The organism is Streptomyces sp. NPDC087859 (assembly GCF_044742595.1).
In the GTDB taxonomy this organism is placed as follows: Bacteria; Actinomycetota; Actinomycetes; order Streptomycetales; family Streptomycetaceae; genus Streptomyces; species Streptomyces canus_F.
In genome coordinates this window covers 444,392-501,088 of sequence record NZ_JBIUUU010000008.1, presented here as the reverse complement: position 1 = coordinate 501,088, position 56,697 = coordinate 444,392, and the positions used below count along the sequence as shown (strand labels likewise).

The window sequence follows — 56,697 nt, the reverse complement described above, 5'->3', positions numbered from 1 at the left end:
CGGCACGGCGGCCCCGTACATGGGCATCCGCATGAAGTGCATGGAGACGGCGGTACGCGACCGCGGCATCCGCACCCTGGACATCTTCCTCACCGGCCTCATGGAAGCCGGCGGTCTGCCCGAGGGGCTCGTCCTCACGCTGCCGAAGGTGACGTACGCCGAGCAGGTCACCGCCATGGTGCGCCTCCTCGAGGAGTTCGAGAAGGCGCGCGGCCTCGAGCCCGGCCGGATCGGCTTCGAGATCCAGATCGAGACCAGCCAGTCCATCCTCGCCACCGACGGCACCGCCACGGTCGCCCGTATGATCCAGGCCGCCGAGGGCCGCGCCACCGGTCTGCACTACGGGACCTTCGACTACAGCGCCTGCCTCGGCGTCTCCGCCGCCTACCAGGCCAGCGACCACCCGGCCGCCGACCACGCCAAGGCGATCATGCAGGTCGCGGCCGCGGGAACCGGCGTACGCGTCTGCGACGGCTCCACGAACGTCCTGCCGGTCGGCCCGACCGCGAAGGTCCACGACGCATGGCGCCTGCACTACGGCCTCACCCGCCGCGCCCTGTCGCGCGCCTACTACCAGGGCTGGGACATGCACCCCGGCCACATCCCGACCCGGTACGCCGCCGTCTTCGCCTTCTACCGCGAGGGCTTCGAGCAGGCCGCCGCCCGTCTCGCCCGCTACGCCAACCACACCGGCGGCGACGTCATGGACGAGCCCGCCACCGCCAAGGCCCTCGGCGGCTATCTGCTGCGCGGCCTGGACTGCGGCGCCCTCGACATCGCCGAGGTCGCCCGCCTGACCGGCCTGACCAGGACCGACCTGGAGCGCTTCGCGGCACCCCGGCGCGGCGACCTGACGATCTCCGGCCAGTAGCGGTCCCTCAGGGTGTGGCCATGGCGCTCGGACCGGCCTTTACCGGCCCGGGCTCCGCGTGCGGCGGCCGGCCACAAGTGACGGGTGGCGCCCGAGGAGCCGTTCGTGACGGATTAGTCTGGGCGACACGCACGGACGGGTCACAGGAACGGGGCAACGGTGTCATCGGGGGAGAACGGGCGGACGGACGAGACCGGCCGAGTGCTGGCCGGGCGCTATCGCGTCGTGGCGCAGCTCGGCCGGGGAGGCATGGGCGTGGTCTGGCGGGCCGTCGACGAGGTCCTCGGCCGCGAGGTCGCCGTCAAGGAACTGCGCACCTACACCGACTCCGAGGGCCCCGAGCTCGCCGGCCTGCGGCTGCGCATGCAGCGCGAGGCCCGCGCCGCCGCCCGGGTGCGCCATCCCGGCGTCGTCGCCGTCCATGACGTGACCGAGGTCGACGGCCGCCCCCTGATCGTCATGGAACTGGTGGACGGACCCTCCCTGGACGACGTCCTGCGCGAGCGCGGCACCCTCGACCCGGCCGAGGCGGCCGGGATCGGTGCCGAGGTCATGGACGCGCTGGCGGCCGCCCACCGCGCCGGCGTCCTGCACCGGGACGTGAAGCCCGGCAACATCCTGCTCGACCGGTCGGGGCGCGTCGTCCTCACCGACTTCGGCATCGCGACGATGGAGGACCCGGGCGACGGCTCCGCCACCCACCTCACCCACAGCGGCGAACTCGTCGGCTCCCTCGACTACCTGGCACCCGAACGTGCCCAGGGTGCCGACCCCGGCCCGGCCTCCGACATCTGGGCTCTCGGCGCCACGCTGTACGCCACGGTGGAGGGTTCCTCGCCCTTCCGCCGTACGTCCACCTTCTCCACCCTCACCGCGATCGTCACCGAGCCGCTCCCGGAACCCGCTCGCGCGGGAGCGCTCGGACCCGTGCTCCGGCGGCTGATGGACAAGCGGCCCGAGGGCCGCCCGGAGGCGGAGGAGGCGCGGGAACTGCTGCGGGCGGTCGCGGACGCGGGCGGCACGGACGCACCGACGACGACGCTGCGGGGTACGGCGGGGGCGCCGTCGGCGGACACGGAGCGCGGTGTGCCGTCGGTGCCGCCGGGGTTCGGGCCGGTGACGCCGGTCGCTCCGGCAGGACAGGGCTTCGCGACGGGTGGACCGGGCCCGGAGGGTTTCGGCCCGCCCGGCCAAGGTGCCCCCGCCCCGCAGGGCTACGGTGCCCCCGGCCACCCGGGACCGCCGCCGCACGGCTTCGGGACAGTCGCCCCGGGACCGCCGGACCCGGCTGTCACCGGTCCCGTGGACACCACTCGGTCCTCCCGCCGCAGGGGCCGCGTGCTCCTCGCCGCCGCGGCCGTCACCGTCGTCCTGGCGTCGGCCGGCGTCACCGTCGCCCTGCTGAACAGCGGCGGCGACAAGGAGACCGGCGCGCGACCCACGGCGTCCGCCACCGGCGTCGGAGCCACCTCCTCGGCGAGCGGCCGTGGCGATGCCGTCCGCACGGACGATCCCAAGCCCACCGGGCAGGAGGCCGAGAGGACCCCGACGGCGACCGGGACACCGGGCCGCACGACCGAGAGCACTCCCACGGGCCGGGCCGCCACGCCCTCCCCGACGAAGACCGCGGGCGGTGACGGCGGGGCCCCGGGCGACGGCGGCGCGACGGGCGGCGGTGACGCGACGCCCCCCGCCCCGGCCTGCTTCTCCATCGGCGGCGGCAAGTACAACTGCACGGTCTGGAAGACCGCCGACTCCTACACCGCCTCCGGCACCAAAGTCGGCATCCTCAAAGCGGGCACCAATTACTTCTACTGCCAGCAGAACCTGGGCCGTCGGGTGACGGACGGCGAGTGGACCAACGTCTGGTGGGCCAGGACCGACGACGACAGCGGCAACACGAACGTCTACGTCAGCGACGTCTACGTCAAGGGCGGCGACAACGACGAACCGGTGCCGGGGCTCCCGGTCTGCTGAACCCGCATGTGGCGCTCCAGGCCGGATGAGGTCACCAGCTTCTCCTCCTTGAAGAGCCGCGTGCCCTGCCGGCACAGTCCACGGTCGGCCCGTGCCCGGGCACAGAACTCCTCGGGCGTGACCCCGAACAGCTCCCTCAACCGGGCGGAGCCGACGAGGAGTTCGGTGAGCAGCGCCGGCTGGCCGGGGTGGGTGCGGGGGGCGCCGGTGCCGTCGTGGAGGACGCCGTGGCGGTTGACGTACACGTACACGCCCGGGAGTTGCGTGCCGTCCGCCAGCTCGGTCCGAACCTCGGGGGAGGGCAGCCAGACGCGCCGGTAGTTGCCGTTCGACAGCGGCACTCCCTCGCTCGCGTCGACCACCGCCAACTGCTCCGCGTCGAGCCAGGTCACGAACAACTCCCGTACGGCGGCGGGCGCCTCGACCGGCGAGGCGGACACATACCCCAGCAGGCTCACATGCGCGGAGACGCCGACGTCGATACCCGTGACACGGGTCCGCACCATCGGGATGGGGGAGGTGATCCCGTACTCGGCCATCTTGTGGCGCAGTTGGGCCGGACTGGCATTGGAGCCGACGGCGAGCACGGGAACGCGGTCCTCGTGCACAAGCCGGTCCAGGGGCAGCAGACGGCCCCCGTCCAGGAGCCCGGAGTCGGCCGGCCAGGCACCCGGATAGAGCAGCGGATGATCACGCGGCGCCTCGGCCAGCCCCAGAGCCTCCAGGGTGTGGGCATCCGGGGCGGGGCCGGAGTCGCGTACGCCGCTCCGGCGGTCGGCCGCGAGCACAGACGGCTGCGCGGGGGTCTCCGACGCCGACCCCGGCTGTGACGGACCGCCCGCGTATCCGTCCGGAGCCGGCTCGGGCTGCCGTGGATCGCCTTCCGACGTCCTGGGCGCCGGAGTCGGCTGAGACGGACCGCTCGCGTGACCGTCCGGGACCTGTTCGGGGTGAGCTGCCTCGTGTGTGCGTTCCTCCACCGGCCGCTCAGTCCGCCGGCGGCAGTTCGCCCGAGCCGCGGGTGATCAGGCGGGTGGGCAGCTCGATGCGTTCCGGGACGAGCAGGGTGCCGTCGAGCTGGCGGAAGAGGCGCTCGGCGGCGGTGCGGCCGAGGGCCGCCGCGTCCTGGGCCACGACGGTGACGCCCGGCTGGAGCAGGTCGGCGAGCTCGATGTCGTCGAAGCCGACCAGGGCGACGCGGCGCGGATGCTCGGCGAGGACGCGGATCACGGTGACCGTCACCCGGTTGTTGCCCGCGAAGACCGCGGTGACCGGCGTCGGTCCGGAGAGCATCTGCTCGGCCGCCCGGCGCACCCGCTCGGGGTCCGTGACGCCGAGGGACATCCAGGCGTCCTCGACCGGTATGCCCGCGTCCTCCATGGCGGCCCGGTAGCCGCGCAGCCGCTCGGCGGCGGTGTGGATGCGGGGCATGTCGCCGATGAAGCCGATCCGGCGGTGCCCGTGGGCGATGAGGTGGGCGACGCCGTCGCGGGCGCCGCCGAAGTTGTCGGAGAGGACGACGTCGGCGTCGATCTGGCCGGCCGGACGGTCCACGAACACCGTGGCGACGCCCGCCTTCAGCTCGGGCTCCAGATACCGGTGGTCGTCACCGGCCGGGATGACCACCAGACCGTCCACGCGCCGCGCGCACAGCGCCAGGACCAACTCCTGCTCACGGTCCGGGTCCTCCGCGCTGGAGCCGTTGATCAGCAGGGCGCCGTGGGCACGGGCCACCTCCTCGACGGAACGGCTCAGCGGACCGTAGAAGGGGTCCGCGAGGTCCTCCAGGACCAGCCCGATGCTGGCGGTGCTGCCCTTGCGCAGCACCCGCGCGCTGTCGTTGCGGCGGAAGCCGAGCGCGTCGATGGCCTCCTGGACCCGGCGCTCGGTCTCCGGCGTGACGCCCGGCTCGCCGTTGACCACACGGGAGACCGTCTTGAGCCCGACCCCGGCGCGCGCGGCCACGTCCTTCATCGTCGGACGGTTGCCGTAACGCGAGGCGGAGAGGCGGTCTGCGCGGCGGGTGGAGTCGGGCACGATGCGGCGTCCTGTTCCTGTCGTCCGAGAAAGGTGCGGCGGCCATGATTTTGTATGAGGATGTGGCGTCGAGCATAGAGCCTGGACAACGTTGTCAGATGCAGGGGACACTGTCCACCGCAATCTCCGGTTCCGTGCCCCCACCCCGGGATCGGCCCACACTTGCTCATGGTTGACCGGGAGATCACACACTGATGCACACCGACCTCGTGGCCGCGCTCGACATCGGCGGCACCAAGATCGCCGGAGCGCTGGTCGACGACCAGGGCCGGATCCTGGTGCGAGCCCAGCGCGCCACGCCCGCCAAGGAGGACGGCGAGACCGTGATGGGGGCCGTCGAGGAGGTGCTCGGCGAGCTCATCGCGTCGCCGCTGTGGGGACGCGCCTCCGCCCTCGGCATCGGCAGTGCGGGACCCGTGGACGCCTCCGCGGGCACCGTGAGCCCGGTGAACGTGCCCGGCTGGCGTGACTATCCGCTGGTCCGGCGGGTCCGGGAGGCGACCGGCGGACTGCCCGTCGAGCTGATCGGCGACGGCGTGGCGATCACCGCGGCCGAGCACTGGCAGGGCGCGGCCCGAGGCCATGACAACGCGCTGTGCATGGTCGTCTCGACGGGTGTCGGCGGCGGTCTGGTCCTCAACGGCCGTCTGCACCCCGGTCCTACGGGCAACGCGGGCCACATCGGCCACATCAGCGTGGACGTCGACGGCGACCCGTGCGCCTGCGGTTCGCGCGGCTGTGTGGAGCGCATCGCGAGCGGTCCGAACATCGCTCGCCGCGCTGTCGAGAACGGCTGGCGCCCCGGCCCTGACGGCGACACCTCCGCGGCGGCGGTGGCCTCCGCCGCCCGGGCCGGCGACCCGGTCGCGGTGGCCTCCTTCGCACGGGCCGCGCAGGCGCTCGCCGCCGGCATCGCCGCCACCGCGACACTCGTCGAGATCGACATCGCCGTGATCGGCGGCGGCGTGGGCAAGGCGGGCGACGTCCTCTTCACGCCGCTGCGCAAGGCCCTGACCGACTACGCCACCCTGTCCTTCGTGCAGCGACTGGCCGTCACACCGGCCCAGATGGGCACCGACGCGGGTCTGGTGGGTGCGGCGGCGGCCGCGCTGGCGAAGCGGACGGACGTGGCCCCGGTCTGACCGGTCCTCGGCAGGAACGTTCACTCGGTGGCCGGCCCCGACGGACGACGTCGGGGCCGGCCACCGAGTGCGTTCAACAGGCCGGCGAGTGCAGCCGCTGGGCACGATGCCCGGAGAGCGGTCCGACAGCGGGCTGATGCCCGGCGGGGAGTGAGATCCGGCAGGACACGCGTGCCCGGGCCCAGGCGTCACCGCGCGCCGGACCCGGGCACGCGCGTACGTCTGCCGGCCGCTTTCGGCGGTGTTCCCGTGACTCCGGGTCGCCCGCGCCGTTGATCAGGGCATGAAGAAGCGCACCATGCTCGCCATCGCCACCATGGCCACCGGTTTCGTCGTCGCCGCGGTCACCCCGTCGCACGCGCTCGGGGACGACCTGCCCGACCTGGACAAGACCGTCAGCACGCTCGGCGACACGATCGCCAGCGACAGCCTCTCCGTCGACGACACCGCCCTCGGGCAGAACGGCTGAGGCCGACCGGACGACGGCGCCGGTGCCCCTCGCGTCAGGGGGCGCCGGCGCCGTCGTATGCGCCCCCTCAACTGGGGCTGGTTTCCGTGGCAGGGTGAAGCGGGCAAGCCTCAGGGGGCCAACAGAAGAGGGGGAACCGTGATCGTCTGGATCAACGGTGCGTTCGGTGCGGGGAAGACCACCACCGCACGAGAACTGATCGAACTGATCCCGAACAGCACGCTCTTCGACCCCGAGGTCATCGGCGGAGCGCTGACGCACCTGCTCCCGCCCAAGCACCTCGCCGAGGTCGGCGACTTCCAGGACCTGCCGATCTGGCGACGTCTCGTGATCGACACGGCCGCCGCCATGCTGGCCGAACTCGGCGGGACCCTCGTGGTCCCCATGACCCTGCTGCGCCAGGAGTACCGCGATGAGATCTTCGGTGGCCTCGCCGCCCGCCGGATCACGGTCCGGCACCTCCTTCTCGCTCCGGCCGAAACGATCCTGCGGGAGCGAATAGCCGGGCGGGAACTCCCGCCCGATCTCCCCGACGGCGATATACGGATACGGCAGTGGTCGTACGACCACATCGAGCCGTACCGCACCGCCCTCGCCTCCTGGCTGACCGCCGACGCCCACCCCGTCGACAACGGTGCCCTCACCCCGTACGAGACCGCCGTCCGTATCGCGGAGGCGGTCGGATCCGGTTCCGTACCCGTCTGCGACATCGTGCAGACCCCCGAACCGACCGCCGAGACCCTCGCCGCCGGAGTCCTTCTCTTCGACGAGCAGGACCGGGTGCTGCTCGTCGACCCCACCTACAAGGCCGGCTGGGAGTTCCCCGGCGGCGTCGTCGAACCCGGTGAGGCCCCCGCGCGGGCCGGTATCCGCGAGGTCGCCGAGGAGACCGGGATACGGCTGGAGGAGGTACCGCGGCTCCTCGTCGTCGACTGGGAACAACCCCGGCCGCCCGGCTACGGCGGTCTGCGCCTCCTCTTCGACGGCGGCCGCCTCGACGCCGCGCGGGCGGGCCGGGTGCTGCTGCCCGGGCCCGAACTGCGGGACTGGCGCTTCGTCACCGAACAGGAGGCCGCCGACCTGCTGCCACCCGTCCGCTACGAGCGGTTGCGGTGGGCGCTGCGGGCCCGGGAACGCGGAGCGGCGCTCTATCTGGAGGCGGGCATTCCGACGGCCTGAGCGGCGGAGTTCAGCGCCTCGTCCGGATAGGCGGTCAGCCTGCTCTCCTCGCACAGCCGACGCACGAAGTCGTCCATCACCGCCGTCGGTCGGGCATAGCGGGTGATGATGTCGGCCGCGGCCCGGGGGATCCCGCCCTCGGGCCGCGCGCCGTCGGCCCACGCGCGGATGAAGGCGGCCCGCTCCTGCCCGCGATGCCCGTAGAGGGCGGTGACGAGCCAGATCACCAGGTGTCTGGTGGCGTAGTCGCGGTCGTAGTGCCGATGCCGGTCGAAGAAGGCGCGCTCCTGCGCGGTGAGGCGGAAGTGGGTGGAGAGGGAGAGCCCGTAGTCGGCGAGATACAACCGCCGGCCGTCGGTGAGGATGTTCTGGAAGTGGGCGTCGAAGTGCAGGAGCTCGCTGCCGCCGAGGAAGCCGGTGAGATCGCCGAGCCGCCGTTCCACCAAGGCGCACGCGGCGTCGGCGTCGTCCGTGCGCAACCGGGCGTCGAACCAGTCGTGGAGGGTGTGCGGGACGTACTCCAGGAACAGTGCCAGGCTCGCGGACGCCGTCCGCAGCCCGTCGAGGCGCTCGCGCACCGCCCGGCTGCCGCCCCAGTAGCTGACGACACTTTCCACGTCCGCGAGTTGGGCGGGGAGGGGCCGCGGGGTGTCGGGCAGGACCCGCCAGTGGTGCATCAGCGGGAAGCCTGGGAAGCGGTCGGCCAGAACCCAGTTGGTCGTCATCGTGTGGACGGCGAGTTCCCGCCACGCGCCCAGCCCCGGGCTGCCGATGCCGTAGTGGAAGTACGGCGGCAGCCGGAAGAGGTTCGCTGTGGACCGGACGTTCTCCGGTCGGCGTTCGAGGTCGGTGAGCGGAACCCGCTTCACGAAGACCCGTCTGCCGTCCACCTCGACAAGTGCCGCGCGTCCGCCGATTCCGGTGCTGAGCGGCGACCCGGATTCCACCAGCTCCTTGAGCTCGGTGTCGCTGAGAAGCGCGAGGGACGTGGCGGTGTCGGCATGGGCGGTGCGGCGCTCGGTGCGGGACATGGACTCATCCTCGGCCGGGAGCCGTTGATGAGTCCGCCGATCTCCGTCGCGCCGCCGAGGCTTGGCCGATCACCGGATCCCCGTGGCCGAAACGGGCCACCCCGCGCCGAGCGCCGACGCCGAGGAGAGGGACAGGCCTGGCCGACGGCCGCGGAAAGGCCCCCGTCCGTGGACGAGGGCCTTCTGGTGACGGCGGAGTCGGTCAGCCCGCCGCGTAGTTGCGCAGGAACAGTGCCTCGGCGACCGAGAGGCGCTCCAGTTCCTGCGGGGAGACGCTCTCGTTCACCGCGTGGATCTGCGCCTCCGGCTCGCTCAGGCCGATGAGGAGGATCTCCGCGTGCGGGTAGAGGGCGGCGAGGGTGTTGCACAGGGGGATCGAGCCGCCCTGGCCCGCGTACTGCATCTCCTGGCCCGGGTAGGCGACCGACATGGCCTCGGCCATCGCCGCGTACGCCGGACTGGTCGTGTCGGCGCTGAAGGCCTGGCCCTGGCCCGTCTGCTCGGTGCGGACCCGGGCGCCCCACGGGGTGTGCGCCTCCAGGTGGGCCTGGAGCAGCTTGGTCGCCTCGGCGGCGTCGACGCCCGGCGGCACCCGCAGGCTGACCAGGGCGCGGGCGCTGGCCTGCACGGACGGGGTGGCGCCGACGACCGGCGGGCAGTCGATGCCGAGGACCGTGACGGCGGGGCGCGCCCAGATGCGGTCGGCGACCGTGCCGGAGCCGATCAGCTCGACGCCGTCCAGGACCTTCGCGTCCTCGCGGAACTGCCGCTCGTCGTACTGCAGGCCGTCCCATCCGGTCTCGGGGGCCAGGCCGTCGACCGTCGTCGAACCGTCCTCGGCGCGCAGCGAGTCCAGTACGCGGATCAGCGCGGCCAGCGCGTCGGGCGCCGCGCCGCCGAACTGGCCCGAGTGCAGGTTGCCCTGGAGCGTGTCGACCTGCACGCGGAGCATGGTCATGCCGCGCAGGGTGGAGGTGACCGTCGGCAGACCGACCCGGAAGTTGCCCGCGTCGCCGATGACGATGGTGTCGGCCTCCAGGAGGTCCGGGTGCTCCTCGGCGTACCGCTCCAGACCGCCCGTGCCCATCTCCTCGGAGCCCTCGGCGATCACCTTGACGTGCACCGGCACGCCGCCGTTCGCCTTGAGGGCGCGCAGGGCGAGCAGGTGCATGATCACGCCGCCCTTGCAGTCGGCGGCACCGCGTCCGTACCAGCGGCCGTCGCGCTCGGTCAGCTCGAACGGCGGAGTGGTCCAGGCGGCCTCGTCCAGCGGCGGCTGCACGTCGTAGTGCGCGTAGAGCAGGACCGTCTTCGCGCCCGCGGGACCGGGCAGGTAGCCGTAGACCGACTGGGTGCCGTCCGGGGTGTCGAGCAGGGCCACGTCCTGGAAGCCCTCGGCGTCGAGCGCGTCGGCGACCCAGCGGGCGGCACCCTCGCTCTCGCTCCTGGGGAACTGGTCGAAGTCCGCCACCGACCTGAATGCCACCAGTTCGGTGAGCTCCGCCCGCGCCCTGGGCATCAGCGAGGCGACGGTCTCGGCGACCGGATTCGACGACATGGGCACGCTCCTTGTAGGTGCGACGTTGTACATGTGGGTTTGGAGATCCTCCCACAGTGGCCTGCGACGATGACGGTCGTAGGATGCGGGGGGCAGGTGCGGCAACGGGCTTGATCGGAGCAGTAGACCATCGTGACCAGCGAGAACTCTTCGGCGGACGACGCGCAGCAGGTGTGGGACGTCGTCGTGGTGGGTGCGGGGCCGGCAGGGGCCTCGGCCGCGTACGCGGCAGCGGTGGCCGGCCGGCGTGTGTTGTTGCTGGAGAAGGCGGAACTGCCCCGCTACAAGACATGCGGCGGCGGCATCATCGGTCCCTCGCGCGACTCCCTGCCGCCCGGCTTCGAGCTGCCGCTGCGGGACCGGGTGCACGCGGTGACCTTCTCCCACAACGGCCGCTTCACCCGGACGCGCCGCTCCAAGCAGATGCTGTTCGGGCTGATCAACCGGCCCGAGTTCGACCACCAGCTCGTCGAGCACGCGCAGAAGGCCGGCGCCGAGCTGCGCACGGGCGTCGCCGTCCAGCGGGTCGAGCAGCACGGCACGTCGGTGCCGGACCGGCGTACCGTCGCCGTGGTCCTGCAGGGCGGCGAGACGGTGCTCGCGCGGGCGGTCGTGGGCGCGGACGGCAGCGCCAGCCGTATAGGAGCACATGTCGGGGTGAAGCTCGACCAGGTGGATCTGGGCCTCGAGGCGGAGATCCCGGTGCCGGAGACCGTCGCCGAGGACTGGCAGGGGCGGGTGCTCATCGACTGGGGGCCGATGCCCGGCAGTTACGGCTGGGTCTTCCCCAAGGGCGACACCCTCACGGTCGGGGTGATCTCGGCGCGCGGTGAAGGGGCCGCGACCAAGCGGTACTTGGAGGAGTTCATCGGGCGGCTCGGGCTCGCCGGGTTCGAGCCGAGCATCTCCTCCGGTCACCTGACGCGCTGCCGGGCCGACGACTCGCCGCTGTCCCGCGGCCGGGTGCTGGTGTGCGGGGACGCGGCGGGACTCCTGGAGCCGTGGACGCGCGAGGGCATCTCGTTCGCGCTGCGTTCGGGGCGGCTCGCGGGGGAGTGGGCGGTGCGGATCGCCGAGGCGCACGACGCCGTGGACACCCGGCGTCAGGCCCTCAACTACGCGTTCGCCATCAAGGCGGGGCTGGGCGTGGAGATGAGCGTCGGCAAGCGGCTGCTGATGGCGTTCGAGCGCCGCCCCGGCGTCTTCCACGCGGCGCTGACCGGGTTCCGGCCGGCCTGGAGGGCGTTCATGGAGATCACCCGCGGGTCCACGACGCTCGGTGAGCTCGTCCGCGGCCGTCCCATGGCCCAGCGTCTTCTGGCCACGCTGGACCGTCGGCAGGTGGCGGACGGCGACGAGGTCACTTCCTGACGGTGATCCGGAAGACGGGGTGGTCCTGGGCCGCCGCGACGATCTCCTCGTCGGAGGACTTCGCGGTGACCCCCTGGAAGTACTGGTTGACCTCCCAGCCCCACTTCTCCAGGTAGGTCCGCAGGATCGGGAGCTTCTCCGTGTCGGGCAGCTCCACCGCGGTGAACTCGCGGACCTTGCGGCCGACCCGCAGCTCCCCGCCGCCGGCCACCCGCATGTTGCGCACCCACTGGGAGTGGCCGCGGGCCGAGACCAGGTACTGCTCGCCCTCGTACGTGTGCGGGTTGACCGGGATGCGCTGCATCTTGCCGCTCTTGCGGCCGCGCACCGACATCTCCGCCATTCCCGCCAGGCTGAGGCCGTGCCGGGCCAGCCAGCCGAAGACGCTGTTGAAGCGGACGTTGAGCGGGCTGCCCTTGAGGTAGTACGGCTGCGACATGGTGACCCCCATCGGATGGAGAGCGGTGCTCTCGCTGTGTCCTCAGTCTGCGTCAGAACAGTGCTCCAAAGCAAGAGCAGTGCTCTCTTTTTTGTTCGGTGCTCTCGTTTGTGTGCACTGCTCTGTGTTCGTGGGACACTGGCCCCCATGAGCACCGCACACGGCGCCCGTGCCCGGGCCAGGATCGAAGTCACCGCGGCCATCAAGGACGCGGCGCGCAGACAGCTCGCCGCCGACGGCGCCGCGAAGCTCTCGCTGCGGGCCATCGCACGCGAACTCGGCATGGTCTCGTCCGCGCTCTACCGGTACTTCCCGAGCCGTGACGACCTGCTCACCGACCTCATCATCGACGCCTACAACTCCCTCGGCGAGAGTGCGGAGGCGGCGCACGAAAAAGCCGCGGCCACCGGGCCGGCCGAGCGGTGGACCGCGGTGTGCGAGGCGGTCCGCGGCTGGGGACTGCGGCATCCGCACGAGTACGCGCTGATCTACGGCTCACCGGTGCCCGGCTACACCGCGCCCGACACCACCGTCCCGGCCGCCTCCCGCGTCGGCCTCGTCCTCATCGGCATCGTGCGCGACGCTCACCGGGGGGCCACCCTGACCGAGTCCCCGCTCTCCGCCGAACTGCGCCCCGAAGCCGAGCGGATGGCCGCCGACCTCGCCCCGGACCTGCCGCCCGGGTCGGTGGCGGCGCTCGTCGCGGCCTGGGCCCAGCTGTTCGGACTGGTGGGCTTCGAGCTGTTCGGGCAGTTCCACCGGGTCGTCGAGGACCGCGACACGTTCTTCCGGCAGGCCGCGACGCGACTCGCCCACGGGGTGGGGCTGGTGACTCAGCCGACCGGTACGGCGGGTGAGGGCGAGGGCAGCAGCTCCGGGTCCTGACGCAGCACCCGCGCATGCAGGGACCGCAACGCCGGTCCCGGGTCCGCCCCCATCGCCTCCGCGAGCCGCTGCCGGGCCCCCTCGTAGGCGCTGAGCGCGTCGGAGGGGCGGCCGAGACGGCACAGGGCCAGCATCAGCAGCTCGGCCAGTCGCTCGCGCAACGGGTACGTCGCCACGAGGCGGACCAGCTCGTGGACGTACTCGAAGGAACGGCCGAGCGCGATCTCGCCCTCCAGCCGTGCCTCCAGGACGGTGAGCCGCTTCTCGGCCCAGCGCAGCCGCTCCGCCGCCAGCCAGGGTGCCCGCAGGCCCTCCGCGAAGTCGCCGCGCCACAACTCCTCGGCCCGGCGGGCCAGTTCGACCGCCCCCCGCACGTCACCGGTGTCCCGCGCGGTGAGCGCCTCGTCCACCAGGAGCCGCCGTTCGGCCAGGTCGCCGATGACGGTGCCGGTCAGCCGGTACCCCGTGCCGGTCCACTCCAGCAGCACACCGTCCCCGAGCGCGCGGCGCAGCCCGGAGACGTACTTCTGCACGAGGTTGCGCACATGCACCGGCGGCGCCCCGCCCCACACCGCCTCGACCAGCCCGTCGTACGACAGGGACCGCCCCTCCTGGAGCAACAGCACGGCGAGAACCGCGCGCTGCTTCGGCGGGCCCAGCGGGATCTCGGCGCCGTCGCACAACGCCCGTAGCGGGCCCAGCAGTTCGAAGCGCACGGTCCCGGCAGTCCCCTCACCCATGCGTCGAGCCTAACGCCGCCCGGGCCTCATTCCGGGATGACCAGACCCCGCGCGCGCAGCTGAGGCAGGCAGATCTTCAGGCAGGACTCGACGGAGACGGCGTCCGTGCGCACGAGCAGGTCCTCGTGGAACGGGGTTCCGTTCGCGACGAACGTCCACGGCTTGACGCCGTCGCGCATCCGTTCGGCATCGGCCTTGAACAGGACCGTGACCCCCTGTTCGGCCAACGCCTCCATGATCCGAACGATGTCCACCGCAGCTCTCCCGTACCCGTCGTCGACCAGGGGCAAAGCTACCCCTTCGCCGTCTTCCAGCGGATCTTCCAGCGGCCCTTCCAGCGAGCGGGCGGACGGTGAGCGCGTCACTCGATCCCGAACTCCCCTGGAAGGGCTGCCCCATGCTCACCCGGCTCGGCCGTCTGGCGGTGCGGCGCAGTCGCGCCGTGCTGACCGGCGCACTTCTCGTCCTGCTCGGTCTCACCGCCTACGGTGCCGGAGCCCAGCAGGATCTCGACCTGTCGCGGTGGAGCGCGCCCGGCACCGAGTCGGTGCGTGCCGGGGACCTGTTGCGTGACGACTTCCGCACCGGGAACCCCGATCTCGCGCTCCTGGTCACGGCACGCGACGGTGACGTGGACAGCACGCGCACCGAACGGGCCGCACGGGAACTCCTCACGGAGGTCGCGGAGTTGCCACTGGTCATGGACGTGACCTCCTACTGGGACGCCGACAGCTCCGCGCTGCGCGGCGAGGACCGGCGGCGCGCCCTGATCCTCGTTCACCTGGCGGGCGACGCGACGGAGATCCGCGCGGAACTGGCAGCCCTCTCACCCCGGTTGACCCGCACCACCCCCGAACTCGACGTCCGCGTCGGCGGGCAGGAGGAGACCTCCCGGCAGGTCGGTGAGGAGGCCCGCGCCGACTTCCTGCGGGCGGAGGCTTTCGCCCTGCCGGTCGTGGCGGTGCTGCTGATCCTGGTCTACCGGCGCACCGTGGCCGCACTGCTGACCGTGGGCGTCGGTCTGTTGTCCGTCCTCGGCGCGCTCGCGGGTCTGCGCCTGCTGGCGCAGTTCACGCAGGTGTCGACGTTCGCCGCGAACCTGGCTCTCGTGCTCGGCCTCGGACTGGGCGTCGACTACGGCCTGTTCGTCATCCACCGCTACCGCGAGGAGCGCGGCGCGGGCCGCGACCGGGAGGCGGCCGTCCTCGCGGCGACCGTCGCCGCCGGCCGCACGGTCGTCTTCAGCGGGATCACCGTCGCCGTGTCGCTGTGCGCGCTGCTGGTGTTCCCGTTCTTCTTCCTGAGCTCGTTCGCCTACGCCGGTGTCCTCGTCGTGCTCTGCGCGGTCGCCGGGGCCGTGCTCGTCCTGCCGGCCGCCCTCGCCCTGTGGGGTCACCGCGTGGAACGGCCCGCCGCACCGGCCTCCGGTTTCTGGCACCGCACCGCCCTGGCGGCCATGCGCCGCCCGCTGCTCGCCGGTGCCGGAGTCCTCACGGTCCTGCTCGTCGCCGCCGCACCCCTGCTCGGCCTGCGTTTCGGCCTCCCCGACGAGCGCACCCTCCCCGCGGGCACGTCCTCGCGCACCACCTCCGAGATCGTCCACCGCGAGTTCGCCGCCGAACCCACCGACACCGTCCAGGTCGTCCTGACCGCACCCGCCGACACGCGCGCGTACGCCGCCCGGCTCTCCCGTATCCCCGGCGTGCACCAGGTCGACGCCCCCGACGGCGCCTACCGGGACGGCCGGCGCACCGGAGCACCCGGCCAGGACCGGCTGACGGCACCCGACGGACGCGCGCGCCTGGCCGTCGTACCCACACAGGAGGCGATGTACGGGAACGTCCCCGCCCTCGTCGAACGCATCCGGAACACCGCCGCCCCGGCCCCCGCCCTCGTCGGGGGCTACCCGGGCGAGACCACCGACTTCCGCGCCACCCTCCTCGACCGGCTGCCGCTCGCCGTGGGCCTGGTCCTGGTGGCGACGTACGTGATCCTGTTCCTGATGACCGGCAGCGTGCTGCTGCCGCTGAAGGCGACCGTGCTCAACCTGCTCAGCCTGTCGGTGATGTTCGGCTGTCTGGTCTGGGTCTTCCAGGACGGACACCTGTCCGGGCTGCTCGGCTTCACCCCGACCGGCTCGATCGAGCCGAGCATCCCGGTGCTGATGTTCTGCGTGGCGTACGGGCTCTCCATGGACTACGAGGTGTTCCTGCTGGCCCGTATCAAGGAGGAGCACGAGCGGACCGGCGACACCGGGCTCGCCGTCGGCGAGGGCATCCGGCGCAGCGCGCCGCTGATCACCGCCGCGGCCGGGATCCTCGCGCTGTCCTTCCTGTCGTACGCCACCGGAGGCGTCGTCTTCCTCAAGGAACTCGGCGTCGGGACGGCCCTGACGATCCTCGTCGACGCCACCCTCATCCGGGTCGTCCTGCTGCCGGTGACGATGCGGCTCGCGGGGCGGGCGAACTGGTGGGCGCCGAAGCGGCTGCGCCGGCTGCGGGTCAGGGAGGGCGACGTACTTCGCGGGGAGTACGGGTGATGACCTCGCCCGGCTGACGTCCCGGGCGGCGGGCGGCGTCTAGCGTGGCGGACATGGACGAGCAGCGGGTATCCGGAGGTCTGTGGTGGCGGCACGGGCCACCGTGGTGGCACCGCCGGGACGAGGCGGAGCTCGCTTCCCGGTATCCCTGGCTGTCCACCCTGCTGATCACGGTCTTCGTGCTGGGCGGATCCCGCTTCGCCGCCGAGCAGCAGATGGAGCGCGCCCCGCTCGACACCTTCGCACGCGTGCTGCTCGTCGTGGCGGCCGGACTGCTGCTGTGGCGCCGGCGGTACCCGGTGGTCGTGGTGTTCGGCACGGCGGCCGCCACGATGCTCTACCTGGGCGCCGGATACCCCTACGGACCGGTCTTCGTGACCTTCGCCCTGGGCTGTTTCAGCGCCATCGTCGCGGGTCACCGCAAGGCCGCCTGGACGGCACTCGGTCTGCTCTGGGCCGGGCATGTCCTGGTGGCCCACTGGCTCTACCAGTGGCTGCCGCCGTCCGGGGACGACGCGGCCTCCTGGGGTTCGGAGGGGGTGGTGGCCGCCTGGGGTGTCGCCATCGTGGCGCTGGCGGAGCTGGCCAGGACCCGTCGCGAGCAGTGGGCGCGGGAGCGGGTCGAGCAGGCGCAGGCGGCGCGGCGGCGGGCCGACGAGGAGCGGCTGCGGATGGCCCGCGAGCTGCACGACGTCCTCGCGCACAGCATCTCGGTGATCAATGTGCAGGCCGGCGTCGGCCTCGCCCTCCTCGACAGCGACCCCGAGCAGGCACGCACGGCGCTCACCACCATCAAGGCCGCCAGCAAGGAGGCGCTCGGCGAGGTCCGCCAAGTGCTCGACACCCTGCGCACCCCCGGGGACGCGCCCCGCGCGCCGGCCCCCGGGCTCGACCGGCTGCCGGAGCTGGTGGAGCAGGCGGCGAGCGCGGGACTGACGGTGGAGATCGAGGGGGAGGCCCCGAAGCTCGCCCCGGGAACGGATCTCGCCGCGTTCCGTATCGTCCAGGAGGCGCTCACCAATGTCGTACGGCATTCGGGATCGCGGCACGCGCGCGTGCACCTCGCTCATGACGACGGGACGACGCTACGGCTGCGTATCGACGACGACGGGCCCGCGACCGGCGCCGACGCGGGCGGCAGCGGCAACGGGCTGGCCGGAATGCGGGAGCGGGCCGCGGCCCTGGGTGGCACGATCGAGGCCGGTCCGCGTCCCGACGGAGGCTTCCGGGTGCTCGCCGTACTGCCCCTGACAGTGAAGGAGAACCGGTGATCCGCGTACTGCTCGCCGACGACCAGTCCCTTGTCCGGGCCGGATTCCGGGCACTGCTCGACGCGCAGCCGGACATCGAGGTGGCGGGCGAGGCCTCCGACGGCGAGGAGGCGGTGCGTCTGGTGCGCGAACTGCGCCCGGACGTCGTCCTGATGGACATCCGGATGCCGGTGCTCGACGGTCTCGCCGCGACCCGCCGGATCACCGACGACGAGCGGCTGCCGGATGTCAGGGTGGTCATGCTCACCACCTTCGAACTCGACGAGTACGTCTTCGAGGCGATCCGCTCGGGCGCCTCCGGGTTCCTGGTCAAGGACACCGAACCGGAGGAACTCCTGCGCGCGGTCAGGGCGGTGGTGGAGGGGGACGCGCTGCTCTCGCCGGGGGTGACCCGGCGGCTCATCGCCGAGTTCGCGGCCCGTTCCAAGGAGCCCGCGACGGCCGACGCGCTGGCCCGGCTCACCGAGCGGGAGCGGGAGGTGATGGCCCTGGTCGGCATCGGCCTGTCCAACGAGGAGATCGCCCGGCGCCTGGTGGTCAGCCCGCTCACCGCGAAGACCCACGTCAGCCGCACGATGGTGAAGCTGGGAGCCCGTGACCGGGCCCAACTCGTGGTGCTGGCCTACGAGTCGGGGTTGGTGCGGCCGGGCTGGCTGGGCTGAGCCGCGCCGTCCTCGGGCCGGAAGCGCAGCAGCACACTGAGGACCCGGGCCACGAACAGCACCGGCGCCAGCGCGAGGGCCACGTGCGTCAGGAGCTTCTCCATCGTCTGCGGAAGCTCGAAGAGCAGCGCGGGGCCCGCGAGCGCCCCGAAGACGACCGCCGCCGCGAACGCCGCGCTGAACAGCGCGTATCCGATCTCGACGGTGATCGCGTCCCGCGCGGCCTGATCCCGTCGTCCCCCGTACCCGGTCATACGACGAGTGTCACAGCCGTGCACCCGACGGAGCAAGCACTCCGCCGGGCGCACGACAGGGGAGGCGTCCCCTCTCAGTCGCGCACGGACACGCGCTCCGCCTCCTCCTGGGATGTGGACGTGGCGACCACGAGGGTCTTCCGACGGGGCCGGACCCGCAGTCCGGTCAGCGAGATCAGCAGGCCCGCGACCGCTACGCCGGTGACCACCGTCAGGCCGGGGAGGTAGCTGTCGAGGACGGCCTGGGGTGAGGCGTTCTCCGCGGGGGCGTTGGCCGTCAGCACCGCCGTGACCACGGCCAGGAAGAGCGCGCCGCCCACCTGGACCGAGGTGTTGAGCAGACCCGAGACCATGCCCTGCTCGTGTTCGTCGACGCCGTTGGTGGCCTGGACGTTGAGCGAGGGGAAGGTCAGTGCGAAGGCGGCGCCGACCAGCAGCATGGTCGGCAGGATCACCGACGCGTAGACCGGGTCGAGGTCGATGCGCAGGAACAGCAGATAGCCGACGACCATCAGCGCGAAGCCGGCCACGATGAGCCGCGGCGTGCCGAACCGGTCGATGACCGTGCCCACCTTGGTCGCGGACAGCGCCACCAGTGTGCCCGCCGGCAGGAAGGCCAGCGCGGTGTGCAGCGCCGACCAGCCGAGCACCTGCTGCATGTAGAGGGTGACCAGGAACTGGAAGCCGATGTAGCTGCCGAGGAACGTCAACGCGCCGAGCTGGGCGCGGACCTGGGGGCCGGAGCGCAGGACGCCGAGCCGGATCAGCGGGCTGGGGCTGCGCCGCTCGACGGCCACGAAGGCGGTCAGCAGGACGGCGACGGCCAGGAAGGACAGGATCGTGCGGGCGGAACCCCAGCCGGCCTCCGCCGCCTGGACGACGGTGTACACCAGCAGCAGCATCGAGGTGGTGCCGAGGACGGCGCCCGGGATGTCGTAGCCGCCGGTGCTCTGTTCACGTGCGCTGCGCGGCAGCAGCTTCAGGCCCGCGATCAGGGCGATCAGCGCGACGGGGGCGGGCAGCAGCATGGTGTAGCGCCAACTGGCCTACGTGAGCAGGCCGGAGAAGACCAGGCCCATCGAGTAGCCGGTGGCACCGCAGGTGGTGTAGATCGACAACGCGCGGTTGCGGAGGGGGCCTTCGGCGAAGGTCGTGGTGATGATGGACAGGCCGGCGGGCGCGGTGAACGCGGCACTCAGGCCCTTGATGAACCGGCTGGCGATCAGCAGCGGCCCGGAGTCGACGAGCCCGCCGAGCAGGGAGGCGACCGCGAAGACGCCGAGGGCGACGAGGAACACCTGGCGCCGGCCCAGCAGGTCGGCGGCGCGACCGCCGAGCAGCAGCAGGCCGCCGTACCCGAGGATGTAGCCGCTGACGATCCATTGCAGGGTCGAGGTCGACAGACCGAGGTCGGCGCCGATGGACGGCAGTGCGACGCCCACCATCGACACATCGAGCGCGTCCAGGAACATCGCGGCGCAGAGCACCAGCAGCGTGCCCCACAGTCGGGGAGTCCAACGTCCCTCGGACGTTGGGGTGTTGAGCGGAGAGGTCATGCCGGAGACACTACATGCGCATGCATTGAATGCAAGAGCATTTAATTACGGTGCAATAATTTCCCCTCTCTGCTACCGTGCGCCCATGGCGGCGAAGAAGGCCGAGCAGACGCTCGTGGACCAGTGGCGGGACATCCTGGCGCTGCATGCGCGCACCCAGTGCGAACTGGACCGTGCGCTCCACCGGCACGGCCTGTGCGCCAGCGACTTCGAGGTGCTCGATGTCCTCGCCGACGTGCGGCGCGCCACAGGGGGCGACTGCTCCTACCGCGTCCAGGAGATCTCCGAGCGGGTCCATCTGAGCCAGAGCGCGCTGTCGCGACTGATCGCCCGGCTGGAGAAGGACGGACTGGTCGAGCGCGGCATGTGCTCGGAGGACCGGCGAGGCGTCCGGGTGGTGCTCACGCCGAAGGGGCGCACGCTGCACGGAGAGGTGCTCCCGGTGCAGCGTGCGGTGCTGACGAAGATGCTGGACTCGGACTGATCGGGCCGCCGGGCCTCAGATCCCGGACGTCGTGCGCCACAGCTCGGCGAGCGAGCCGTCACCGCTCACGCCAGGGAACGGCACGCGATTCCACAGCGACAGGTACAACTGCGCTGCGGGGCCGGTGATTTCACACTCCGCGTCCCCCTCCGCGGTCCGCTCGGCCGCGGGCGGCTCCTGGGACAGCCGTACGGTCCACACGGCACCCTCGGCGTCCGTCGCCCGCACCCGCAGCACCCGGGGCCGCTCGCTGCGCACCCTGCTCCTGGTGCGGGCGTGGAATCCGCTCAGCAGCTCGTCGATGCCGTCGGCGGCGAACTCCGGCGCGATGCCGCTCGGCGTGCCGCCCCGCGCGGACTCCGCGTCGAAGCGGTGCACCGCGGTCTCGTGCGCCTGCCGGCGCGCCCAGAACGCGAGCGGCGAGGGCGCCGGCATGAACTGCCAGCACCGCGTGTCCGGATCGGCGGAGGCAAGGGTGTCCACCAGGCGACGGTGCCCCTCACGGAACCACGCCAGGAGCTCGGCACCGTCGAGGTCCGGCCCGCCTCGGAAGGGGCGAGGGGAGGGGTCCGCCTCGGCGACGAGCGCCCCCGCCCAGCGGTGCACCGCCCCTGTGTGCCGCACCAGATCCCGCACCTGCCACTCCGGGCAGGTCGGCACCTTGGCGCCGGTACCGGCCTGCTCGGCGGCTGAGGCGAGCAACTGGCCCTCCTGGTCGAGGATGCGGACGAACTCGGCAGTTTCCATGAGGGTGAGTGTGCCGCATGAAGCGCGGTCGAAGGGGCGCCCGGCGGAGCATGCGAGAGGGCCGGGCAAGCCGGTTGATTCGCAGGGGAGTTGAGGCGAGGAACCGGTCGGCGGTCCCGGGCCTCAGTCATGACGTCGTGTGAGGAACCCGATGACGGCTGCCGTCGCGGCGAGGGCGGCCACGCTGGTGAGGGCGATGGGGAGGGAGAACCAGTCCGCCATGAAGCCGATGGCGGGCGGGCCCAGAAGCATGCCGCCGTAGCCGAGCGTGGAAGCGGTGGCGACGCCGCTGGGGCCGGCGAGTGTTCCAGCGCGTTCGATGGCGACGGGGAAGAGGTTGGCGAGGCCGAGTCCCGCGATGCCGAAACCGAGGAGCGCCGCCCACAGTGCGGGGGCGAGCGCGCCGAGCAGCATGCCGGCCGCCGCGGTGGATCCGCCGACGATCACGGTGCGGGTGCGGCCGAGGCGCTCCAGCAGCGTCGTGCCGGTGAGCCGGCCGACGGTCATGGTGAGGGCGAAGCAGGAGAAGCCGACGGCGGCGACACCGGGAGAGGTGTGGAGGTCCTCCCGGAGATGCAGCGCGCTCCATTCGGCCATGGCTCCCTCGCCGTACGCCGTGCAGAGGGCGATCAGCCCGAAGACGACCACCAGCCCGCGGGTCCGCCGGTCCGGCCGGCGCGGGACGGTGCCCGCTCGCGGTTCCGTCCGCTCGGGCGGTACGGGCGGTTCGATCCGCAGCAGCGCGCGTCCGGCCACGGCCGTCACGAGCAGACCGATGACGGTGAGGCCGAGCAGATGACGGGTGGGGGAGAGGTGCGCGGCGACCACCCCGCCGAGGCCGGCGCCGACCATGCCGCCGAGGCTGAAGGCCGCGTGGAAGCTGGGCATGATGGGGCGCTTCAGAGTGGTGACCAGGTCGACGGCGGCGCTGTTGAAGGCGACGTTGATCCCGCCGTACGCACTGCCGAAGATCAGCAGCACGGCGCCGAGGGTCAGTGGGGAGTGGGTGAGCGGGGGCAGGGCCACGCTGAGGGAGAGGAGTACGGCGCATGCGACGGTGACCTGGTGGTTGCCGTAGCGGCGGCACAGGCGGCCGGTGAGCGTCATCGTGATGACGGCTCCGGCGGAGACGCCGAGGAGCGCCAGGCCGAGGGTACTGGCGGTGGCGTGGGTCTGCTCCTTGATGGCGGGGATGCGGACGACCCAGCCCGCGAAGATGAAGCCGTCGAGGGCGAAGAAGGCGGTCAGGACGATGCGGAGGCGGCTGAGGGCGTTCCCCTTGGCACCCGGCACGTCGTTGTGCGTTCGGGTTTTGTTTATTAGCGGCACAAAGTCAGGCTAGGTGGGGTGACGTGCCGGGGCAAGGGCATGGGGTCCGGCTTCGGTTTCCGGTGTGCGGCTGTGTCGGATCGTTGCCATGGTGGTGCCATGTGCTGGAGTGCGACGGCCGATGTCGTTGCCGGTGCCGGGATCGCCTGTGTCGGTGCGGCCTGTGTGGCGCGGGTGCGCAGCGTGGGTGATCTCCCGATGGCGGCGGTGCCGTTGCTGCTCGGTGCGCATCAGCTGGTCGAGGCCCGCGTCTGGCAGGTCGAGGGCGGGACCGGGCCGGCCACGGTCGTATGGGCCGTGATCGCCCTTCCCCTCCTGGCGGCGTGGGTGCCGCTGGCCGTGCTGTGCGCGGCACCGCGGCAGGCGTGGGGACGGCTGGCGGTTCCCGTGGTGTGCGGTGTCGTGACCGCGGTCGTGATGGCGTACGCCATCGCCACCCGGCCGGTGCGCGCGGAGATCCGCGGTCATACCGTCGGCTACGTCGTCGGCCTGCCCCACACCGAAGTGCTCATCGCGGGATATCTGCTCGCCACGGTCGGCGCCCTGCTGCTCTCCGGCGACCGTTGGCTGTTCGGCTTCGGAGTCCTGGCGGCGGTGGGTGCGCTGGTGTGCTGGGCGATGTGGCGGCTGGAGTTCGGCTCGACCTGGTGTGCGTTCGCGGCGGTGTGCTCGTTGGTGGTCTTCGGGTGGGTGCGTGGGCGGTCGGCGTATTCCCCCTGAGCGTGGTGGTGTTGCTCCTGGGATCGGTGATCCTGCCAGCGGGAGAGGGCTGGTCGGTCCTGGCGGCCGTGGCGCAGGGTGGGTTCATGAACACCGGTGAGCCGTCACAGCTCCGCAGCCGTGTGACACCACTGCGCTGCCTCAAGGGAGACATGTACATACCGACCAGGACGGGCCGGCGGCCCGCCGCCCTCGCCAGAGCCGCTTCGGCTTCGGCCGCCAGAGCGGATACGCGTGCGGTCGCGGGACGCGGTTCGGTGACGAGGCCGACCGCCTCGCCCACCCAGAACGGTGACGGGGAAGCGGCGCCGCGTTCCACATCGGCGTCGTAGGCCCCCGGCGGGGGGGAAGCCGCCGGATCCGCGGCGAGCTCGGCCTCGCGGCCCCGCCATCGGTCGAGGGAGGTGAGTCCGAGCGGGCGAGCCGTGTATTCCGAGGGCCTGATCGACCGCGCGCAGCTCGGCAGCCCAGGTCCGTAACCCGACGCCCCACGGTTCCCCGACGCCCGTCAGTACCGGCAGCTACCGGGCCCGCGGATCCGGATGCCCATGGGAGCACGGGCGATGCGATGCCGCAGGCCGGGCAATTCCGTGAAGGCCGTCGGACAGCGTCACGCGCGGCATCGCCTCATCCGCGCGCCGCCTCCCTAGGAGGCGAGCTCCTTCGTGATGCGGTCGAGCATGAACGCCGAGGACTCGTGGGCGCGTTCCTCCCAGGCGAAGACGCAGGCGGTCGCGACGCCGTCGAAGTCCAGGTCGCGCAGGGTGCCGAAGAAGGCGCCCCAGTCGACCTCGCCCTGACCGATGTCGAGGTGCTGGTGGATACGGGCGGTGGTGCCGGGCGGGTTGAGGATGTAGCGAAGTCCGCTGGAACCCTTGTGGTTGAAGGAGTCGGCGATGTGCACGTGCCGGAGCTTGTCGCCGGCGTAGCGCAGCATCGCCGCGATGTCGGCGGTCGGATCGGCCCCTGACAGATGGAAGGAGTGCGGCGCGCAGTACAGGTAGTTCACCCAGGGCTTGTTGAGGGCGCGGACCAGGTCGACCGCGGGGGTGTTCTCCTCGCAGAAGTCGTCCGGGTGGGCCTCCAGGTTCAGAGCGATGCCTTCCCGCTCGAACACCGGCAGCAGCTCCTCCATCGAGCGCCAGAACGCCGCCTCGCTCTCCGCGGCGCGCTCGGGGCGGCCGTTGAACTCCGAGTTCATCAGGGGGCATTCGAGATCGGCGGTGATCTCGATCATCCGCTTCCAGTAGCGGACGGCCGCCTGACGCTCGCTCTCGTCCGGTGACGACCACGTGTAGAGCGGCAGGACCGAGGACAGCTGAACGCCGTGCGTGCGCAGGGAGTTCCTGAGCCCGGCGATCCGCGAGTCGTCGGCCCGCGGGTGCAGGAAGAACGGCATGAAGTCGTCACGGGGCGACAACTCGATGTAGTCGTAGCCGAGTTCGGCGACCGTGCGCACCATGTCGTCGATCGGCAGGGCGCGGAACATGTACGGGTCGAGGGCGATCTTCACGCGGCACCTCCGTAGAAGGCGGGACGGGGCTTGAGGTCGGTGGCGACGACACGGCCCGACTCCAGGGCCTCGACGGTCGCGCTGGTGATGACGGTGGCCGCGTAGCCGTCCCATGCCGAGGGGCCGGTGGGCTCCAGGCCGGCGGCGATGCCCGCGATCCACTCGCGGAACTCGGTGTCGAAGGCGTCCGCGAACCGGCCCACCCAGTCCATGGGCACCTCCGTGCTGTGCAGGCCCGCACTGCGCAGACCGACCGCCGCCGGGTCGGGCAGCCGGACCAGCCCCTCCTCGCCCACGGTCTCGCACTGGATGTCGTATCCGTACCGGCAGTTGACGAAGACCTCCAGATCGATGCGTACGCCCTTGGCGGTCTCGAAGAGCATGATCTGCGGGTCCTTGAGATGCGCGAACCGCTTGCTCGTGGCGCGCGGTGTGATCACCTGGGTCGAGACGATCTCGTCTTCGAGCAGCCAGCGCAGCACGTCCACCTCGTGCACCGCCGTGTCCAGGGCGGCCATCGAGGAGGTGTACGCCTCCGGCACGGTCGGATTGCGGTGGGCGCAGTGCACGATCAGCGGCTCACCGATGCGGCCCGAGTCGATGACCTGCTTCATCTGCCGGTAGCCGACGTCGTAGCGGCGCATGAAGCCGACCTGGACCAGTCGGCGGCCGTGGGCCTGTTCCGCCTCGATGATCCGCAGACAGTCCTCGGCGCTGGTCGCGAGGGGCTTCTCGCAGAACACCGGCTTGCCCGCGGCTATCGCGGTGAGCACGTGCTCGGCGTGGGTGGGCCCCCACGAGGTCACGAGGACGGCGTCCACCTCCGCGGAAGCGATCAGGGCCGCGCCGTCGGGCAGCACCTGGGCGCCGACCGGTGCCGCCGCCTCCGCGGCGCGGGCGGCGTCGATGTCGGTCACCGCGGTGACGCGGGCGCCCGTGACGGTCTCGGTGAGACGCCGGATGTGCTCCTTGCCGATCCATCCGGCGCCGACGACACCTACACGTACAGTCATGATCGTTTCCTCACTGGTCCTGAACTAGGAGAAGCGCGCCCGGAGTTCGGCTTCGAGGGTTTCGAGGGTGCGTCCCTTGGTCTCGGGGACGCAGAGCTTCACGAAGGCGAGCGAGAAGACGCCCGCCACGACGAAGAGGCGCGAGCATGCCGTCCCAGGCCTCGGGGCGGTGCAGCGCACCGAACGTGGTGCCGCCGGAGACCTTGAGTCCGCGGACGTCCAGCTCCTCCTTGAGCCGCTGCGGATCGGTGGGGAGGTAGCCGTACGGACCGAGCTCGAGCCACTCGTACCCGGCCTCGGCCAGTTCGTCGAGGAAGCGGGTGTACGACACCTGGTGCTCGTCCTCGGGGAACCAGACGCCCCAGGAGTCGGGGGGCGGAGCCCAGGCAGAGGCTGCCCGCGACGGTGCGGAGCGGGGACGGCGCCGTTGCCATGGTCTGTCCTTCGGGGGAGAGGTCAGCTGGAGGTGGGGAAGCCGAAGCCGGCGGTGCGCTGGAGTCTTCGAAGGCTTCGCGGCTGGATCTCCCCTCCTGTCGCGCTCTACTAGCGCGCTCTAGTGCGAGTACGATGACCCCTGTCCAAATGTCATGTCAATAGCTTGTTGCCGGGAGAATTCCCGGGAGCCCACTAGGGTGGGCGCCGTCGGAGGGTGGGTTCACAGGTGGATGCGTCGGGCAGGCAGCGGCCCACGATGGCGGACGTCGCCGCGAAGGCGGGCGTCTCCCGGGCACTGGTCTCGATCGTGTTCCGCAACCAGCCGGGGGCGAGCGAGGAAACCCGGCAGCGGGTGCTGCGGGTGGCCGACGAGATCGGCTACCGGCCGGACAGCGCGGCCCGGTTGCTGGCCCGGGGGCACAGTCGCACCATCGGCGTGATGTTCACCGCGCGCCAGACCTTCCAGACGGATCTCATCGAGGGGATCTACCCGGAGGCGGAACGGCTCGGCTACGACGTGCTGCTCTCCGCCACCGCCCTGGGCCGCAGCGAGGAGAAGGCCGTCGAGGCGCTGCTCGGCCACCGCTGCGAGGCGCTGATCCTGCTGGGCCCCGATGCCGAGCCCGCCTATCTCGACGAGCTCGGACAGCGTGTGGCCACCGTCTCGGTGAGCCGCAGGGTGCCGCGGGCCCGTGTGGACTTCGTGCACAGCGCGGAGGGCAAGGGCGTACGGCAGGCCATGGATCACCTGGTGGAGCAGGGCCACCGGCGGATCGTGCACATCGACGGCGGCCGTGGTCCCGGGTCGGCCGACCGGCGCCGTTCCTATCGGGCGGCGATGCGCCGGCACGGGCTGGAGGCGGAGGCGCGGGTCGTCCCGGGTGAGCACACCGAGCAGTCCGGCATCGAGGCAGGAAGGCTGCTGGTGGCGGAGCGCGACCGGGGTCTGCTCCTGCCGACGGCGGTCCTCGCGGGCAACGACCGGTGTGCCATGGGCCTGTTGATGGCGCTGACGCGGGCCGGCGTGGAGGTTCCGCGCGACATGTCCGTCGTCGGCTACGACGACAGCCACCTCTCCCATCTCATGCCGATCGGGCTGACGACCGTACGCCAGGACGCCGTGCTGATGGCGGAGTACGCGGTGCGGTTCGCCGTGGAGCGTCTGGAGAGCCCGGAGCTGGAGCCGCGCGAGGCGGTGCTGGATCCCAAGCTGGTGATCAGGGGGACCAGCGGGCCCGCCCCGCGGGAGTAGGGCGGGCGGACCGGCCTCGCTCAGCCCTGCGGCGCGGTGATGTTGACCATCCACGGGATGCCGAAGCGGTCCGTGCACATGCCGAACACATCGCCCCACATCTGCTTGTCGAGCGGCACGGCCACCGAGCCGCCGGCCGAGAGCTTCTCCCAGTAGCCGCGCAGCTCCGCGTCGTCGTCGCCGCTGAGGCTCACCGAGAAGTTGCTGCCGGGGCTGTGTTCCATGCCGGGCGGGGAGTCGGCGCCCATGAGGGTGAAACCGCTCGGGGTCTCCAGCATGCCGTGCATGATCTTGTCGGCCTCGGGGGAGTCCGGCTGGCCGAAAGCGCCGTAGGTGTTGAGCGCGAGCGTGCCGCCGAAGACCTCCTTGTAGAACTCCAGCGCCTGTCGGGCGTCTCCGTCGAAGCTGATGTACGGATTGAGTCGCGAGCCCATGAAACCCTCCCGGAACGGGGTGAAGAGTCAGTAGTCCGGAGGCTAGCCCGGGGCACTGACAACGGCATTCCGGGCAGGCGGGCCGGGGGCCCCTGCGCTGCGCCCTCGCTCCCTGACTGTCCCGGGCGCGTCCGAAGTGCGACGCTGGGACGAGAGACATGCGCCGAGGGGACTCGGAGGGCACGATGGGACGAGATGTGCCGGCCCAGGTGTTCACGCGGGAGGACCGCCGTCGGTACCGGGACAAGATGCACACCTGCCTCGATGTGCTGGCGCAGATGCTGCGCGAGTCGGGGTTCGAGAGTGAGCGTCCGCAGGTCGGGCTGGAGATCGAGCTCAACCTGGTGGACGACGACGGGCTGCCGGCGATGCGGAACACCGAGGTGCTCCAGGCCATCGCCGATCCGGCCTGGTCGAGCGAGCTGGGGCGCTTCAACCTGGAGATCAACATCCCGCCGCGTGAGCTGACGGCCGGCGGCCCCGGCGCCTGGGAGCAGGCGATCCGCGACGCGCTCAACCACGCCGAGGAACGTGCCTCGGCGGTGGGCGCGCATCTGATCATGATCGGCATCCTGCCCACTCTGGGCGAGGCGGACGTCGGCGAGCACGCCCTGTCCGGTGATCCGCGCTACCGGCTGCTCAACGAGCAGATCTTCGCGGCACGGGGTGAGGACCTGCGGATCAAGGTGGACGGCGTGGAACGCCTGGCGATGTACGCCGACGCCATCACGCCCGAGGCCGCCTGCACCAGCACCCAGTTCCATCTCCAGGTCGCGCCGAAGGAGTTCGCGGACTACTGGAACGCGGCCCAGGCCGTCGCGGGCGTACAGATCGCCCTGGCGGCGAACTCGCCCTACCTCTTCGGCCGGGAGCTGTGGCGCGAGACCCGTATCCCGCTGTTCGAGCAGGCCACCGACACCCGCCCGCAGGAGATCAAGGCGCAGGGCGTGCGGCCGCGGGTGTGGTTCGGCGAGCGCTGGATCACCAGCGTCTTCGACCTCTTCGAGGAGAACGTGCGCTACTTCCCGGCCCTCCTGCCGGTGTGCGACGAGGAGGACCCGCAGGCGGTGCTGAACGGCGACGGTGTGCCGGAGCTGGGGGAACTGACGCTGCACAACGGCACGATCTACCGCTGGAACCGTCCCATCTATGCCGTCACCGACAGCGGACCGCATCTGCGCATCGAGAACCGGGTCCTGCCCGCCGGACCCACCGTGGCCGACATCATCGCCAACGGGGCCTTCTACTACGGTCTGACCCGTGCGCTGGTCGACGAGGACCGGCCGGTGTGGACGCGGATGTCCTTCTCGGTCGCCGAGGAGAACCTCCACGCGGGGGCCCGCGACGGCATCGACGCCCGTCTGTACTGGCCCGGCGTGGGCGAAGTCCCGGTCACGGAACTGGTGTTGCGACGGCTGCTGCCCCTGGCCCACCGGGGCCTGGAGCTGGCCGGCATGGACGCGGAGTGGCGCGAGCCGCTGCTGGGCATCGTCGAGCAGCGCTGCGTCAGCGCCCGCAACGGCGCCCTGTGGCAGGTGGAGACGGTCCACCGGATGGAGAAGGAAGGCATCCACGACCGCCAGGAGGCGCTGCGGCGGATGACCTCGTCCTACATGGACTACATGCATCTCAACGCGGCGGCGCACACCTGGCCCGTGGACTGAGAGCGGTCAGCCCCTCCATTCCCCGGCAGGTGTCAGTGGGACGGGGGCGGGCGGCCGCGTCGACGTCGTCAGCTCGATGCGCCGGCCCTCGGCCGACGAGCGGAGCAGTGCGGTCATCGTCTCCAGTACGTGCAGGGCGAGTTCACCGCCGGCGCGGGGCGCCCGGTGTTCGTCGGCGGCGACGAAGTCCAGCAGGCCGATGCCCCGCGAGCCGTCGACGTAGCCCGCCGCGGGTGGGAGTGTGCGCCACTGGGTGCCGCCGAGTTCGAAGAGGCGTACCTCGCCGTCGAAGTGGTTCGGGTCCGGCACCGCGAGGGTCCCGGTTTCGCCGTGGACCTCGATCGGTGCGGCGGTCGTGGTCACGCCGTCGAAGCTCGTCGTGATCGTGGTCAGCGTTCCGTCGGTGTGTTCGAGCACTCCGGAGACATGGCTGTCGACCTCGACCGGTATCCGCTCGCCCGCGCGGGGACCGGAGGCGATGACGCGCTCGGTGCGCAGCCGGCTGGACGCCCCGGTCACGGCCCGCACCGGGCCCAGGAGATGGACCAGGGAGGCGAGATAGTACGGGCCCATGTCCAGGAGGGGGCCGCCTCCGGTGGTGTAGTAGAAGTCCGGGTGGGGATGCCAGCGTTCGTGCCCCGGGGTGATCATCACGGCCGAGGCGAACAGCGGGCGTCCGATGCTCCCCGCCGCGACGGCCGCCCGGGCCGTCTGGATTCCGGTGCCCAGGACGGTGTCGGGTGCGCATCCCACCCCCACGCCCGCCTTCGCGGCCGCCTCCAACACGGCGTGGGCGTCCGCGAGTTCGGCGGTCAGCGGCTTCTCGCCGTACACGTGCTTGCCGTTCGCGATCGCGCCGAGGGCGATCTCGGCGTGGGCCGCGGGGACGGTGAGGTTCAGGACCGTGTCCACGTCCGGGCTGCTCAGCAACTCCTGGACGGTCAGCGCCCGGACGCCGGGGAACTCGGCGGCGACCGCGGCCGAGCGGGCGGCGTCCAGGTCGGCGACCGCGGTGACGCGGACGCCGGGAAGGCCGATCAGCGTGTCCAGGTAGGCGCGGGAGATGACGCCGAGACCTACGACGCCGATGCGGTGCGCGTCGCCCACAGCATGCCCCTTTCGATGACGGTACGGACGTTGGGGTTCTCCAGCACGTCGAGGCTGTGCCCCGGCGTCGTCACGACGATCCGCCCGGCGCCCCACTGTCGGGTCCAGACCGCCGGCGCGGTGACCGGACGGTGCCAGGGCTGCCAGGGCCGGGCCGGGTGGGTGGTGGTGGCCAGTACGTCGATCAGGTCGTCGTGGAGCACCCAGTACTGCTCGGTGTTCAGCTCGAAGTCCTCGATGCCCGCGGTGACGGGGTGCTCGCGGCCGAGTTCGGTGAGGGTGACGGTGTGCGGCAGGAAGTTGTCCGACTCGTCACCCCGACGCTCGCACGGCTCCTTGCCGGGATGGGTCGCGAACTGGCCGCCCACCAGGTGGAGATAGTCGGAGGAGGCGCGGAAGGAGTCGGCGATGCCGCCGTGCCAGCCGGTGAAGCCGGTGCCGGCCACGACCGCCGCGCTCAGCCCCGCGAGTTGCTCGGCGGTGATCTCCGACATCGTGACGCACTGCACGACGAGGTCGGTCTCGGCCAACTCGGCGGTGTCGGCGTAGACGTCGGTCGACTCCTCGACTCGAACGGCGTATCCGTGACTACGCAGGAAGGGCACGAACAGCTCCGTGGCCTCGACCGGCCGGTGCCCCTCCCATCCGCCTCGGACCACCAGGGCCTTCTTCTGTGTCATCTCGATCCTTTGCCCGGCCGGTGAACAGCGCCTTCACTATGCGCCCATCGCCCGCTCCTACGAAAGAGTTGCCGAGTTTCGCGAAACTTTCGGCTGATGGGCGCCGGGAAAGGTACTGGTCTGTACCAAACTCTTGACATGTCCATACCTCACTTCTTAAATCACGCAGTGAACTAAGTCGCCGCCCCCCACCAGAAGCGGATGAAGACATGCTTCGACGACTCCCCGGACCATCCGTCGCCCTCGCGGCCGCGGCCGTCATCGCCTCGATGCTCACCGTCCTGCAGCCCACCGAGGCGGCCGCCGCCCCGCCGACCGGCTGGACCACGGTGGTGAACGGCGGCAGCGGCAAGTGCCTGGACGCCCGGTCGGCCGCGACCGTGAACGGCACCGCCGTGCAGCAGTACGCCTGCAACAACACCACCGCCCAGCAGTGGAGTTTCACACCGACCAGCGACGGCTACGTACGGATCAACAACCGCAACGACGCCGCGCAGGTCGTGGACGTCAGCGAGGTGTCCACGGCCGACAACGCGGCCGTGCACCTGTGGACGTACGGCGGCGGCAGCAACCAGCAGTGGCAGGCCGTCGACGAGGGCGGCGGCGCGTACCACTTCGTCAACCGCAACAGCGGCAAGTGCCTCGACGTCCCCTCCGCCTCGACGGCCGACAGCGTCCAACTGGTGCAGTACACCTGCAACGGCACGGCCGCCCAGCGCTTCCAGGTCGCCCCCGTGAGCACCGCGCCCGGGGACGTCGACCTCGGTCCCAACGTCGTCGTCTTCGACCCGTCGATGCCGTCGGCCACCATCCAGAGCCGGCTGAACCAGATCTTCCAGCAGCAGGAGACGAACCAGTTCGGCTCCCAGCGCTACGCGGTCATGTTCAAGCCCGGCACCTACAGCAACGACGTCAACGTCGGCTTCTACACCCAGGTCCTGGGCCTCGGCCAGTCTCCCGACTCGGTCACGATCAACGGCGCCGTACATGTGGAGGCCGACTGGTTCCCGCCGCAGAACGCCACCCAGAACTTCTGGCGCGGCGCCGAGAACCTCTCGGTCAACCCCACCGGCGGTACCGACCGCTGGGCGGTCTCGCAGGCCTCCGGCTACCGGCGCATGCATGTCCGCGGCAACCTGGAGCTGAGCGACGGCGGTTGGTCCAGCGGTGGGTTCATGGCCGACAGCAAGATCGACGGGCAGGTCCGCTCCGGCACCCAGCAGCAGTGGCTGACCCGCAACTCCCAGCTCGGCAGCTGGACCGGCGCCAACTGGAACATGGTCTTCGTCGGCAGCCAGGGCGTCCCCGGCAACAGCTTCCCCAACCCGCCCTACACCACGGTGAACCAGACCCCCACGGTCAGGGAGAAGCCCTTCCTGTACGTCGACGCGGCGGGCGCCTACAAGGTGTTCGTTCCGTCCGTACGCACCAACTCCTCGGCCACCACCTGGGCGAACGGCAACGCCGCGGGCACCTCGCTCGGCATCGACCAGTTCCACGTCGTGAAGCCGGGAGCGACCGCCGCACAGATCAACGCCGCGCTGGCCGAGGGCAAGAACCTCCTGGTCACCCCCGGCGTCTACCACCTGAACCAGACCCTGCGGGTGACCCGCCCCGACACCGTCGTCCTCGGGCTCGGCCTCGCCACCTTCATCCCCGACAACGGCATCACGGCCATGACGGTCGCCGACGTCGACGGAGTGAAGCTCGCGGGCGTCCTCTTCGACGCCGGCACCACCAACTCGCAGACCCTCGTGGAAGTCGGCCCGTCCGGCGCCGCCACCGACCACTCGGCGAACCCCACATCACTGCACGACGTGTACTTCCGCGTCGGCGGCGCGGCCGTGGGCAAGGCGACCACCAGCCTCGTCGTCAACAGCGACGACGTCATCGGCGACCACATGTGGATCTGGCGCGGCGACCACGGCAGCGGCATCGGCTGGAACACCAACACGGCGGACACCGGGCTGGTCGTCAACGGCGACGACGTGACGATGTACGGCCTGTTCGTCGAGCACTACCAGAAGCACCAGACCATCTGGAACGGCAACGGCGGCCGCACGTACTTCTACCAGAACGAGATGCCCTACGACCCGCCCAACCAGGCGGCCTGGATGAACGGCTCCACCCAGGGCTACGCCGCCTACAAGGTCGCGAACTCGGTCACCAGCCACCAGGCCTACGGACTCGGCAGCTACTGCTACTTCAACGTCAACCCGAGCGTCACCGCGGAGCACGCCTTCGAGGTCCCCGCCAACCCGGGCGTCCGCTTCCAGAACATGGTGACCGTCTCACTCGGCGGCACCGGCACCATCCGGCACGTCATCAACGACCGGGGAGGCCCCTCCAACTCCTCGACCAACGTGGCGAACCTGGTGAGCCACCCGTGAGGGGAACGCCGGTTCCGGGCCGTTCGTTCGCCATGCGAGATGCCTGCGTCCCGAGCTCGTAGCGCCCTCCTCATCGGTACCGTCATCGCCTGCTCCTCGGCTGCTCCGGCGGCGGGGGAGCGGGCGGTGAGCCCACGACGGACCGGGGAGCGGCACCACCTGCGACCAGCCCGGCACCGTCCACACCGACCTCGGCACCTGCGACCCCTCCGACGCGCCGACCCGCATCGCTCACCATCGCGGCGATCGGAGTCGAGAACCTGCGGGTCATCCCGTACGAGGGCACGACGGACGACCGGCCGGGCACGAGGATCCAGAACCGCGGCCTCGCCGCCAGCCCCTACGGCGAACGAGGCGGCGTCGGCCCCGGCGAGATCGGCAACTACCTCGTCACGGCCCACCGCCTGTCCAACGGCGGCCCCCTGCGCCGGCTCCCCGACCTCGACGAAGGCGACTCGGTCCTGGTGAGCTCGGGCGGAACGGTCTACACGTACGAGATCACCGACACCAGGACCACCTCCTTCCGCTCCGCGCGCTCGCTCGCCGAACAGCGGGCGGCGGTCCCGGGGTTCCCCGGCAGACGCCCCGCCCAAGCCATGATCACGATCTCGACCTGTCTGACCCTCGAGGACCACGCGGCCGGCAACTACTGGCGTGACGACCACGGAAACCCCGAACACCGCGTCGACAAGATCGGCGTACTGTCGGCCGCGCCTCAGCCCCGATAGCCGCGCAGTTTCCGGTACAGGGTCGCCCGGCCGATCCCCAGGGCCGCCGCGGTCCGGGCCTTGTTGCCACCGTTGAGGCGGAGGGCCTCCAGGATGGCGGCGCGCTCGGCACGTTCCATCGGCGTGAGGGGACGGGGCGCGGGTCCTTCGCGTACGGGGTCGGGGAGTTCGGTACGCCGGACCGGTCCCGTCGAGCGGCGGCCCTCGGTCAAGGCCCGTACCAGGTGGGCGAGTTCGGTGATGTTCCCGGGCCACGGGTGCCGTTCCAGTGCGCGCAGGGCGTCCAGGGTCCAGGTGAGCGGGGGTTGTCCGGGTGTCGGCCCGGGGGCGAGGGACGTGAGCAACTCCCGGATGTCGTCGGCACGTTCACGCAGTGCGGGGAGGGTGACCGAGCGGGCCGCCAGGGTGTCCAGCAGCCGTTGGAGACAGGGGCCCGGTGCCGCTCCCGGGGTGTAGGTCACCAGCAGGGGTACGCCCGGATGCGTGTCGAGGAGTGAGTTGAGGGTCGCCGTGTCGGGCGGGGCGAGACGCTCCACGTGACGGATGAGGAGCGGACGGCCCTTCACCAGCCCTTCCAGCTCGGCGCCGAGTTCGCCCTCGGCCGCATCCACCGTCACCGGGTCGGTGACCAGCTCCCTGGCCAGCGAGGTCTTCCCGGTACCGCGCTCGCCGGTGATCAGCAGCGGCTCGGGTGACGCGGCCAACTCCACCGCACGGCCGACGGCATGCCGCCAGGGCAGCGAACCTCCGGCCAGCCCGACGGTGGTCCGGGACGTCGCCGACATGATCGTGTGCCCGATCGGCTCCAGCACGGCGACCGCTCCGACGACCGAGCCCCGGTGCGGGACGAGGGTGACGGTGGCGGCGTGTCCCGGACCGTCGGACAGACGTGTACGTGTCTCTGTCCCCTCCCGTACCAGTGCGACCACCCTGCCCTCCAGCGCGTCCAGTTCCTCCGGCGTCAGCAGCTGTCCCGCCGCCTCGCTGACGAACCGGTTGCGGCCGTCGAGGGCGACCACCGCACGCCCCTGCTGTCCGGCCCGCAGATACGCGTCCAGCAGCACCCGCTCCGCCGCCCGGGACCGCGACAGGAGTTCCGCCTCCACGGCGATCACCGCGGCCTCGGCGACCGGCGCACCCGGATGCGGACCGCACTCGGCGCACAGCCCGCAGGACACGGTCACCGTGCCCAGCAGCCGACCGGTCTCCGGCTCCCGCACCGGCACACTGACCCCGGAGACGTCCTGCCACAGGTCGAGGAAGTGCTCGGGCCCGTGCACCTCGGCCCGGCGGCGGGTGTGCAGGGCGAGGGCCGCGCTGTTGTGGCCGACCGCCTGCTCGGAGAGGTCGTGGTGGGGGTGGTCCGGGGTGAGTCCGGCGGCCCAGAGGACCCGCAGCCGGTCATCGGTGAGGACGAGCGTGCTCTGCCCGCTGTCGAGCGTGGGGGCGATGCGCTCCAGCACGGGCCGGGCAGCCGTCAGCAAAGGCGACTCGGTCGGTGAAACGGTGGGGGCCGATTCCCGTATGTCGTGTCGGACGCCGAAGAACCGGGCACGCTTCCACGCGGCGAGCACCTCCTCCGGTACCCCGTCCGGCAGCTGGTGCCCGCGCAGGAACAGCTCGCGGGCCCTGCGCAGCGAGGCGAGGGCGGGGCGGGCGGTGGGGCGCTCTGCGGTGGTCACGGCACGGCTCACCCTACCGGGAACGGTTGAACGGGCAACAATATCGGCCCTCCCCGGCACTCTGTCTCGAATTGAGACACCCGCGCTCCCGCACCCCCGTACATGATCTTGAACAGTCGGTGCCTGTTCTCATTCCCTGGAGCGTCCCCCGTGCAGACCGTCGAGCCCGATGTCGTGACCGACGTACTCATCGTCGGCAGTGGTCCCGCGGGCGGCGCCGCCGCGCTCGCCCTGAGCACCTACGGCGTGCCCAACATCGTCGTCACGCGTTACGCGAGCCTCGCCGACACGCCCAGGGCGCACATCACCAACCAGCGCACCATGGAGGTGCTGCGCGACCTCGGCGTCGAGGACGAGGTCGTGGCGAAGGCCACCCCGCAGCATCTGATGGGCAACACGACCTTCTGCACCAGCCTCGCCGGCGAGGAGCTCGGCCGGGTCCGCTCCTGGGGCAACGACCCGCTCGTCCAGGCGGCGCACGAGCTCGCCAGCCCCACCCGTATGTGCGACATGCCCCAGCACCTCATGGAGCCGGTACTCATCGACGCGGCGGTCTCACGCGGGACCAACCTCCGCTTCAGCACCGTCTACAAGTCCTTCGTCCAGGACGCCTTCGGCGTCACGGTCACCGTCGAGGACCGGCTGCGCGGCGACGAGTACACCATCCGCGCCAAGTACCTGATCGGCGCCGACGGCGGCCGCTCGCAGGTCGCCGAGGACGCCGGGCTGCCGATGGGCGGCCAGATGGGCGTGGCCGGCAGCATCAACATCGTCTTCGACGCCGACCTGTCGAAGTACACCGCCCACCGCCCCTCCACGCTCTACTGGGTGCTCGCTCCGGGTGCCACCGTGGGCGGCATCGGCGCGGGGCTCGTGCGCTGTGTGCGGCCCTGGAACGAGTGGCTGATCGTGTGGGGCTACGACGTGAACGCCGGCGCCCCCGACCTGACCACCGAGTACGCCGAGTCCGTCGTGCGCAAGCTGGTCGGCGACGACGACATCCCGGTGACCGTCAAGTCCTCCTCCGCCTGGACCGTCAACGAGATGTACGCGGAGACCTACTCCAACGGCCGGGTCTTCTGCGCCGGTGACGCCACACACCGCCATCCGCCGTCCAACGGCCTGGGCTCCAACACCTCCGTCCAGGACTCCTACAACCTGGCCTGGAAGCTCAAGCTCGTCCTCGACGGCACCGCCTCCCCGAAGCTGCTCGACACCTACACCGCCGAACGCGCCCCGATCGGCCGGCAGATCGTCACCCGCGCCAACAAGTCCATCGGCGAGACCGCACCCGTCTTCGAGGCGCTCGACGGACTCTCCCCACAGACCCCCGAGCAGCTGTGGGCCAACATCGCCGCCCGCAAGGAGGACACCGAGGCCGCCGAGAAGCAGCGGGCGCGGCTGCGGGAGGCGATCGCCTTCAAGACGTACGAGTTCAACGCGCACGGCGTCGACCTCAACCAGCGCTACACCTCCACCGCGATCGTCCCCGACGGCACCGACGACCCCGGCTTCGACCGCGACCCCGAACTGCACCACCAGCCCACCTCCCGCCCCGGCGCCAAGCTCCCGCACGCCTGGATCACCTCCGGCACCCGCACCCTCTCCACCCTCGACACCGTCGGACAGGGCCGGTTCACCCTGCTCACCGGCATCGGCGGCGCCGACTGGGTACGGGCGGCCGGGGCCCAGGACCTGGACATCGCCACCGTCGTCATCGGGCCCGGCCAGGAGTACGAGGACCCGTACGGCGACTGGGCGCGGCTGAGCGAGGTCGCCGACGCGGGAGCACTCCTCGTACGGCCGGACGGATACGTCGCCTTCCGGCACGCCACGGCGGCTGCTTCCGCCGCGGACGCCGAGCGCGTACTCACCGACGCCGTGCGGCGCGTCCTCGGGCACGTCTGATGGGAGCCGAACTCACCGACGCCGTGGTCGACAGCTTCGACGGCACCCCGGATCCCCGGCTGCGCGCACTGCTCGCCGCCCTCACCCGCCATCTGCACGCCTTCGTCCGGGAGACGGAACCGACCATGGCGGAATGGGAGCGGGCCGTCGACTTCCTGACGGCGACCGGGCAGACCTGCACGGACACCCGCCAGGAGTTCATCCTGCTGTCGGACGTGCTCGGCGTCTCGATGCTGGTGGAGACGGTCAACAGCGACGAGGGCGGTACCGAGAGCACGGTCCTGGGGCCCTTCCACATGACCGAGTCGCCGGTCCGTGCCCTCGGCGCGGACATCGACCTGGTCGGCGGCGGCGAGCCGTGCGTGGTCAGCGGGCGGGTGCTGTCGGCGGACGGCACCCCGCTGCCGGGTGCGCTCCTCGACGTCTGGCAGGCCGACGGCAACGGCTTCTACGACGTCCAGCAGCCCGAGGTCCAGCCCGCCGGCAACGGACGCGGGCTGTTCACGGCCGACGACGAAGGGCGCTTCTGGTTCCGCACCTGTGTGCCGAGCCCATACCCGATCCCCACCGACGGTCCCGTCGGACAGCTGCTGCGGGCCACGGGCCGGCACCCCTACCGTCCGGCCCACATCCACTTCATCGCCACGGCCGACGGGCACGAGCCGGTCACCACGCACATCTTCGTGGCGGGCAGCGACTACCTCGACTCGGACGCGGTGTTCGCGGTCAAGCGGAGCCTCGTCCAGGACTTCACTCCCACCGACGACCCTTCCCTGGCAAGGGAGTTCGCCGTCCCGAACCCGTTCCGGCACGCCTGCTTCGACCTCGTGCTCAAGTCGGTGGACTCGTGAAGGAGTTCGCGTACGAGGCCCAGCCGATGCGGGTCGTCCTGAGGCCCGGCGCCTCTGTGACAGCGGTCCCCGAAGAGGTCGAACAGCTCGGCCTGCGACGGGTGTTGGTGGTCAGCGGACCGAGAGGCGCGGAGCCGGCCGGGGCCGTCGCGGACGCGCTCGGCGATGCCTGCGCGGGGCTGCACGCCGAGGCGCGGATGCATGTGCCCGTCGAGATCGCCGACCGGGCGGTGGAGGTGGCGCGGGCCGCCGGAGCCGACGGCTGCGTGGCCGTGGGTGGCGGTTCCGCGATCGGGCTGGGCAAGGCGATCGCGCTCCGCACCCGACTGCCGCTGATCGCCGTGCCCTCCACGTACTCCGGCTCCGAGATGACCCCCGTCTGGGGCCTGACCGAGCACGGGGCCAAGCGCACCGGCCGCGACCCCTCGGTCCTGCCCCGCAGTGTCGTCTACGACCCCGAACTCACCCTGTCCCTCCCGCTGAGCCTCTCCGTGACCAGCGGCGTCAACGCCCTCGCGCACGCGGCCGAGGCCCTGTACGCGCCGGACGCCTCGCCGCCGGTGTCACTGATGGCGGAGGAGGGCGTACGGGTCATGGCTGGTGCCCTGCCCGCGCTGGCGGCCGCTCCCCGGGACCTGGACGCCCGCGGCCGGGCCCTGTACGGAGCCTGGCTCTGCGGTGCCGCGCTCGGCGCGACCACCATGGGACTGCACCACAAGCTCTGCCATGTCCTCGGCGGCACCTTCGGCCTGCCGCACGCCGAGACCCACACCGTGGTCCTGCCCTACGCCCTCGCGTACAACGCGCCCGCCGCACCCGAGGCCATGGCCGCGCTCGGAAGGGCCCTGGACACGGCCGACGTGCCGGGTGCGGTGCGGGACCTCGCCGGCGGGACCGGCGTACCTCGCTCGCTGGCGGCACTCGGGCTGGCCGAGGCCGATGTGGCGGTGGCGGCACGCATGGCGGCCGAGCAGGCGTACCCCAACCCTCGCAAGGTCACCGCGGAGGGCGTGCTGGCCGTGCTGGAAGCGGCGTACGCCGGCGGCCGGCCGCGCACGGATTTCTGAACGACCAGAACGGAAAGGTGAACCCCATGCCCCTCGGACTGCTCCGGCGGCGACTGAAGAATGCCACCGGAAGTGCCGCGGGCCTCGCACTGCCGGTCCCGGCCGGCGCGGGCGTCGTCTGCCGCGAGGTCCTCGACCCGGTGAACCAGCCGCTCGGCGGCGCCGATGTCACGGTGACCGAACTCCGCAGCCACCAGGTCGCGGCACGCGGCACCACGGATCCGTACGGACTGTTCCTGGCCGCGCTGCCACCGGGCGGCTACAGCCTGATGATCGCGGCCGAGGGACTGGAACCGCACCGCGAGAGCATCGACGTCGTCGCCGACGCGGGCCTGTCGTCCCAGCGCGTCTGGCTCCAGCCCGCCCGGCAGGCCGAACTCCCGGTCCCCGGCACCTGGCTCTTCGACCCGCCGCACACCGCGATCCGGTTCATCGCCAAGCACGTCGGTATGGCCCATGTGCACGGCCGGTTCGAACGGTTCGAGGGCGGTATCCAGGTCACTCAGGACATCGGTGACTCCCGCGTCCATGTGCGCATCGACGCCTCCAGCATCACCACCGGCAACAACACCCGGGACGCGCACCTGCGCTCCGCCGACTTCCTCGACGTCGAGCACTTCCCGTACATCGACTTCAGGAGCACCCGCTTCGCCTACCGGGGCGGCAGCAGGTGGTCGCTGCTGGGCACGCTGACCATGCACGGCGTGAGCCGGTCGGTGTCGCTGGACACGAACTACCTCGGCATGGTCAACGGCGGTTACGGCGAAGAGCTGCGGTGCGCCGCCCTCGCCAAGGCCGAACTGCACCGGGAGGACTACACGCTCAACTGGCGTTCCATGCTGGCCCGTGGGATCGCCGTGGTCGGGCCGACCGTACAACTGGAGCTGGACGTCCAGGCGATGTTCCGCACACACGACACACCTACGCCGCCCGAGTAGATCACTCAGTGGAGTCACATGGCACACCCTGCACATGAATTTCTTCACAGGGTCGAGAGTAAGAGGATGTCCAAAACTGGAGTGTTGGGCGTAGGGTCCGATCATGGACGGCCCCAACAACCGCAATTCCTCCCCCCGCCTCGCTGATCTGGCGCAACTCGTCCGTCTGCCCGCAGCGTTGAGCGTGCCCGGTGATGTCCTGGCCGGGGCCGCCGCGGGCGCCGGGACACCGCCGCCCCGCATCCTCGGCACGATGGCCTCGTCCATCGCCCTCTACTGGGCCGGGATGGCGCTCAACGACTACGCGGACGCGACCGTCGACGCGGTGGAGCGGCCCCAACGCCCCGTACCCTCCGGACGCGTCGAGCGCCGCACCGCGCTCGCCACCGCCTGCGGACTCACCGCCGCCGGACTCGGCCTCGCCGCTCTGACCGGCGGGCGGCAGGCGCTCGGTGTGGCGCTGCCGCTGACCGGACTGGTCTGGGCGTACGACCTCGGCCTCAAGTCCACCCCGGCCGGCCCCGCCGCCATGGCGGGCGCGCGGACACTGAACGTCCTGTCCGGAGCGCAGCCGGGACACCGGGTGGCCGCACTCCCGGCCGCCCTGCTCGTCGGCGCGCACACCTACACCGTCACGGCGCTGAGTCGTCACGAGGTGTCCGGCGCCCCGCGCGAGGTGCCGGCCGCCACGCTGGCCGGCAGCGCCGCAACCGCCGTGGCCGCCGCGGCACTTCCCGGCATACGAAAGCGCGGGGGGACCGCGCGGACCGGCGCGGCCGTGGGAGCGCTCGCCTACCTCGCCTCGTACGGCACCGCCCAGGTCCGCGCGGCACGCGAACCGTCCGCGACGAACGTGCGGAACGCCGTGGGCACCGGGATCATGTCGCTGATGCCCCTCCAGGCAGCCCTCACCGCGGGCGGCGGGAGGGCCGGGCTCGCCGGAGTGCTGGCAGCGGCGCATCCGCTGGCGCGCAGGCTCGCGCGGAAGGTGTCGCCGACGTGACCCCGATATCCGGGCCTTCGAACCGGCTCCGGTACGGGTTCGGCACCAACGGCTTCGCCTGCCACCGCCTCGACGACGTCCTGACCGTCCTCGCCGACCTGGGCTACGACTCCGTCGGCCTCACCCTGGACCACGGCCACCTCGACCCGTACGCCTCCGACCTGCCCCGCCAGGTCGACCGCCTGGCGCGGCGGCTGGATCGGCTCGGTCTCGCCGTCATGGTGGAGACCGGAGCGCCGTACCTCCTGGATCCGTGGCACAAGCACCACCCCACCCTGATGTCCGATTCCGATGCCGGGCGGCGCGTCGACCTGCTGGCGCGCGCGGTGCGCATCGCGGCCGGTCTCGGTGCCTCGGCCGTCCATCTGTGCAGTGGCCCGGCGCCGCGGGGCATGCCCGAGGACGAGGCCTGGAAGCGGCTGACCGCGGGCTGCGAAGAGGTCCTGGAGATCGCCGGCGAGCACGGTGTGGCCCTGGGCTTCGAGCCCGAGCCGTACATGTTCGTCGACACCGTGCAGCGCGTCCTGGACCTGCGGCGGCTGCTCGGCGATCCCGACCTGTTCGGCATCACCCTGGACATCGGGCACGCCCACTGCGTGGAGGAGCTTCCGCTGCTCGACCGCGTCGCGGCGGCGGCACCGCACCTGGTGAACGTGCAGATCGAGGACATGCGGCGCGGGGTCCACGAGCACCTCGAACTCGGCGCGGGCGAGATCGACTTCCCGCCCGTCCTGGCCGCGCTGAAGGCCTCCGGCTATCGCGGGCCGGTCTCGGTGGAGATCCAGGGCGCATCCCTGGACGCACCCGACGTCGCCCGCCGCTCCCTGGAGTTCCTGAGGGCCGCCGAGCCGTTCTGAGGCCGCGCCCCGCCTTCGACATCAGCACATCCGAACAGGAGAACTGTGCCGTGGACCCGCACACATCCGCTGCCCTCGACCGACACCTCACCCCCGACGCACGGCTCTGGCTGACGGAAGCCGTCGCCCGCGTCGGACAGGACCCCACCGCCGTACGCACCCTCTTCCCGGCCGTAGGCCGACGCTGCGGGCGCGGCCCCCTCGTCCCCGGCTGGACGGTGGCCGACGCCGCCCGCGCCCGACTGCTCACGGCCCTGCCACTGCGCGGAGCCGAGCTCGCCGACGAGGTCACCGCCCTCCACCGGTACGGGGACGCCGCCGAACAGCGGGCGGTACTGCGTTCGCTGGCCCTGCTGGAGAAGAAGGATCCCTCCTTCGCCGGCCTGGGCCTGCCGCTCGTCCACACGGCCCTGCGCGGCAACGACACCGGCCTGATCGAGGCGGCCCTCGGCCCGTACGCCGCACGCCACCTGGACTACGACGGCTACCGGCACGCCGTGCTCAAGTGCGTCTTCTGCGAGATCCCCCTCGACCGGATCGCCGGCCTGGACGAGCGCGCGGACCGCGAACTCGCCCGCATGCTCGCCGACTTCGCCCATGAGCGGGTCGCCGCCGGCCGGACGGTCCCCGCGGACGTCTGGCCGATCCTGCGCGCCCACCCCGGCACGCTGGAGGCCTCCGGGCTGCCCGCCGAGGCCGACTCACCCGTACCCGCCCGCCGAACCGCCGCCGAACGGGCCCTCGCCGCCTTCACCGGAGCCGCATGATGCGCATCTTCGACCCCCACATCCACATGACCTCACGCACCACCGACGACTACGAGGCCATGTACGCCGCCGGCGTCCGCGCGGTCGTCGAACCCTCCTTCTGGCTCGGCCAGCCGCGCACCTCGGTGGAGAGCTTCACCGACTACTTCGACGCACTGCTCGGCTGGGAGCCCTACCGCGCCGCGCAGTTCGGCATCCAGCACTACTGCACCATCGCCCTCAACCCCAAGGAGGCCAACGACCCGCGCTGCACCGGGGTGCTGGACATCCTGCCGCGCTATCTGGCCAAGGACCGCGTGGTGGCCGTCGGTGAGATCGGCTACGACTCCATGACGCCCGAGGAGGACGAGGCCCTTGCCCGTCAGCTTCAACTCGCCGTCGAGCACGAGCTGCCCGTCCTCGTCCACACCCCGCACCGCGACAAGGCCGTCGGCACCCGCCGCACCCTCGACGTCGTGCGGGAGTCCGGCATCCCGCCCGAGCACGTCCTCGTCGACCACCTCAACGAACTCACCGTGGGCATGGTCGCCGACAGCGGCTGCTGGATGGGCTTCTCCATCTACCCGGACACCAAGCTGACCGAGGACCGCATGGTGCGCATCCTCCAGGAGCACGGCACCGGGCGGATGCTCGTCAACTCGGCCGCCGACTGGGGGCGCAGCGACCCCCTCAAGACCCGCAGGACCGCCGACGCGATGCTCGCCGCCGGCTTCGACGACGACACCGTCGACCAGGTCCTGTGGCGCAACCCCGTGGCCTTCTACGGGCAGAGCGGTCGACTCGACCTCGAGGACGTCAAGGCCGACGACACGGCCCTCTTCGAGGGCAACTCGATCAAACGCGGCGGAGAGTGACCCCGCCGTGCGCTTCGGACACCCCGACGGCACCACCGTCCACCTCGCCTACTGCAGCAACGTCCACCAGGCCGAGGATCTCGACGGAGTGGTGGACCAACTCGCCGCGTACGCCGAGCCCGTACGGGAGACCCTCGGCGCCGACCTGCTCGGCATCGGCCTGTGGCTGGCCCGCGACGTGGTCACCGAACTGTCCGCCGCCCCCGACGCCGTACGCCGCCTGCGCGCCGAACTGACCGCGCGCGGCCTGGAGACGGTCACCCTCAACGCCTTCCCCTACGGCGGATTCCACCGCGAGGTCGTGAAGAAGGACGTCTACCTGCCGGACTGGGCCGACCCCGCCCGGCTGCGGTACACGGTCGACTGCGCCCGGGTCCTGGCGGGACTGCTGCCCGACGACGCCCGGCGCGGCAGCGTCTCGACTCTTCCGCTGGCCTGGCGTACACCATGGCCGGCCGAGGCACGGGACGCCGCACGGCAGGCCCTCGACCAACTCGCCGGGCACCTCGCCGGGTTGGCGCGGGAGACCGGCCGTACGATCAGGGTCGGGTTCGAGCCCGAGCCCGGATGCCTGGTGGAGAACACCGTCCAGGCAGCCCGGGAACTCGGGGGAGTGGACCCCGAGTGGCTGGGGATCTGCCTGGACACCTGCCATCTCGCCGTCCAGTTCGAGGAACCGGCCGCCGCACTGCGCCGGCTCGCCGACGCCGGGCTCCCGGTCGTCAAGGTGCAGGCGTCCAGCGCGCTCCAGGCAGACGACCCCGCCGACCCCGAGGCTCGGCGCGCCCTCGCCCGGTTCGCGGAACCCCGGTTCCTGCACCAGACGCGCACCGCCCCGAACGGCACCGTCACCGGCGTGGACGACCTGCCCGAGGCACTGGCCGGCGGCCTGGACCCCGGCTCGCCCTGGCGGGTGCACTTCCACGCGCCCCTGCACGCCTCGCCCGAGCCGCCCCTCACCACGACGGCGGACGAACTGACCGCGGCCCTGGGCGTGTTGCTCGGTGGACCGCAAGCCGTGAGCGACCACATCGAGGTCGAGACCTACACCTGGTCGGTCCTTCCCGAACACCTGCGGCCCCGCGACCGTGAGGGCCTGGTCGCGGGTCTGGCCGCCGAACTCACCTGGGCGCGCAACCGGTTCGAGGAACTCGGCCTCAAGCCCCTCTCAGGAATGGAGCCCGTCTCATGACCCGACTGGTCGTCCTCGACATCGTCGGCCTCACCCCCCGCATGCTCCGCCATATGCCCGCCGTCTCGGCCGTCGCCGACCAGGGCTTCCAAGCCCGGCTCAACACCGTGCTGCCCGCCGTGACCTGCTCCGTGCAGTCCACCCTCCTCACCGGCGCACCGCCCTCCGAGCACGGAATCGTCGGCAACGGCTGGTACTTCCGGGACCTCGGCGAGGTCCTGCTGTGGCGCCAGCACAACGCCCTCGTCGGCGGGGAGAAGATCTGGGACACCGCCCGCAAGGCCGAGCCCGGCTACAAGGTCGCCAACGTGTGCTGGTGGTACGCCATGGGCGCCGATGTCGACCTCACCGTCACCCCCCGCCCGATCTACTACTCCGACGGCCGCAAGGAACCCGACTGCTACACCTGGCCGCCCGCCCTGCACGACGAACTCACCGACAGGCTCGGCGATTTCCCCCTGTTCACCTACTGGGGACCCAACGCCGGCCTGCCCTCCAGCCAGTGGATCCTCGCCGCCGCCCGCCAGATCTTCGACGAGCACCGCCCCGACCTGGCCCTGGTCTACGTCCCGCACCTCGACTACGAGCCCCAGCGCTCCGGCCCCGGCTCCCCGCAGACCGCCCGTGAGGCCCGCCGCCTCGACGACGCCCTGCGGCCCCTGCTGGAACACTTCCGGCGCGAGAACGCGACCGTCGTCATCCTGAGCGAGTACGGCATCGCGCCCGCCTCCCGCCCCGTCGACATCAACCGCGCCCTGCGCCGGGCCGGACTGCTCGACGTATACACGCAGGACGGCATGGAGTACCTCGACCCCTGGACGTCCCGCGCCTTCGCCGTCGCCGACCACCAGATCGCCCACGTCTATGTCCGCGACCCCGCCGACACGGCGGCGGTGGCGAAGATCGTCGCCGAACTCCCCGGAGTCGACCAGGTGTTGGACGCCGAGGGCAAGGCGGCCCACGGCCTCGACCACGAACGCTCGGGAGAGCTGGTCGCCGTGGCGGAGTCCGACGCCTGGTTCACGTACTACTACTGGCTGGACGACGACCGCGCCCCGGACTTCGCCCGCCAGGTGGAGATCCACCGCAAGCCCGGCTACGACCCCGCCGAGCTTCTCTACGATCCCGCGGTCCCCGCCGTGAAGGCCCGCGCCATCGGCCAGGTCGCCCGCAAGAAGGCCGGGCTGCGCTACCGCATCCAGACCGTCCCGCTGGACCCCTCCGGCGTGCGCGGCAGCCACGGCCGTCTGCCGCAGGACCCGCAGGACAGTCCCGTACTGCTGTGCTCGCGGCCCGACCCCGCACGCGACGAGATCGACGCGACCGACGTCAAGGACCTCCTCCTGACCCTGGCCGGCATCACCGTCGACTGAACCACTGGCCCGGGGACGCCGGCGAGGGCACCGGCCGCCTGGTGCGGCCGGTGCCCTCCAGTGGGCAGTGGGGTGGGTCGTCGCCCCTACTTCGGGTCGCGGTCGAAGAGCGACTTGGACCAGAAGTAGCCGAGCGCCGTGAGGCCCAGGCACCAGGCGACGGCCAGCCAGCCGTTGTGGCCGATCTCGGTGCCGAGGAGCAGTCCGCGCAGGGTCTCGATGGCCGGGGTGAAGGGCTGGTACTCGGCGATGGGCCGGAACCAGCCCGGCATCGCGTCCACCGGGACGAAGGTGCTGGAGATCAGCGGCAGGAAGATCAGCGGCATCGCGTTGTTGCTCGCCGCCTCGGGGTTCGGGCTGGACAGGCCCATGCCGACCGCGATCCAGGTGAGCGCCAGGGCGAAGAGCGCGATCAGCCCGAGCGCGGCGATCCATTCCAGGACGGTGGCGTCGACGGAGCGGAAGCCGATGGCCACCCCGACGACCCCGACGAGGACCCCGCTGGCGACGCACTGCAGCACGCTGCCGATGACGTGCCCGATCAGTACCGACCCGCGGTGGATCGCCATGGTGCGGAAGCGGGCGATGATGCCCTCGTTCATGTCCATGGAGACGGACACCGCGGTGCCGATCGTGGTGGAGCCGATGGTCATCAGCAGAATGCCGGGCACGAGATACGCGATGTACTCGGAGCGGTCCGCCCCGCCGCCCCCGATGCCGGCGCTCATCGCGTCGCCGAAGATGTAGACGAAGAGCAGCAGGAGCATGACCGGGGTGAGCAGCAGGTTCAGGGTGAGCGACGGGTAGCGGCGGGCGTGCAGGAGGTTGCGGCGCAGCATCGTGGACGAGTCGCGGACGGCGAGGGACAGGGTGCTCATCGGACGGACTCCTTGGGCTTGTCGGTGTCGCCGGTGAGGGCGAAGAACACGTCGTCGAGGTCGGGGGTGTGGACCGTCAGTTCGTCGGCCTCGATGCCGGCCGCGTCCAACCAGTCGAGGAGGGAGCGCAGTTCGCGCTGGCTGCCGTCGCTGGGGATCTGGAGGGCCAGTGCCTCGTCGTCCCGGGTGACCTCACGCAGAGCGTCGGCGGCGTTCCGGTAGGCGTCCGGGTCGGTGAAGCGGAGCCGGATGTGGCCGCCGGGGATGAGCCGCTTGAGCTCCTCGGCGCTTCCCTCGGCGACGATCTTCCCGTCGTTCAGCACCGCGATGCGGTCGGCGAGTTGGTCGGCCTCCTCCAGGTACTGCGTGGTGAGGAAGACGGTGACGCCGTCCGTGACCAGCTCGCGGATGATCTGCCACATGTTGTGGCGGGAGCGGGGGTCGAGGCCGGTGGTGGGTTCGTCGAGGAAGATGATCCGCGGGCTGCCGACGAGGGTCATGGCGATGTCGAGGCGGCGCTTCATGCCGCCGGAGTAGGTGGAGGCGGGCTTCTTCGCGGCCTCCACCAGGTCGAAGCGTTCCAGGAGTTCGGCACTGACCCGCCGCCCCTCGCTCTTGGACAGGTGGTGCAGGTCCGCCATCAGGAGCATGTTCTCCTCGCCGGTGATCAGCCCGTCGACGGCGGAGAACTGCCCGGTGACCCCGATCGCGGCCCGTACCGCCTGCGGTGCGGCAGCCAGGTCGTGACCGGCGACCTGGGCCCGACCGCCGTCGGCGGTGATGAGCGTGGACAGGATCTTCACGGCGGTGGTCTTGCCGGCGCCGTTCGGCCCGAGCAGCGCGAACACCGAACCGGCCGGGATGTGCAGATCGATGCCGTCCAGGACGACCTTGTCGCCGTAGGACTTGCGCAGATCGATGGTGGAGACGGCGGCCGGCGTCGTGTGACCGCCACCCTGCCTGGGCGTGGGCATGACAGAAGAAGGCATGAGGCCCTCCGATCGAAGGCTGAAGTGAGAAGGAGGCGAGGGGGACTGGTGGAGCGGGTGGGGCAGGTGGCGTCAGACCTTGGCGCGGAGGATGTCGATGTTGCCCCAGTGGGCCCGTGCGCGGACCTTGACGGTGTCCTCGGTCTGCTCCGGGGCGTCGGAGGCGGCGAGCGCGTTGCGTACCTGGCCGCGGTTGGACCTGACGTCGAGCCAGGCGGCGGTGCCCTGCCGGATCCCGATCTCGATGGCGCCGTTGGAGGTCTCCAACTGGACCTCGCCCCGGGCGACTTCGGCGACACGAAGGTGGCCGTTGGTCGTGGTGCAGGTGACCGACGACTCGGCGCGCGCGATGTCGATGCCGCCGTTGGCGCCGTTCACCCGCAGATCGCCGGCCACAGCCCCGACGGTCGTGGTGCCGTGTGTGTTCTTCAGGACGGCGGGTCCGTCGACGACGCCGACACGCAGGTTGCCGGAGCTGGTGGTCAACTCCGCCTCGCCTTCGACCCGGTCGACGGTGATCGAGCCGTGCGACACGTTCAGCTGGAGCGGCCCCGTGGTGTCGAGGCGGACGTCACCGGTGGAAGTCTTCACCCGGACCTCCCCGAGCCGGCCCTCGCCGAGCACCTGGATCCAGGAGCCGGTCACCTCGACGCTCGAGTCCGCGGGCAGGTCGACCGTCACGTCGACGGCGCCGCTGGGTCCGACGATGCGGCGCTCCTTCGTCCTGACGGTGAGGACGCCGCTCGTGTAGGCGACCTCGGTCTGTTCGGCGGCCCGTACGTCCTTGTCCTTCTTCGGGTCGCGGGGCCGCACCTCCACGACGGTGTCGGTGCGGTCGCCCGCGGTGAGCTGGAGGGAACCGGCCCCCACGTGCGCGGTGACCGAGATCGGTTCGGAAGTGTCGAAAGAAGGCATGACTGTCCCGTCCTCTTGGCTCTTCAAGGTGTCCCCGCTGGTGGGACGTGATGTGGGTGCGGTGTCGATTTCCTGGGGGCCGGGCGCGGGTGCGGTCAGCGCACCCAGCCCGTGAAGCTCTGTCCGAGGGTCTGGGTCTTCTCCGTCGTACGTGGCCGGGAGCCGCCGTCGACGGCGGCCGACACGGCGCGCACCAGCCACGCGTTGACCGACAGGCCCTCACGGCTCGCGGCCTCCTCGGCGCGCGTCTTGAGGTGGGCCGGCAGCCGCAGATTGATCCGGGCGGTACCGCCCTCGTCGCCGTCGGCCGGGGCCCTGAGCGGTTCGGTGGGCGCGGCCGGCTCCGCGGGGGTGCCGCCGTAGGTGGGCGGCGGTGTCACCACGAAGTCGGGGTCGAGCCCGCGCAGTCGTACGTCGACCGAGCCGGGGGCGAGATCGCGGGTGATCTCGTCCATCGCGGCGGAGAGCACGTTGAGCATGGTCAGCCGAGTCGCCGACTCCAGGGGAGCGGTGAGCCGCTCCGCCAGCTCGCGTGCTTCGTCGCCACCGGCTTCGGCGGCCACCGCGAGTTCGCGGCGGAGGCTGTCGACATACGGGGTGAGGTCCATGACGCCATCATGGCACCACGATGGCGCCATATGCAAGCCATGAGGTGGCGCCAGTGGTGTCAGCTCTTGGTTCAAGTGTCCTGACCTGCGGAAATGTAATGATGTCTAGCTGGCTCGCGGTGGTGCCACGCGTGCTCGGGTGCCGTTGTGGGCACGGGATGGTGCCACGTGGTGCCATGCGGTGCCACGTCACGCATCACCGGAGGAAGAGCAGAAGCAGGACGCCCGCGACCGCCGTCGTCACCAGCCCGCCCCCGGTGATGGCCCAGCCCGCTCCGAACGCGGCCCCCGCCACACCGTGCGCCAGGTCGCCCAACCGGGGCCCGCCCGCGGCCACCACCGTGTCGATCCCCTGGAGCCGACCCCGCATCCCGTCCGGCACGGCCGACTGCAGAACGGTCCGGCGGAAGACGCCCAGCACGAGAAGCGCGGCGCCCGCCAGGGCCAGCCACCCGGCCGCCGCGACCAGTGAGCCGGTCACTCCGAACCCCGCGACGGCCAGACCCCAGACGCCCACCGAGACCGCGACCGCGACGCCGTGCCGGCCCACACGGGTGAACGCCCCGGAGAAGAGGCCGGCCAGCACCCCGCCGGCCGAGAGAGCGGCGTACAGGACGCCGACGTCCGACGGCCGGAAGGTCTCCTGGGCCAGTTGCGGGAAGAGAGCCGTGGGCAACCCCAGGAACAGTGCGGCGAAGTCGGCGAGATACACCAGCAGCAGTACCTGACGCCGCGCCACGAACCGAAAGCCGTCGGCGATCTCCCGGACACCGGGCCGCTTCCTCCCGGCGCAGCCGAGGGGCGGGAGTGGTGGCAGCCGCCACACCGCCCACACCGTCGCGCAGACGGTGACGGCATCCGCCAGATACAGCGTCCGCGCACCCACCACCGGCAGCAGCGCACCGGCCAGCAACGGACCCGCGATCCCGGCGGACAGGACGACCGTCGACTGGAGGGCGTTGGCGGCGGTCAGCGACTCGGGCGGCACCAGACGGGGAACGACCGCCCGCCCCACGGCGGCATTCGCGCCGAACAGGGCCTGCTGCACGCCCACCAGCACCAGCAGCACACCGGCCGACCGCAGGTCCGCGCGTGCCTGGGCCCACAACAGCAGCGAGGTCACACCGATCCCGGCCGTCGTCACCAGCAGCACCCGCCGCCGGTCCCGCACATCTGCCAGCGCGCCTCCCCACAGCGCGGCCGCGGCCATCGGAGCGAAGCCCACCAGCCCGGCCAGTCCTACGTAGGCGGACGACCCGGTGAAGTCGTAGAGCTGCAACGGCACCACGACCGCGGTGAGTTGAGCGCCCAGGCCGGTCACGAGGCCGGCCGCCCACAGTCGTCTGAAGGCGCCCCCGCGCAACGGCCGTACATCCACCAGCACCCGCGCCTCCTCGCCCGCCCGGTCCGTGCACCGATGCTGCGGGCTCCCCTTGGGGCAAGGTCAACAAGCGCTTCACACGCTTGTCATGTGCGAGCAGGAATGCCCGTCCCGCGCCCGCCGGTTGCCCGGGATATGACCATCGGCGTAGCACTCCCTCTCCAGAACCGGATCGATCCCACGGTGCAACTCGCCCGGGAGGCACATGAGTTCGGGCTACGTTCTGCGTGGTTCGGGCAGACCTTCGGGTACGACTCGCCCTCGCTCGCCGCGATCGTCGGCCGTGAGGTGCCCGGTCTGCAGGTCGGGACCGCCGCGATCCCCGTCTTCGGCCGCCACCCGCTCCTCGTCTCGAGCCAGGCCCAGACGGCCCAGGCCGCCACCGGAGGCCGGTACCACCTCGGGCTCGCCCTCGGCACCAAGCACCTGACCGAGACCGGCTTCGGCATCCCGTACGAGCGCCCGATCGCCCGGCTCCGCGAGTTCCTGACCGCCCTGCGCCTGCTGACGGAGACCGGCGGCGCCGACTTCCACGGTGAACTGCTCACGGCCTCCCCGCCGTTGCCCGCGTCGGTGCCCGGCGGCGCCGAGCCTCCGGTGCCGATCCTCGTAGCCGCCATGGCCCCGCAGGCCCTGCGCGTCTCGGGCGAACTCGCCGACGGCATCCTCCCGTTGCTGGCCGGACCGCGCGCCCTCGACGAGCACATCGTCCCGGCCGTCACCGCGGCGGCCGAGGCGGCGGGGCGACCGGCGCCCAGGATCGTGGCCTTCGTGCCCGGCGTGGTCACCGCCGACGCCGAGGCGGTCCGGGAGGCGGCGACCGAGTCGCTCGGCTTCTACGAGCGGTTCCCCTCCTACCAGCGGGTCATCGGCCTCTCCGGTGCCACCCGCGCCGCCGACCTGGCCGTCATCGGCGACGAGGAGACCGTCGCCGCCGAGGTGCGCCGCTACCGGGAGGCCGGGGCGACGGAGGTGGTGTTCACCGCGACGGACCTCGGGGGCGAGGAGGACCGGCGCCGCACCTGGAAGCTGCTGGGGGACCTGGCGGTCACGCCTTGACCCAGGACAGGCCGTCCGGTGTGACGGCGAGGCCTTCGGGGCCGGCCGGGCCGGGGTCGTCGAGCGGACCGCCGTAAAGGGCCTGCTCCTGAAGGTCGTTGCCGGTGCGGAAGGTCTCGCCGACGACCGGGGCGGACAGCAGCGGGTTGATACGGCCGTCCGAGGTCGCCAACTGGCCTATTGCGCTGTCGAGTTGGGCCGCCGAGGTGTGCCAGTCCGCACGGACCACCGCGGTGTCGCCGGACACCAGTCCGCCCGCCAGCTCGGCGAACGCGGCTGCTTCGCCGAGCTCCACCTCGGTGATCTTCTTCGCCGACCAGAAGTACGAGTTCTCGTTGCGCTCCATGTCGTAGAAGGAGATCAGGAAGTCGTAGAACACGCGGTACTCGCGGCGGTAGCGGGCCTCGAACTCGGCGAAGCCCCGTTCCTCGGGCACGCTGCCGTCGAGCGCGGAGTTCACCGAACGGGCGGCGAGCAGGGCGCCGTAGGTGGCCAGATGGACGCCGGAGGACAGCACCGGGTCCACGAAGCACGCGGCGTCGCCGACCAGCGCCATGCCCGGAGTCCAGAAGGACTTCTTCCAGTACGACCAGTCCCTGCGCACCCGCACCTGGTCGTACGGCGGCTCGGTCGCCTCCGGTACGCCCGCCACCAGACGGCTCACCTCGGGGCAGGCCGCGATCATGTCCCGCCACGCGGCTCGCGCGTCGCGCTGGACGGCCGGCGTGTGCTCGGGGGAGATCACCGCGCCGACGCTCGTCAGGTCGTCGCGCAGCGGGATGTACCAGAGCCAGCCCGCGTCGAACGCGGCGCAGAAGATGTTGCCGCTGTTCGGCTCGGGCAGCCGGGCCCCGCCCGCGAAGTAGCCGAACACGGCGAGATTGCGGAAGAAGTCGGAGTACACGCGCCCACCGCCGACCCCGCCGTGGATCCGGCTGGTGTTCCCGGACGCGTCGATGACGTACGGGGCGTGTGCCGTACGGGAGTTGCCGTCGGTGTCGGTGTACTCGACACCCCGCACCCGCTCGTCGTCGGCGACCACGCGACGCACCGGGCTGCCCTCGCGGACCTCGACGCCTGCCCGCCGGGCACCGCGCAGCAGGATCTCGTCGAACCGTGAACGCTCCACCTGGAAGGCCGTCGCGGTGGGCTCGGGCACGCGCGGCGTCATGGCGAAGGAGAACTGCCACGGCTCGGGGTCACGGCCCCAGCGCAGCGTGCCGCCACGCTTGAGGGTGAAGCCGGCCTGCTGCACCTCGTCGGCGACACCGAGGATGCGGCACAGGCCGTGGACCGTGGCGGGCAGCAGCGACTCGCCGATCTGGTAGCGCGGGAAGGTCTCCCGCTCCAGCAGCAGGACCCGGTGTCCGCGCCTGGCCACGACGGTCGCGGCGGTCGATCCCGCGGGCCCGCCGCCGACGACGATCAGGTCGTACTCCTGGCTCATACGCCAACTCCTGTTTCCCCGGTGCGGTGTCGGTGGATCATGCCGGCAGCCAGGCGCGCATCGCGGCGGCCGTGGTGTCGGCCTCGTGGTGGACGAGGGTGTAGTGGTCGCCGGGGACGTCCGCGGTGTCGTGCGGCAGGGGCCAGCGCGGCAGCCACTCCCCATCGGGGTCGATGCGGCGCATCTGCGCGGTCGGCCGGCCCCGCACCAGGAGAGTCGGGACCGGTGACGGTTCTGGGTCCCAGTTCTCCAGCACGCGCGCGTAGCCCCCGCCGGCGATCAGCAACGAGTCCTCGAACTCGGCGACGACGTCGTCCGGCAGCTCCGCGCCGGCGGTCATCAGCGCCAGCGCCCGTTCGTCGTCCCTGCGCAGCACGCCCGCGTGGGCGTCGAGCAGGATCAGCCCGGCCGGCGGCCGCCCCGACCGTGCGAGCTCGCGCGCCACGGCGTGCGCGATCGCGCCCCCGGCGCAGTAGCCCACGAGGACGACCGGCCCCTCGGACGACAGAGCGCCCACCGCGTCGACGTGTGTCCGTACGACGGCGGCCGCACTGTCCGGCACGGCCTTGCGGGCGCCGAGACCGGGGTGCTCCAGCAGGAACAGGTCGCGCTCGCCGTCGAACTGCTTGGCCAGCCCGGCGGGGACGCGATGGTACGGCGTGAGGTAGTCCGGGATGTACGCCAGCGTGGTGCCCGCGCCTCGCGCCAGCCGGACCGGGTCGACCGCGTACCGGCCGCGCTCGGCGGCGGTGAAGGACGGGAGGGCGTGGGAGGCCAGGTAGCGCAGCCCCATCGCCTCCAGCGGACCGCGCTCGCGCAGGACCTGGTGGTACAGGGGGCCGAAGGGGTAGGAGGACGGCCCGTCCCCGCGGTTGCCGTCTTCGGCACCGCTCCCGGTGTCGGCCCCGGCGTCCGGAAGGGCTTCGCGCAGGGCGTCGTGGATGTGCGCGGCCAGCGAGTGCGGCGTCGGATGGTCGAACACGACCGTGGACGCCAGCCGCACGCGCGTGAACGCGCTGAGCCGGTTGCGGAACTGCACCGCCATCAGCGAGTCGAAGCCGAGCTCCCCGAAGGCGCGATCGGTGGGGAGCGCGGCCGGGTCCTCGAAGCCCAGCAGCAGGGCGAGTTCGGCGCGGATCAGCTCGACCAGCACATCCTCCCGCTCGTGCGCCGGAACGGAGGCGAGCCGCTCCCGCCAGGCACCGGGTGCCTGCGGAGCGGCGATCGGGGCGGCGGCCGGACGCTTCGGCACCAGGTCCGTGAGGACCGGCGGGGTGGCCGGACCGCCGAGCGCCCTCAGGTTCAGCGGGATCGGCACCAGCACCGGCTCAGGGGTCCGCAGCGCCCGGTCGAGCAGATCGATGCCCTCTTCCTCGTCGACCGACAGGACACCGCCGTCGCCGAGTCGGCGCGCCGGGACCTGGGCCGCCATGCCGTCGTCCTCGGCCGTGATCCAGGGGCCCCAGGCCAGGGCCTGCCCGGGCAGACCCTGTGCGACGCGATGGCGGGCGAGCGCGTCGAGAAAGCCGTTGGCGGCCGCGTAGTTGGCCTGTCCGGGGCGGCCCAGCACGCCGGCGGCCGAGGAGTAGAGCACGAACGCGGACAACCCGAGGTCCTTGGTGGCCTCGTGCAGCTGCCAGGCGCCGAACGCCTTCGGCGCGAGCACGGTCGCCAACCGCTGCGGGGTCAGTCCGTCCACGACGCCGTCGTCCACGACCCCGGCGAGATGGAACACCGCCGTCAGTGTCGGCCGGCAGGACGCGACCAGGGCGTCCACGGCGGCGCGGTCGCTGACCTCGCAGGCCGTCGTGCGCACGGTCGCGCCGAGTTCGGCGGCCCACGCGGGCGTACGACCGCTGCGGTTCACCAACAGCAGGTGGCGCACCCCGTGTTCGGCCACCAGATACCGGGCGAGGCTCGCGCCGAGCGCACCGGTGCCGCCGGTGATCAGTACCGTCCCCTCGGGATCGAGGGCGGGTGCCGCCGCCTGGGGCCGTACCGGGGTCAGCCGGGGTGCCAGAACGGTGCCGTCCTCCAGGGCGACCTGGGGTTCGCCGGTGCGCAGTGCCGCGGCGAGGTCCGCCGGGGACGCGGGGCCGCCGCGGCGGTCGACCAGCACGATCCGGCCGGGGTGCTCGGACTGGGCGCTGCGGACGAGTCCGGCGACCGCGGCCTCCGCCGGGTCGGGATCGTCGCCGGTGGCGTTGTGGGTGAGCACCAGGAGCCGCCCCGGCCGCGTGTCGGCGATCCAGTCCCGCACGCCCGCGAGCGCGGCGGTGAGCAGCGTCAGCGCACGGTCGGGCAGGGCGGTCGCCGCGTCCGGCCCCGTCAGGTCGAGCAGTTCGTGCCGCGTGTCGCCGTCGCCGCCCGCCGGGACGGGCCGCCAGGCCGGGCGGTACACCTCGGCCTCGACAGCGGGGCGCTGGGTGGGCAGGACCCGCGTGATCAGGG

At 71.8% G+C, this 56,697-nt stretch carries 50 protein-coding genes and 2 pseudogenes (2 of these 52 only partly in view); 27 read left to right on the top strand and 25 right to left on the bottom strand.

Translation table 11 applies throughout. The features are described 5' to 3' along the window. Positions 1–871: the 3' portion of a DUF6986 family protein gene (locus ACIOHP_RS22430; protein ID WP_401890020.1), read on the top strand. The gene continues 425 nt to the left of window position 1, outside the view; 871 of the gene's 1,296 nt are visible here — the last part of the coding sequence; its start codon lies beyond the left edge, outside the window; its stop codon occupies positions 869–871. Positions 872–1,030: 159 nt separating this feature from the next. Continuing rightward, entirely contained in the window at positions 1,031–2,848 is a 1,818-nt protein-coding gene (locus tag ACIOHP_RS22425; RefSeq protein ID WP_401890018.1) for a serine/threonine-protein kinase, read from the top strand. Here the strand turns inward: ACIOHP_RS22425 and ACIOHP_RS22420 are convergent. Together ACIOHP_RS22420 and ACIOHP_RS22415 are read right to left on the bottom strand one after the other, a co-directional pair. Continuing rightward, complete coding sequence (locus ACIOHP_RS22420; RefSeq protein WP_401890089.1) at positions 2,794–3,531, bottom strand: hypothetical protein; 738 nt, start codon at positions 3,529–3,531, stop codon at positions 2,794–2,796. The two genes, ACIOHP_RS22425 and ACIOHP_RS22420, sit on opposite strands and share 55 nt — an antisense overlap. Positions 3,532–3,835: 304 nt before the next feature. After that, a complete protein-coding gene (locus ACIOHP_RS22415; RefSeq protein ID WP_361557259.1) occupies positions 3,836–4,885 on the bottom strand; it encodes a LacI family DNA-binding transcriptional regulator in 1,050 nt (349 codons plus the stop codon). A 194-nt stretch (positions 4,886–5,079) separates the two neighbouring features. Here ACIOHP_RS22415 and ACIOHP_RS22410 point away from each other — a divergent pair, with 194 nt between their 5' ends. The 3 genes from ACIOHP_RS22410 to ACIOHP_RS22400 all read left to right on the top strand — a co-directional run bounded on the left by ACIOHP_RS22410 (position 5,080) and on the right by ACIOHP_RS22400 (position 7,675). Next, the gene (locus ACIOHP_RS22410) at positions 5,080–6,027 is read left to right on the top strand and encodes an ROK family protein (RefSeq protein ID WP_401890015.1); all 948 of its coding nucleotides are present in this window, start codon (positions 5,080–5,082) and stop codon (positions 6,025–6,027) included. A gap of 283 nt (positions 6,028–6,310) precedes the next feature. After that, positions 6,311–6,496 (top strand): hypothetical protein, encoded by a 186-nt coding sequence (locus ACIOHP_RS22405; protein WP_307034113.1) that lies wholly within the window; start codon positions 6,311–6,313, stop codon positions 6,494–6,496. A 138-nt stretch (positions 6,497–6,634) separates the two neighbouring features. Then, complete coding sequence (locus ACIOHP_RS22400) at positions 6,635–7,675, top strand: NUDIX domain-containing protein (RefSeq protein WP_361557265.1); 1,041 nt, start codon at positions 6,635–6,637, stop codon at positions 7,673–7,675. On the opposite strand, the gene ACIOHP_RS22395 is transcribed toward ACIOHP_RS22400, so the two are convergent. Beyond that, complete coding sequence (locus ACIOHP_RS22395) at positions 7,645–8,706, bottom strand: protein kinase family protein (RefSeq protein WP_401890011.1); 1,062 nt, start codon at positions 8,704–8,706, stop codon at positions 7,645–7,647. The two genes, ACIOHP_RS22400 and ACIOHP_RS22395, sit on opposite strands and share 31 nt — an antisense overlap. A 202-nt stretch (positions 8,707–8,908) precedes the next feature. Beyond that, positions 8,909–10,264 (bottom strand): dipeptidase, encoded by a 1,356-nt coding sequence (locus ACIOHP_RS22390; RefSeq protein ID WP_361557271.1) that lies wholly within the window; start codon positions 10,262–10,264, stop codon positions 8,909–8,911. A gap of 132 nt (positions 10,265–10,396) precedes the next feature. Between ACIOHP_RS22390 and ACIOHP_RS22385 the strand changes: the two genes are divergently transcribed. Next, entirely contained in the window at positions 10,397–11,635 is a 1,239-nt protein-coding gene (locus ACIOHP_RS22385; RefSeq protein ID WP_401890008.1) for a geranylgeranyl reductase family protein, read from the top strand. On the opposite strand, the gene ACIOHP_RS22380 is transcribed toward ACIOHP_RS22385, so the two are convergent. Further along, positions 11,625–12,074, bottom strand: coding sequence for a nitroreductase/quinone reductase family protein (locus ACIOHP_RS22380; RefSeq protein ID WP_351684513.1), 450 nt, complete (start codon positions 12,072–12,074; stop codon positions 11,625–11,627). The two genes, ACIOHP_RS22385 and ACIOHP_RS22380, sit on opposite strands and share 11 nt — an antisense overlap. A 147-nt stretch (positions 12,075–12,221) precedes the next feature. Between ACIOHP_RS22380 and ACIOHP_RS22375 the strand changes: the two genes are divergently transcribed. Next, the gene (locus ACIOHP_RS22375) at positions 12,222–12,959 is read left to right on the top strand and encodes a TetR/AcrR family transcriptional regulator (RefSeq protein WP_401890005.1); all 738 of its coding nucleotides are present in this window, start codon (positions 12,222–12,224) and stop codon (positions 12,957–12,959) included. On the opposite strand, the gene ACIOHP_RS22370 is transcribed toward ACIOHP_RS22375, so the two are convergent. Next, a complete protein-coding gene (locus ACIOHP_RS22370) occupies positions 12,908–13,699 on the bottom strand; it encodes a BTAD domain-containing putative transcriptional regulator (RefSeq protein WP_401890002.1) in 792 nt (263 codons plus the stop codon). The two genes, ACIOHP_RS22375 and ACIOHP_RS22370, sit on opposite strands and share 52 nt — an antisense overlap. A gap of 26 nt (positions 13,700–13,725) precedes the next feature. After that, positions 13,726–13,953: a hypothetical protein gene (locus ACIOHP_RS22365; protein ID WP_401890000.1), complete on the bottom strand. Its 228-nt coding sequence runs from the start codon at positions 13,951–13,953 to the stop codon at positions 13,726–13,728. Between the two features lie 98 nt (positions 13,954–14,051). Here ACIOHP_RS22365 and ACIOHP_RS22360 point away from each other — a divergent pair, with 98 nt between their 5' ends. From ACIOHP_RS22360 to ACIOHP_RS22350, 3 genes are read left to right on the top strand one after another with little or no spacing between them, the layout of a single operon-like run. Then, entirely contained in the window at positions 14,052–16,238 is a 2,187-nt protein-coding gene (locus ACIOHP_RS22360) for an MMPL family transporter (protein ID WP_401889998.1), read from the top strand. Positions 16,239–16,291: 53 nt separating this feature from the next. Further along, positions 16,292–17,509, top strand: a complete 1,218-nt coding sequence (locus tag ACIOHP_RS22355) for a histidine kinase (protein WP_401889995.1) — start codon at positions 16,292–16,294, stop codon at positions 17,507–17,509. After that, positions 17,506–18,171, top strand: coding sequence for a response regulator transcription factor (locus ACIOHP_RS22350; RefSeq protein WP_361492372.1), 666 nt, complete (start codon positions 17,506–17,508; stop codon positions 18,169–18,171). Before ACIOHP_RS22355 ends, ACIOHP_RS22350 begins: the two co-directional genes overlap by 4 nt. Here the strand turns inward: ACIOHP_RS22350 and ACIOHP_RS22345 are convergent. Further along, complete coding sequence (locus ACIOHP_RS22345; protein WP_361557295.1) at positions 18,132–18,425, bottom strand: DUF6332 family protein; 294 nt, start codon at positions 18,423–18,425, stop codon at positions 18,132–18,134. The two genes, ACIOHP_RS22350 and ACIOHP_RS22345, sit on opposite strands and share 40 nt — an antisense overlap. A 74-nt stretch (positions 18,426–18,499) precedes the next feature. Then, positions 18,500–19,981: pseudogene (locus tag ACIOHP_RS22340) on the bottom strand (MFS transporter). 85 nt (positions 19,982–20,066) lie between these two features. Here ACIOHP_RS22340 and ACIOHP_RS22335 point away from each other — a divergent pair. After that, entirely contained in the window at positions 20,067–20,465 is a 399-nt protein-coding gene (locus ACIOHP_RS22335; protein ID WP_361492367.1) for a MarR family transcriptional regulator, read from the top strand. Between the two features lie 15 nt (positions 20,466–20,480). Here the strand turns inward: ACIOHP_RS22335 and ACIOHP_RS22330 are convergent, their stop codons facing one another. Both ACIOHP_RS22330 and ACIOHP_RS22325 read right to left on the bottom strand, forming a co-directional pair. Next, the gene (locus tag ACIOHP_RS22330) at positions 20,481–21,212 is read right to left on the bottom strand and encodes a maleylpyruvate isomerase family mycothiol-dependent enzyme (RefSeq protein ID WP_401889990.1); all 732 of its coding nucleotides are present in this window, start codon (positions 21,210–21,212) and stop codon (positions 20,481–20,483) included. A 123-nt stretch (positions 21,213–21,335) separates the two neighbouring features. Then, positions 21,336–22,541 carry an MFS transporter gene (locus tag ACIOHP_RS22325; RefSeq protein WP_401889987.1) on the bottom strand — a complete coding sequence of 402 codons (1,206 nt, stop codon included), beginning with the start codon at positions 22,539–22,541 and terminating at the stop codon, positions 21,336–21,338. A gap of 99 nt (positions 22,542–22,640) precedes the next feature. On the opposite strand from ACIOHP_RS22325, the gene ACIOHP_RS22320 reads away from it, so the two are divergent. Beyond that, positions 22,641–23,261, top strand: a complete 621-nt coding sequence (locus tag ACIOHP_RS22320; RefSeq protein WP_401889985.1) for a DUF6629 family protein — start codon at positions 22,641–22,643, stop codon at positions 23,259–23,261. 646 nt (positions 23,262–23,907) lie between these two features. On the opposite strand, the gene ACIOHP_RS22315 is transcribed toward ACIOHP_RS22320, so the two are convergent. From ACIOHP_RS22315 to ACIOHP_RS22305, 3 genes and pseudogenes are all read right to left on the bottom strand, one after another. Then, positions 23,908–24,774 (bottom strand): sugar phosphate isomerase/epimerase family protein, encoded by an 867-nt coding sequence (locus ACIOHP_RS22315; protein WP_401889982.1) that lies wholly within the window; start codon positions 24,772–24,774, stop codon positions 23,908–23,910. Further along, complete coding sequence (locus ACIOHP_RS22310; RefSeq protein ID WP_401889979.1) at positions 24,771–25,787, bottom strand: Gfo/Idh/MocA family oxidoreductase; 1,017 nt, start codon at positions 25,785–25,787, stop codon at positions 24,771–24,773. Before ACIOHP_RS22310 ends, ACIOHP_RS22315 begins: the two co-directional genes overlap by 4 nt. A gap of 109 nt (positions 25,788–25,896) precedes the next feature. Then, positions 25,897–26,221 (bottom strand): annotated as a pseudogene (locus tag ACIOHP_RS22305) (2-keto-myo-inositol dehydratase); the annotation flags it as partial. Between the two features lie 257 nt (positions 26,222–26,478). Here ACIOHP_RS22305 and ACIOHP_RS22300 point away from each other — a divergent pair. Then, positions 26,479–27,474, top strand: coding sequence for a LacI family DNA-binding transcriptional regulator (locus tag ACIOHP_RS22300; protein WP_401889976.1), 996 nt, complete (start codon positions 26,479–26,481; stop codon positions 27,472–27,474). Positions 27,475–27,494: 20 nt separating this feature from the next. Here the strand turns inward: ACIOHP_RS22300 and ACIOHP_RS22295 are convergent, their stop codons facing one another. Next, positions 27,495–27,908, bottom strand: a complete 414-nt coding sequence (locus ACIOHP_RS22295; protein ID WP_401889974.1) for a VOC family protein — start codon at positions 27,906–27,908, stop codon at positions 27,495–27,497. A gap of 185 nt (positions 27,909–28,093) precedes the next feature. Between ACIOHP_RS22295 and ACIOHP_RS22290 the strand changes: the two genes are divergently transcribed. Next, positions 28,094–29,572, top strand: coding sequence for a glutamate--cysteine ligase (locus ACIOHP_RS22290; RefSeq protein ID WP_361557323.1), 1,479 nt, complete (start codon positions 28,094–28,096; stop codon positions 29,570–29,572). A gap of 6 nt (positions 29,573–29,578) precedes the next feature. Here the strand turns inward: ACIOHP_RS22290 and ACIOHP_RS22285 are convergent, their stop codons facing one another. Continuing rightward, positions 29,579–30,679: a Gfo/Idh/MocA family protein gene (locus tag ACIOHP_RS22285; protein ID WP_401889971.1), complete on the bottom strand. Its 1,101-nt coding sequence runs from the start codon at positions 30,677–30,679 to the stop codon at positions 29,579–29,581. Beyond that, positions 30,649–31,359, bottom strand: coding sequence for a ThuA domain-containing protein (locus ACIOHP_RS22280; RefSeq protein ID WP_401889969.1), 711 nt, complete (start codon positions 31,357–31,359; stop codon positions 30,649–30,651). The genes ACIOHP_RS22285 and ACIOHP_RS22280 overlap by 31 nt, the downstream gene beginning before the upstream one ends. A 209-nt stretch (positions 31,360–31,568) precedes the next feature. Here ACIOHP_RS22280 and ACIOHP_RS22275 point away from each other — a divergent pair, with 209 nt between their 5' ends. After that, a complete protein-coding gene (locus tag ACIOHP_RS22275) occupies positions 31,569–33,749 on the top strand; it encodes an RICIN domain-containing protein (RefSeq protein ID WP_401889966.1) in 2,181 nt (726 codons plus the stop codon). Positions 33,750–33,838: 89 nt separating this feature from the next. Then, positions 33,839–34,477, top strand: coding sequence for a class E sortase (locus tag ACIOHP_RS22270; protein ID WP_401890086.1), 639 nt, complete (start codon positions 33,839–33,841; stop codon positions 34,475–34,477). On the opposite strand, the gene ACIOHP_RS22265 is transcribed toward ACIOHP_RS22270, so the two are convergent. Further along, a complete protein-coding gene (locus ACIOHP_RS22265) occupies positions 34,465–36,159 on the bottom strand; it encodes a sigma-54-dependent Fis family transcriptional regulator (RefSeq protein WP_401889963.1) in 1,695 nt (564 codons plus the stop codon). The two genes, ACIOHP_RS22270 and ACIOHP_RS22265, sit on opposite strands and share 13 nt — an antisense overlap. A 150-nt stretch (positions 36,160–36,309) precedes the next feature. Between ACIOHP_RS22265 and ACIOHP_RS22260 the strand changes: the two genes are divergently transcribed. From ACIOHP_RS22260 to ACIOHP_RS22215, 10 genes are all read left to right on the top strand, one after another. Continuing rightward, on the top strand, positions 36,310–38,067 hold the full coding sequence (locus ACIOHP_RS22260) for an FAD-dependent monooxygenase (protein WP_361557338.1): 1,758 nt from the start codon (positions 36,310–36,312) through the stop codon (positions 38,065–38,067). Continuing rightward, positions 38,067–38,918: an intradiol ring-cleavage dioxygenase gene (locus tag ACIOHP_RS22255; RefSeq protein WP_401889960.1), complete on the top strand. Its 852-nt coding sequence runs from the start codon at positions 38,067–38,069 to the stop codon at positions 38,916–38,918. The genes ACIOHP_RS22260 and ACIOHP_RS22255 overlap by 1 nt, the downstream gene beginning before the upstream one ends. 26 nt (positions 38,919–38,944) lie before the next feature. Further along, entirely contained in the window at positions 38,945–39,985 is a 1,041-nt protein-coding gene (locus ACIOHP_RS22250) for a maleylacetate reductase (RefSeq protein WP_401890083.1), read from the top strand. 26 nt (positions 39,986–40,011) lie between these two features. After that, positions 40,012–40,923 (top strand): YceI family protein, encoded by a 912-nt coding sequence (locus ACIOHP_RS22245; RefSeq protein WP_401889958.1) that lies wholly within the window; start codon positions 40,012–40,014, stop codon positions 40,921–40,923. A gap of 103 nt (positions 40,924–41,026) precedes the next feature. Further along, positions 41,027–41,926, top strand: coding sequence for an SCO3242 family prenyltransferase (locus ACIOHP_RS22240; RefSeq protein WP_401889955.1), 900 nt, complete (start codon positions 41,027–41,029; stop codon positions 41,924–41,926). Then, a complete protein-coding gene (locus tag ACIOHP_RS22235) occupies positions 41,923–42,783 on the top strand; it encodes a sugar phosphate isomerase/epimerase family protein (RefSeq protein ID WP_401889953.1) in 861 nt (286 codons plus the stop codon). The genes ACIOHP_RS22240 and ACIOHP_RS22235 overlap by 4 nt, the downstream gene beginning before the upstream one ends. A 50-nt stretch (positions 42,784–42,833) precedes the next feature. Beyond that, positions 42,834–43,550, top strand: a complete 717-nt coding sequence (locus ACIOHP_RS22230) for an EboA domain-containing protein (protein ID WP_401889950.1) — start codon at positions 42,834–42,836, stop codon at positions 43,548–43,550. After that, a complete protein-coding gene (locus ACIOHP_RS22225) occupies positions 43,550–44,404 on the top strand; it encodes a TatD family hydrolase (RefSeq protein WP_401890080.1) in 855 nt (284 codons plus the stop codon). The genes ACIOHP_RS22230 and ACIOHP_RS22225 overlap by 1 nt, the downstream gene beginning before the upstream one ends. Before the next feature lie 7 nt (positions 44,405–44,411). After that, positions 44,412–45,596, top strand: coding sequence for a metabolite traffic protein EboE (gene eboE / locus ACIOHP_RS22220; protein ID WP_401889947.1), 1,185 nt, complete (start codon positions 44,412–44,414; stop codon positions 45,594–45,596). Then, complete coding sequence (locus ACIOHP_RS22215; protein ID WP_401889945.1) at positions 45,593–46,969, top strand: alkaline phosphatase family protein; 1,377 nt, start codon at positions 45,593–45,595, stop codon at positions 46,967–46,969. Before eboE ends, ACIOHP_RS22215 begins: the two co-directional genes overlap by 4 nt. An 86-nt stretch (positions 46,970–47,055) precedes the next feature. Here the strand turns inward: ACIOHP_RS22215 and ACIOHP_RS22210 are convergent, their stop codons facing one another. The 5 genes from ACIOHP_RS22210 to ACIOHP_RS22190 all read right to left on the bottom strand — a co-directional run bounded on the left by ACIOHP_RS22210 (position 47,056) and on the right by ACIOHP_RS22190 (position 51,743). Further along, on the bottom strand, positions 47,056–47,847 hold the full coding sequence (locus tag ACIOHP_RS22210; RefSeq protein ID WP_361557362.1) for an ABC transporter permease: 792 nt from the start codon (positions 47,845–47,847) through the stop codon (positions 47,056–47,058). Then, complete coding sequence (locus ACIOHP_RS22205) at positions 47,844–48,836, bottom strand: ATP-binding cassette domain-containing protein (RefSeq protein WP_401889942.1); 993 nt, start codon at positions 48,834–48,836, stop codon at positions 47,844–47,846. The genes ACIOHP_RS22210 and ACIOHP_RS22205 overlap by 4 nt, the downstream gene beginning before the upstream one ends. 72 nt (positions 48,837–48,908) lie before the next feature. Then, complete coding sequence (locus ACIOHP_RS22200) at positions 48,909–49,751, bottom strand: DUF4097 family beta strand repeat-containing protein (RefSeq protein WP_401889940.1); 843 nt, start codon at positions 49,749–49,751, stop codon at positions 48,909–48,911. A 95-nt stretch (positions 49,752–49,846) separates the two neighbouring features. Then, entirely contained in the window at positions 49,847–50,359 is a 513-nt protein-coding gene (locus tag ACIOHP_RS22195) for a toxin-antitoxin system HicB family antitoxin (protein ID WP_401889937.1), read from the bottom strand. Positions 50,360–50,555: 196 nt separating this feature from the next. Then, positions 50,556–51,743, bottom strand: coding sequence for an MFS transporter (locus ACIOHP_RS22190; protein ID WP_401889935.1), 1,188 nt, complete (start codon positions 51,741–51,743; stop codon positions 50,556–50,558). 132 nt (positions 51,744–51,875) lie between these two features. Between ACIOHP_RS22190 and ACIOHP_RS22185 the strand changes: the two genes are divergently transcribed. Further along, positions 51,876–52,799, top strand: coding sequence for an LLM class F420-dependent oxidoreductase (locus ACIOHP_RS22185; protein WP_401889933.1), 924 nt, complete (start codon positions 51,876–51,878; stop codon positions 52,797–52,799). Here ACIOHP_RS22185 and ACIOHP_RS22180 read toward each other — a convergent pair. Beyond that, on the bottom strand, positions 52,789–54,246 hold the full coding sequence (locus tag ACIOHP_RS22180) for a tryptophan 7-halogenase (RefSeq protein WP_401889930.1): 1,458 nt from the start codon (positions 54,244–54,246) through the stop codon (positions 52,789–52,791). The two genes, ACIOHP_RS22185 and ACIOHP_RS22180, sit on opposite strands and share 11 nt — an antisense overlap. A 37-nt stretch (positions 54,247–54,283) precedes the next feature. After that, positions 54,284–56,697, bottom strand: the 3' end of a protein-coding gene (locus ACIOHP_RS22175) for an SDR family NAD(P)-dependent oxidoreductase (RefSeq protein ID WP_401889927.1). It continues 5,434 nt past the right edge of the window; the window shows 2,414 of its 7,848 coding nt (coding positions 5,435–7,848); its start codon lies off the right edge, out of view; it ends in the stop codon at positions 54,284–54,286.

Excerpts from the sequence above, each read along its gene's own strand:
- ACIOHP_RS22410 (WP_401890015.1), top strand. The coding sequence starts at position 5,080 with ATGCACACCGACCTCGTGGCCGCGCTCGACATCGGCGGCACCAAGATC.
- ACIOHP_RS22405 (WP_307034113.1), top strand. The coding sequence starts at position 6,311 with ATGAAGAAGCGCACCATGCTCGCCATCGCCACCATGGCCACCGGTTTC.
- ACIOHP_RS22395 (WP_401890011.1), bottom strand. The coding sequence starts at position 8,706 with ATGTCCCGCACCGAGCGCCGCACCGCCCATGCCGACACCGCCACGTCC.
- ACIOHP_RS22390 (WP_361557271.1), bottom strand. The coding sequence starts at position 10,264 with ATGTCGTCGAATCCGGTCGCCGAGACCGTCGCCTCGCTGATGCCCAGG.
- ACIOHP_RS22380 (WP_351684513.1), bottom strand. The coding sequence starts at position 12,074 with ATGTCGCAGCCGTACTACCTCAAGGGCAGCCCGCTCAACGTCCGCTTC.
- ACIOHP_RS22375 (WP_401890005.1), top strand. The coding sequence starts at position 12,222 with ATGAGCACCGCACACGGCGCCCGTGCCCGGGCCAGGATCGAAGTCACC.
- ACIOHP_RS22370 (WP_401890002.1), bottom strand. The coding sequence starts at position 13,699 with ATGGGTGAGGGGACTGCCGGGACCGTGCGCTTCGAACTGCTGGGCCCG.
- ACIOHP_RS22355 (WP_401889995.1), top strand. The coding sequence starts at position 16,292 with ATGGACGAGCAGCGGGTATCCGGAGGTCTGTGGTGGCGGCACGGGCCA.
- ACIOHP_RS22345 (WP_361557295.1), bottom strand. The coding sequence starts at position 18,425 with ATGACCGGGTACGGGGGACGACGGGATCAGGCCGCGCGGGACGCGATC.
- ACIOHP_RS22335 (WP_361492367.1), top strand. The coding sequence starts at position 20,067 with ATGGCGGCGAAGAAGGCCGAGCAGACGCTCGTGGACCAGTGGCGGGAC.
- ACIOHP_RS22330 (WP_401889990.1), bottom strand. The coding sequence starts at position 21,212 with ATGGAAACTGCCGAGTTCGTCCGCATCCTCGACCAGGAGGGCCAGTTG.
- ACIOHP_RS22320 (WP_401889985.1), top strand. The coding sequence starts at position 22,641 with ATGTGCTGGAGTGCGACGGCCGATGTCGTTGCCGGTGCCGGGATCGCC.
- ACIOHP_RS22310 (WP_401889979.1), bottom strand. The coding sequence starts at position 25,787 with ATGACTGTACGTGTAGGTGTCGTCGGCGCCGGATGGATCGGCAAGGAG.
- ACIOHP_RS22300 (WP_401889976.1), top strand. The coding sequence starts at position 26,479 with ATGGCGGACGTCGCCGCGAAGGCGGGCGTCTCCCGGGCACTGGTCTCG.
- ACIOHP_RS22295 (WP_401889974.1), bottom strand. The coding sequence starts at position 27,908 with ATGGGCTCGCGACTCAATCCGTACATCAGCTTCGACGGAGACGCCCGA.
- ACIOHP_RS22290 (WP_361557323.1), top strand. The coding sequence starts at position 28,094 with ATGGGACGAGATGTGCCGGCCCAGGTGTTCACGCGGGAGGACCGCCGT.
- ACIOHP_RS22280 (WP_401889969.1), bottom strand. The coding sequence starts at position 31,359 with ATGACACAGAAGAAGGCCCTGGTGGTCCGAGGCGGATGGGAGGGGCAC.
- ACIOHP_RS22275 (WP_401889966.1), top strand. The coding sequence starts at position 31,569 with ATGCTTCGACGACTCCCCGGACCATCCGTCGCCCTCGCGGCCGCGGCC.
- ACIOHP_RS22255 (WP_401889960.1), top strand. The coding sequence starts at position 38,067 with ATGGGAGCCGAACTCACCGACGCCGTGGTCGACAGCTTCGACGGCACC.
- ACIOHP_RS22250 (WP_401890083.1), top strand. The coding sequence starts at position 38,945 with ATGCGGGTCGTCCTGAGGCCCGGCGCCTCTGTGACAGCGGTCCCCGAA.
- ACIOHP_RS22245 (WP_401889958.1), top strand. The coding sequence starts at position 40,012 with ATGCCCCTCGGACTGCTCCGGCGGCGACTGAAGAATGCCACCGGAAGT.
- ACIOHP_RS22240 (WP_401889955.1), top strand. The coding sequence starts at position 41,027 with ATGGACGGCCCCAACAACCGCAATTCCTCCCCCCGCCTCGCTGATCTG.
- ACIOHP_RS22225 (WP_401890080.1), top strand. The coding sequence starts at position 43,550 with ATGCGCATCTTCGACCCCCACATCCACATGACCTCACGCACCACCGAC.
- ACIOHP_RS22215 (WP_401889945.1), top strand. The coding sequence starts at position 45,593 with ATGACCCGACTGGTCGTCCTCGACATCGTCGGCCTCACCCCCCGCATG.
- ACIOHP_RS22210 (WP_361557362.1), bottom strand. The coding sequence starts at position 47,847 with ATGAGCACCCTGTCCCTCGCCGTCCGCGACTCGTCCACGATGCTGCGC.
- ACIOHP_RS22205 (WP_401889942.1), bottom strand. The coding sequence starts at position 48,836 with ATGCCTTCTTCTGTCATGCCCACGCCCAGGCAGGGTGGCGGTCACACG.
- ACIOHP_RS22200 (WP_401889940.1), bottom strand. The coding sequence starts at position 49,751 with ATGCCTTCTTTCGACACTTCCGAACCGATCTCGGTCACCGCGCACGTG.
- ACIOHP_RS22195 (WP_401889937.1), bottom strand. The coding sequence starts at position 50,359 with ATGGACCTCACCCCGTATGTCGACAGCCTCCGCCGCGAACTCGCGGTG.
- ACIOHP_RS22185 (WP_401889933.1), top strand. The coding sequence starts at position 51,876 with ATGACCATCGGCGTAGCACTCCCTCTCCAGAACCGGATCGATCCCACG.
- ACIOHP_RS22180 (WP_401889930.1), bottom strand. The coding sequence starts at position 54,246 with ATGAGCCAGGAGTACGACCTGATCGTCGTCGGCGGCGGGCCCGCGGGA.